The organism is Vibrio sp. 2033 (assembly GCF_033339735.1).
In genome coordinates this window covers 1-48,897 of the sequence record NZ_JAWOVC010000025.1, presented here as the reverse complement: position 1 = coordinate 48,897, position 48,897 = coordinate 1, and the positions used below count along the sequence as shown (strand labels likewise).

The 48,897-nt window shown below is 46.0% G+C and carries 46 protein-coding genes; 34 read left to right on the top strand and 12 right to left on the bottom strand.

All coding sequences use genetic code 11. From position 1 onward, the window contains the following. Positions 1-696: 696 nt before the first annotated feature. Positions 697-1,824 carry a tRNA epoxyqueuosine(34) reductase QueG gene (gene queG, locus R7P74_RS21890; RefSeq protein WP_005381370.1) on the bottom strand — a complete coding sequence of 376 codons (1,128 nt, stop codon included), beginning with the start codon at positions 1,822-1,824 and terminating at the stop codon, positions 697-699. A gap of 277 nt (positions 1,825-2,101) precedes the next feature. Here queG and tsaE point away from each other — a divergent pair, with 277 nt between their 5' ends. From tsaE to hflC, 8 genes are all read left to right on the top strand, one after another. Continuing rightward, entirely contained in the window at positions 2,102-2,566 is a 465-nt protein-coding gene (gene tsaE, locus R7P74_RS21885) for a tRNA (adenosine(37)-N6)-threonylcarbamoyltransferase complex ATPase subunit type 1 TsaE (RefSeq protein WP_005381372.1), read from the top strand. Next, positions 2,560-4,269, top strand: a complete 1,710-nt coding sequence (locus R7P74_RS21880; RefSeq protein WP_005381374.1) for an N-acetylmuramoyl-L-alanine amidase — start codon at positions 2,560-2,562, stop codon at positions 4,267-4,269. The genes tsaE and R7P74_RS21880 overlap by 7 nt, the downstream gene beginning before the upstream one ends. A gap of 18 nt (positions 4,270-4,287) precedes the next feature. Beyond that, a complete protein-coding gene (gene mutL / locus R7P74_RS21875; RefSeq protein WP_262634473.1) occupies positions 4,288-6,300 on the top strand; it encodes a DNA mismatch repair endonuclease MutL in 2,013 nt (670 codons plus the stop codon). Continuing rightward, complete coding sequence (gene miaA / locus R7P74_RS21870) at positions 6,297-7,229, top strand: tRNA (adenosine(37)-N6)-dimethylallyltransferase MiaA (RefSeq protein ID WP_005395375.1); 933 nt, start codon at positions 6,297-6,299, stop codon at positions 7,227-7,229. The genes mutL and miaA overlap by 4 nt, the downstream gene beginning before the upstream one ends. Positions 7,230-7,423: 194 nt before the next feature. After that, the gene (hfq, locus tag R7P74_RS21865; protein ID WP_005381379.1) at positions 7,424-7,687 is read left to right on the top strand and encodes an RNA chaperone Hfq; all 264 of its coding nucleotides are present in this window, start codon (positions 7,424-7,426) and stop codon (positions 7,685-7,687) included. Between the two features lie 38 nt (positions 7,688-7,725). Next, complete coding sequence (gene hflX, locus R7P74_RS21860) at positions 7,726-9,015, top strand: ribosome rescue GTPase HflX (RefSeq protein ID WP_005381380.1); 1,290 nt, start codon at positions 7,726-7,728, stop codon at positions 9,013-9,015. A gap of 45 nt (positions 9,016-9,060) precedes the next feature. Continuing rightward, on the top strand, positions 9,061-10,266 hold the full coding sequence (gene hflK / locus R7P74_RS21855) for an FtsH protease activity modulator HflK (RefSeq protein ID WP_017633728.1): 1,206 nt from the start codon (positions 9,061-9,063) through the stop codon (positions 10,264-10,266). Between the two features lie 2 nt (positions 10,267-10,268). Further along, the gene (hflC, locus tag R7P74_RS21850; RefSeq protein WP_005381382.1) at positions 10,269-11,249 is read left to right on the top strand and encodes a protease modulator HflC; all 981 of its coding nucleotides are present in this window, start codon (positions 10,269-10,271) and stop codon (positions 11,247-11,249) included. Positions 11,250-11,312: 63 nt separating this feature from the next. Here hflC and R7P74_RS21845 read toward each other — a convergent pair whose 3' ends face one another. Further along, entirely contained in the window at positions 11,313-11,498 is a 186-nt protein-coding gene (locus R7P74_RS21845) for a DUF2065 domain-containing protein (protein ID WP_005381383.1), read from the bottom strand. Positions 11,499-11,670: 172 nt separating this feature from the next. Between R7P74_RS21845 and R7P74_RS21840 the strand changes: the two genes are divergently transcribed. Both R7P74_RS21840 and motX read left to right on the top strand, forming a co-directional pair. Continuing rightward, a complete protein-coding gene (locus R7P74_RS21840) occupies positions 11,671-12,987 on the top strand; it encodes an adenylosuccinate synthase (protein WP_005381385.1) in 1,317 nt (438 codons plus the stop codon). A 216-nt stretch (positions 12,988-13,203) separates the two neighbouring features. Beyond that, positions 13,204-13,839 (top strand): flagellar protein MotX, encoded by a 636-nt coding sequence (gene motX / locus R7P74_RS21835; protein ID WP_005381388.1) that lies wholly within the window; start codon positions 13,204-13,206, stop codon positions 13,837-13,839. Between the two features lie 80 nt (positions 13,840-13,919). Here motX and hmpA read toward each other — a convergent pair whose 3' ends face one another. Continuing rightward, positions 13,920-15,104: an NO-inducible flavohemoprotein gene (hmpA, locus tag R7P74_RS21830; protein WP_225474191.1), complete on the bottom strand. Its 1,185-nt coding sequence runs from the start codon at positions 15,102-15,104 to the stop codon at positions 13,920-13,922. A gap of 157 nt (positions 15,105-15,261) precedes the next feature. Between hmpA and nsrR the strand changes: the two genes are divergently transcribed. The 5 genes from nsrR to trpS all read left to right on the top strand — a co-directional run bounded on the left by nsrR (position 15,262) and on the right by trpS (position 21,051). Continuing rightward, entirely contained in the window at positions 15,262-15,687 is a 426-nt protein-coding gene (nsrR, locus tag R7P74_RS21825) for a nitric oxide-sensing transcriptional repressor NsrR (protein ID WP_005381392.1), read from the top strand. Positions 15,688-15,802: 115 nt separating this feature from the next. After that, positions 15,803-18,310 (top strand): ribonuclease R, encoded by a 2,508-nt coding sequence (gene rnr, locus R7P74_RS21820; RefSeq protein WP_262663015.1) that lies wholly within the window; start codon positions 15,803-15,805, stop codon positions 18,308-18,310. Positions 18,311-18,377: 67 nt separating this feature from the next. Then, complete coding sequence (gene rlmB / locus R7P74_RS21815; protein WP_047103967.1) at positions 18,378-19,121, top strand: 23S rRNA (guanosine(2251)-2'-O)-methyltransferase RlmB; 744 nt, start codon at positions 18,378-18,380, stop codon at positions 19,119-19,121. Positions 19,122-19,231: 110 nt separating this feature from the next. Next, on the top strand, positions 19,232-19,918 hold the full coding sequence (locus R7P74_RS21810) for a phosphoglycolate phosphatase (protein WP_005382834.1): 687 nt from the start codon (positions 19,232-19,234) through the stop codon (positions 19,916-19,918). Between the two features lie 116 nt (positions 19,919-20,034). Then, the gene (trpS, locus tag R7P74_RS21805; protein WP_005381398.1) at positions 20,035-21,051 is read left to right on the top strand and encodes a tryptophan--tRNA ligase; all 1,017 of its coding nucleotides are present in this window, start codon (positions 20,035-20,037) and stop codon (positions 21,049-21,051) included. Between the two features lie 57 nt (positions 21,052-21,108). On the opposite strand, the gene R7P74_RS21800 is transcribed toward trpS, so the two are convergent. Next, positions 21,109-21,483: a hypothetical protein gene (locus R7P74_RS21800; RefSeq protein WP_042523632.1), complete on the bottom strand. Its 375-nt coding sequence runs from the start codon at positions 21,481-21,483 to the stop codon at positions 21,109-21,111. 544 nt (positions 21,484-22,027) lie between these two features. On the opposite strand from R7P74_RS21800, the gene R7P74_RS21795 reads away from it, so the two are divergent. From R7P74_RS21795 to R7P74_RS21770, 6 genes are all read left to right on the top strand, one after another. Then, positions 22,028-24,979, top strand: coding sequence for an ExeM/NucH family extracellular endonuclease (locus tag R7P74_RS21795; protein ID WP_064377068.1), 2,952 nt, complete (start codon positions 22,028-22,030; stop codon positions 24,977-24,979). A 189-nt stretch (positions 24,980-25,168) separates the two neighbouring features. Then, entirely contained in the window at positions 25,169-25,756 is a 588-nt protein-coding gene (locus R7P74_RS21790) for an aminodeoxychorismate/anthranilate synthase component II (RefSeq protein ID WP_053303043.1), read from the top strand. Positions 25,757-26,117: 361 nt separating this feature from the next. Continuing rightward, the gene (locus tag R7P74_RS21785) at positions 26,118-27,329 is read left to right on the top strand and encodes an aspartate aminotransferase family protein (RefSeq protein WP_213870402.1); all 1,212 of its coding nucleotides are present in this window, start codon (positions 26,118-26,120) and stop codon (positions 27,327-27,329) included. Between the two features lie 109 nt (positions 27,330-27,438). Then, positions 27,439-28,458: an arginine N-succinyltransferase gene (astA, locus tag R7P74_RS21780; RefSeq protein ID WP_042523637.1), complete on the top strand. Its 1,020-nt coding sequence runs from the start codon at positions 27,439-27,441 to the stop codon at positions 28,456-28,458. 28 nt (positions 28,459-28,486) lie between these two features. Continuing rightward, on the top strand, positions 28,487-29,944 hold the full coding sequence (astD, locus tag R7P74_RS21775) for a succinylglutamate-semialdehyde dehydrogenase (RefSeq protein ID WP_025768787.1): 1,458 nt from the start codon (positions 28,487-28,489) through the stop codon (positions 29,942-29,944). 248 nt (positions 29,945-30,192) lie between these two features. After that, positions 30,193-30,984 (top strand): DUF1338 domain-containing protein, encoded by a 792-nt coding sequence (locus R7P74_RS21770; RefSeq protein WP_136977021.1) that lies wholly within the window; start codon positions 30,193-30,195, stop codon positions 30,982-30,984. Between the two features lie 136 nt (positions 30,985-31,120). Here R7P74_RS21770 and crp read toward each other — a convergent pair whose 3' ends face one another. The 6 genes from crp to R7P74_RS21740 all read right to left on the bottom strand — a co-directional run bounded on the left by crp (position 31,121) and on the right by R7P74_RS21740 (position 36,734). Continuing rightward, a complete protein-coding gene (gene crp, locus R7P74_RS21765; protein WP_005381432.1) occupies positions 31,121-31,753 on the bottom strand; it encodes a cAMP-activated global transcriptional regulator CRP in 633 nt (210 codons plus the stop codon). A 240-nt stretch (positions 31,754-31,993) separates the two neighbouring features. Next, positions 31,994-32,863, bottom strand: coding sequence for a phosphoribulokinase (locus R7P74_RS21760; protein ID WP_005381434.1), 870 nt, complete (start codon positions 32,861-32,863; stop codon positions 31,994-31,996). Positions 32,864-32,988: 125 nt separating this feature from the next. Further along, complete coding sequence (locus R7P74_RS21755; RefSeq protein WP_005382815.1) at positions 32,989-33,201, bottom strand: YheU family protein; 213 nt, start codon at positions 33,199-33,201, stop codon at positions 32,989-32,991. A 33-nt stretch (positions 33,202-33,234) separates the two neighbouring features. Then, positions 33,235-34,242 carry a hydrolase gene (locus tag R7P74_RS21750; RefSeq protein WP_033907159.1) on the bottom strand — a complete coding sequence of 336 codons (1,008 nt, stop codon included), beginning with the start codon at positions 34,240-34,242 and terminating at the stop codon, positions 33,235-33,237. Positions 34,243-34,329: 87 nt separating this feature from the next. Further along, positions 34,330-34,818, bottom strand: a complete 489-nt coding sequence (locus R7P74_RS21745) for a TIGR02444 family protein (protein ID WP_033907158.1) — start codon at positions 34,816-34,818, stop codon at positions 34,330-34,332. After that, positions 34,815-36,734 (bottom strand): ABC transporter ATP-binding protein, encoded by a 1,920-nt coding sequence (locus R7P74_RS21740; RefSeq protein WP_042523641.1) that lies wholly within the window; start codon positions 36,732-36,734, stop codon positions 34,815-34,817. Before R7P74_RS21740 ends, R7P74_RS21745 begins: the two co-directional genes overlap by 4 nt. 209 nt (positions 36,735-36,943) lie before the next feature. Here R7P74_RS21740 and kefG point away from each other — a divergent pair, with 209 nt between their 5' ends. The 5 genes from kefG (at position 36,944) to R7P74_RS21715 (ending at position 41,268) form a co-directional block, all read left to right on the top strand. Further along, positions 36,944-37,537 (top strand): glutathione-regulated potassium-efflux system ancillary protein KefG, encoded by a 594-nt coding sequence (gene kefG, locus R7P74_RS21735; protein WP_005381444.1) that lies wholly within the window; start codon positions 36,944-36,946, stop codon positions 37,535-37,537. Continuing rightward, the gene (gene kefB / locus R7P74_RS21730; protein WP_017633740.1) at positions 37,521-39,317 is read left to right on the top strand and encodes a glutathione-regulated potassium-efflux system protein KefB; all 1,797 of its coding nucleotides are present in this window, start codon (positions 37,521-37,523) and stop codon (positions 39,315-39,317) included. The genes kefG and kefB overlap by 17 nt, the downstream gene beginning before the upstream one ends. A 33-nt stretch (positions 39,318-39,350) precedes the next feature. Further along, positions 39,351-39,551, top strand: a complete 201-nt coding sequence (locus tag R7P74_RS21725; protein ID WP_005381449.1) for a YheV family putative zinc ribbon protein — start codon at positions 39,351-39,353, stop codon at positions 39,549-39,551. 92 nt (positions 39,552-39,643) lie between these two features. Then, positions 39,644-40,195 (top strand): peptidylprolyl isomerase, encoded by a 552-nt coding sequence (gene slyD / locus R7P74_RS21720; protein WP_005381451.1) that lies wholly within the window; start codon positions 39,644-39,646, stop codon positions 40,193-40,195. Between the two features lie 131 nt (positions 40,196-40,326). Beyond that, a complete protein-coding gene (locus R7P74_RS21715) occupies positions 40,327-41,268 on the top strand; it encodes an isoaspartyl peptidase/L-asparaginase family protein (RefSeq protein WP_318123180.1) in 942 nt (313 codons plus the stop codon). A gap of 83 nt (positions 41,269-41,351) precedes the next feature. On the opposite strand, the gene R7P74_RS21710 is transcribed toward R7P74_RS21715, so the two are convergent. After that, positions 41,352-41,579, bottom strand: coding sequence for a SlyX family protein (locus R7P74_RS21710; protein ID WP_005381455.1), 228 nt, complete (start codon positions 41,577-41,579; stop codon positions 41,352-41,354). Next, on the bottom strand, positions 41,576-42,562 hold the full coding sequence (locus R7P74_RS21705) for a WD40 repeat domain-containing protein (RefSeq protein WP_017633742.1): 987 nt from the start codon (positions 42,560-42,562) through the stop codon (positions 41,576-41,578). Before R7P74_RS21705 ends, R7P74_RS21710 begins: the two co-directional genes overlap by 4 nt. A gap of 128 nt (positions 42,563-42,690) precedes the next feature. Between R7P74_RS21705 and fkpA the strand changes: the two genes are divergently transcribed. The 8 genes from fkpA to fusA all read left to right on the top strand — a co-directional run bounded on the left by fkpA (position 42,691) and on the right by fusA (position 48,666). Then, positions 42,691-43,473, top strand: coding sequence for an FKBP-type peptidyl-prolyl cis-trans isomerase (gene fkpA, locus R7P74_RS21700; RefSeq protein WP_017821751.1), 783 nt, complete (start codon positions 42,691-42,693; stop codon positions 43,471-43,473). A gap of 143 nt (positions 43,474-43,616) precedes the next feature. Continuing rightward, positions 43,617-44,339 (top strand): helix-turn-helix transcriptional regulator, encoded by a 723-nt coding sequence (locus R7P74_RS21695; RefSeq protein ID WP_005382804.1) that lies wholly within the window; start codon positions 43,617-43,619, stop codon positions 44,337-44,339. Continuing rightward, positions 44,336-44,731, top strand: coding sequence for a sulfurtransferase complex subunit TusD (gene tusD, locus R7P74_RS21690; protein WP_225474193.1), 396 nt, complete (start codon positions 44,336-44,338; stop codon positions 44,729-44,731). The genes R7P74_RS21695 and tusD overlap by 4 nt, the downstream gene beginning before the upstream one ends. Next, the gene (tusC, locus tag R7P74_RS21685) at positions 44,728-45,084 is read left to right on the top strand and encodes a sulfurtransferase complex subunit TusC (protein ID WP_225474194.1); all 357 of its coding nucleotides are present in this window, start codon (positions 44,728-44,730) and stop codon (positions 45,082-45,084) included. Before tusD ends, tusC begins: the two co-directional genes overlap by 4 nt. A 7-nt stretch (positions 45,085-45,091) precedes the next feature. After that, the gene (gene tusB, locus R7P74_RS21680; RefSeq protein ID WP_005382799.1) at positions 45,092-45,367 is read left to right on the top strand and encodes a sulfurtransferase complex subunit TusB; all 276 of its coding nucleotides are present in this window, start codon (positions 45,092-45,094) and stop codon (positions 45,365-45,367) included. A 177-nt stretch (positions 45,368-45,544) separates the two neighbouring features. Next, entirely contained in the window at positions 45,545-45,919 is a 375-nt protein-coding gene (gene rpsL / locus R7P74_RS21675; RefSeq protein ID WP_004399892.1) for a 30S ribosomal protein S12, read from the top strand. A gap of 101 nt (positions 45,920-46,020) precedes the next feature. Beyond that, positions 46,021-46,491 carry a 30S ribosomal protein S7 gene (gene rpsG / locus R7P74_RS21670; RefSeq protein ID WP_005382796.1) on the top strand — a complete coding sequence of 157 codons (471 nt, stop codon included), beginning with the start codon at positions 46,021-46,023 and terminating at the stop codon, positions 46,489-46,491. Positions 46,492-46,566: 75 nt separating this feature from the next. Further along, positions 46,567-48,666 (top strand): elongation factor G, encoded by a 2,100-nt coding sequence (gene fusA, locus R7P74_RS21665; RefSeq protein WP_005382794.1) that lies wholly within the window; start codon positions 46,567-46,569, stop codon positions 48,664-48,666. The last annotated feature ends 231 nt before the right edge of the window (positions 48,667-48,897 follow it).

Here is a 48,897-nt window from a genome sequence, read left to right as displayed (position 1 = left end):
GCGGGGTGGAGCAGCTTGGTAGCTCGTCGGGCTCATAACCCGAAGGTCGTCGGTTCAAATCCGGCCCCCGCAACCAAATACAAGACGATAGATTGAGTACTTATTTAGTATACAATTGTTAAGTCGTCTACGGATGCGCCGCTTGATTCAACGCCTGCTTCTCGCAACCAATCACATCGCTCTTTTCATAATGCTGCGAAGCATGAATCCCCAAAAGCTAAACTTTTATCCGCATCATATGATGTCGGACGATTTCGTTTGTGTTTAAAACACGATATGAATCGGCTGACGTACAAGTATGATGAGGCCTCGCGTGTTTTATCTACTTTAATTAACAGAGTTATCCACATACGTCGTTCTGTGGATAAGTTGGTTGATAAAGTGTTTTTAGCTTGACTTTTTATGATGGGGAAGAAAGATCTTTTCTCTAAAATGAAGTGGAAACAACAAAGAAACACCAATTAACTCTTTGTTATATAAAGAAAAAATAAGTTTTTTGTCGGATCGAGTACGTTAAAATACGATCATTAACTGGTGTTTTTTTGATCCTAGTCATTTCTCCGAGCTGTGTTTAACTTTTTTCTGCTAGCTTGTTTTTCTTGAATCTCAAATTTTTTTCCACATTACAAAATTGAGAACAAGGTCATGAATTGAACATGCAAAAGTACTTTCAATCTCTTGCATATAGACTACGCTCTATGCGTCTCTCGGCAGTCCCTTCTCGACTATCCTTATTAAGCGTTGCTTTTTCGTCTCTATAGATGAATTACTCTCAGTGGGGAGTTGATTCAGTTGCTCTGTCAAAGCCCATTTAATGTGCTCATCAAGTAATTTATTTTCACCTTGCCGACTTTCCAGCGCATCTATGATTCGCTGACTATATTCTGCATTACCAAGTGCGACAGCGATGTTACGTAGCCACTGTATATGACCAATACGACGGATAGCGGAGCCTTCCATATTTTTTAGAAAAGTCGCTTCATCCCAGTTAAACATGTCGACGAGGTCAGGGTTTTTGAAACTGTCACGACGGTGGAAATCATCTTGCTCCGTTATGTCGGCGTAGCGGTTCCATGGGCAAACCAATTGACAGTCGTCACAACCATAAATGCGGTTACCCATTGGCTTTCGAAACTCTTCAGGAATCACTCCATCGAACTCGATGGTGAGATAAGAGATACAACGCCTGGCATCGACAACTTTGTCTTCAACGATGGCTTGTGTTGGGCATGATGTAATGCATGCTTTGCATTTACCGCACTGATCAACGCTTGGCTCATCTACGGGTAGTGGTAAGTCGATAAGTAGTTCACCTAAAAAGAACCACGATCCACAGTCTTGATCTAAAATCAGGGAATGTTTCCCGGTCCAACCTAAGCCCGCTTTTTGGGCGAGAGGTCGCTCTAATATTGGTGCGGAATCAACGAAAGGTCGGTAACCATATTGACCAACCTCTTGTTCAATAAGTTTGCCGAGTTTATTTAGCTGCTTTCTGACGAGCTTGTGATAATCACGCCCTAGTGCGTAGCGGCTAATATAGGCATGACTTTTATTCGCGAGGTTTGAAGCGAATTGAGCCTCTGGTGGCAGATAGTCCATCCGGACGCTGATAACACGAACGGTTCCCGGGAGTAGCTCATGGGGTCTAGCACGCATCATACCGTGACGAGCCATCCAATCCATTGAGCCGTGATAGCCTGCATCAAGCCATTTTTGTAGTGCTGCTTCATGTTCACTCAGATCAACGTCGCAGATCCCAACCTTTTGGAAGCCGAGTTCTTTTCCCCAAACTTTGATTTGTTGTGCGAGTTGTTCGTAGTTCATGTTAACCACCGGAATAAAGGGGGGGCGGATCTTAACGGATCTCTGGCTTTGGTGCTACCCAGTTAGGTACGTTTTTGATGTTGTGAATACTGCTTATTGAAGTCATTTGCATATATTCTAAATCTAGGTCGATACTAAGATGATTAAGATACCGTTTATTGGATACTTTTTTCGCACATATGACATTTGAAAGCTTGTCTCTCAAAACCAACACGGTTTACTATTCCTGTTCTTTTGATTTTTATATAGTCAACGATCATTAGTTAGAGAAGCATCAATGAGCACGAAACAATTCAATTTAAAAGATGAGCATGAAACGGTTGCACTAGGCACCGCTTTGGCTCAGCTTTGTTCCCAGCAAACCACAATTTATCTGCATGGTGATTTGGGTGCAGGTAAAACAACCTTTAGTCGTGGTTTTGTCCGTGCTCTTGGTCATCAAGGTAACGTGAAAAGTCCAACTTATACTCTAGTCGAACCGTACCAGTTGGATCAGTGGCAAGTATATCACTTCGACCTTTATCGTCTTGCGGATCCTGAAGAGCTTGAGTTTATGGGGATTCGAGACTATTTCACAGACGATGCGATTTGCTTGGTTGAATGGCCTGAAAAAGGGCATGGCTTACTGCCACAACCGGATCTTGATGTAAACATTCGCTACCAAGGTGAGCAACGTGTAGCCGAACTAACAGCTAATAATGATTATGGTGTGCAGTTACTCAGTCGATTGGAGCTATGTTGAGTTTTTCAAATTTTAGAGTAGTGGCGACGTTTGTCGCCACTTTTCTCCTTCTCATCCCCAATTTAGCATTTGCTAACGTCGTTAAGAGTTTTCGAGTTTGGCCTTCACCTGATGAAACGCGTGTTGTCATCGATTTAGGCTCGGAAGCTGACTATTCCTATTTCTCTTTATCAGGGCCGGATCGCCTTGTCGTGGATTTAAAAAGCACGACGATGCAGGCCAAACTGCCTGTTACTGTTACGGATAGCCCTGTTTTAAAACTGGTACGAAAAAGCTCGCCTCCAGAGAAGGGCACTTATCGTTTGGTGTTTGAACTAAAAAAGAGCGTTCAAGCGGAATTATTTAAATTAAGCCCAACACCAGGTGGGCAGTATGGTCACCGCTTGGTGATTGATTTACCGCACGGTAAGAAGGCATCGACCTCTAAACCGAGTAAGCCAGCGGCGGCCAGCAAAGACATGAGTTCAGTTCAACGAGCTCAAGAAGTGTTAATTGTTATCGACCCTGGTCACGGTGGGGAAGACCCTGGCTCTATTGGCCCTTCACGTCGTAAGTACGAGAAAGATGCGGTATTGAGTATCTCAAGAAAAATTGCTGCTCAGCTCGATGCGACTCCTGGTATTAAAACGCGCATGACTCGTACGGGAGATTATTTTGTAAACTTAAACCGTCGTGTCGCGATTGCTCGTGAAAATGATGCGCACTTGCTGATCTCCATTCACGCAGATGCGTTTACTTCACCGAAGCCTCGCGGTGGATCGGTCTTCGTACTAAATACTCGTCGTGCAAATACCGAAATTGCTCGTTGGGTCGAGAACCATGAGAAACAGTCTGAGTTATTGGGCGGCTCGGGTAATGCGTTCTTCACGAAGACAAAAGATCGTAACGTGAACCAAACTTTGTTGGACTTGCAGTTTAGTCATTCACAAAAAGAAGGCTATAAGCTGGCAACAGAAATCCTAGGTGAGATGGGACGTGTTGCGCACCTACATAACACCAAACCGATCAACACCAGCCTTGCGGTTTTACGCTCTCCACAGATTCCGTCTGTGCTAGTGGAAACGGGCTTTATTTCTAACCCAACAGAAGAGCGTTTACTGTTTCAACGAGCGCACCAAGATAAGTTAGCTCAGGCTATCACTAAGGCGGTCGTCAAGTACTTAAAAGATAACCCACCAGAGGGGACGGTGTTCTCGCCTTCAGCGAAGCCAATGGTACATATTGTAAAGCGTGGCGAGTCATTATCGGTGATCGCGAACAAATATGGGCTTAGCTCTAAAGCGCTGATGTCGGCAAACAACTTGAAGTCGACAGGCTTGGCAATTGGTCAGAAGCTCAACATTCCTTCTGCTGGTACGATTAAAGTGCCAAGTAAACCGATTACTGTTGAGACAGAAACCATTACGCACAAGGTTAAGTCTGGTGAGTTCTTAGGTAAGATTGCGAATCACTATAAAGTGAAGGTTTCAGATATCCGCCGAGAGAATAACTTGAAGTCAGATACCTTGTGGGTAGGGCAAAAGTTGAAGATAACGGTCGCGGTAAAAGATAAACCGATTCGTAAGCACAAGGTTTCTCGGGGTGAGTTCCTTGGCAAAATAGCGTCCAAATACGGCGTTAGCGTATCGAGCATTCGTAAAGCGAATAACTTACGCTCTGATCAGCTAGCGGTTGGGCAAGTCCTGATCATTCCAAACAAGTAGGTGAGCTTCTAACTCATTATGACGATTAAAATTTTGCCAGCCAGACTTGCAAACCAAATCGCCGCAGGGGAAGTGGTCGAAAGACCTGCTTCTGTGATTAAAGAGCTGGTTGAAAATAGTCTTGATTCTGGCGCAACTCGAATCGATATCGATATCGAGAAAGGAGGCGCAAAGCTGATTCGTGTTCGTGATAACGGAAAAGGTATCGCGAAAGATGAACTCGGCTTAGCGCTCAGTCGTCATGCGACATCTAAGATACATACCTTAGATGATCTCGAAGCCATTATGAGTCTAGGTTTTCGCGGTGAAGCGTTAGCCAGTATTAGCTCAGTCTCGCGTTTGACGCTCACGTCGCGTCCTGCGGCACAAGAAGAAGCCTGGAGTGCCTACTCCGAAGGGCGTGATATGCAGGTGAAGCTTAAGCCAGCAGCGCACCCGATTGGCACTACCGTTGAGGTGTTGGACTTATTTTTTAATACTCCAGCGCGTCGCAAGTTTCTTCGTACGGAGAAAACCGAATTTGCTCATATTGATGAGTTATTGAAACGCATTGCGTTAAGCCGCTTTGATGTCACCATCAATGTGCGTCATAACGGCAAGATCATCCGTCAATATCGCGCGGCGAAAAATCAGCTTCAAACCGAAAAGCGTATTGCTGCTGTCTGCGGTAATGCGTTTGTGCGGCATATGCTCAGAATCGAGCTTGAGCATCAAGGGTTAAAGTTACATGGGTGGATTACCACACCAGAGGGAGCAAGGCAGCAAAGCGATTTACAATATTGCTATGTGAATGGCCGAATGATGCGTGACAAATTAATCAATCACGCGATTCGTCAAAGCTATGAAATGAGCTTAAAGCCAGATCAGTTTGCAGCGTATGTGCTCTTTATTGAGCTAGATCCGCACCAAGTAGATGTGAATGTTCACCCTGCTAAGCATGAAGTGCGTTTCCACCAAGCTCGTTTGGTGCATGATTTCATCTATCAAGCTTTGACGGATGCACTTGCGCAAAGCGCCGTGATTGATAAACCACAGGTGAATGAATCGGCATTTCATCGCGCGGAACCGACTGAGTCCGAAGAGATTGAGCATTCGCCAGAGCCTGAAAAAGTACAAGAGCCAGCATCTTCACCAGTACCAGAGCGGGTTTATCAAGCGATAGAGAGTACACCGGCTTATCCTGGACGCAGTGATTATGAAGTGAAGCCTCGTAATAGCGGTCCTAGTGAAACCTCCGTGCGAGAGGCGCGCGTAGTGGAGTCATTCAAACGTAATGATTGGGTGGAATCCAAACCTGCACCAAAGCCAAGTCACAGTAAAGAGCGCCACGTAGAACCAGCGCCAACTAAACAAGAAGTACGCGCTTATCACGAGCTGTTGAAAACGCCAGAGTTTGAGGCTCAGGCAGTCACTCCAATAGCGCCCCAAACGATAACTTCGCACACATCAATGCCATCGATTACTGCATTGGGCAAAGCGCTGATGGTGGTCGATGAACAATTTGTTTTGATGAGCAGTGACAGTGGGGCGGCGTTAGTCTCGTTACCTAGAGCAGAATTTTATCGTGTAAAAGGCCAGCTTTCTCCAAGCGATGGTGCACTCAAGGCACAACCTCTGCTTGTTCCTCTATCTATTAAGTTAGAGGCCGAATTAGTGAGACTGGCCCAAGATTATCAACAAGATTTGGCATTGCTTGGTATTCAATTGAAAGCGAGAAACGAGCACGCCTTAATGGTGATGGGCGTCCCAGCTCCGCTGCGTCAACAAAACTTACAAAATTTAGTACCAGATCTGTTATCTTACGCGCAATCTTGTGTGAACGAAGGTATAGCAGCGGCTCAGATGCTGTCTGAGTTGATAGATTGGCTCGCATTACAGGTCACGACAGTGAAGAGTCACTATACTTTTTCTGAAGCCATTCAAATTATTGCGGAACTTGAACAGCTAAGACATGGTCAATTGCCATTAGAAGATACAAAATTCGTATCCGCTGTTGATTTCTCTGCCACGATAGCCAAATTAAAACCATGACAGATAAACTACCTTTGGCGCTATTTTTAATGGGGCCAACTGCATCAGGCAAAACTGAGCTGGCGATTCGTCTTCGTCAAAAATTTCCGGTTGAGATCATCAGTGTTGATTCTGCTTTGATCTACAAAGGGATGGATATCGGTACGGCGAAACCGGATGAAAAAGAGTTAAGTTTGGCGCCTCATCGCTTGATAGATATTTTGGATCCAAGTGAATCTTACTCTGTCGCCGACTTTCGTCGAGATGCATTGAAAGCGATGGATGATATTGTTGCAGAAGGAAAAATTCCACTTCTTGTGGGTGGAACAATGCTGTATTACAAGGCGTTACTTGAAGGTTTATCACCACTTCCTGCTGCAAATCCTGAAATTCGTCAGCAAATTGAACAAGAGGCATTGACTAAAGGTTGGTCAGTGTTGCACGATGAACTCAAAGAGGTTGATCCTGTGTCAGCTGCGAGAATCCATCCCAATGATCCCCAACGTTTATCTCGGGCATTGGAAGTTTTTCGCATTTCAGGTAAAACTTTAACTGAATTGACTCAAACGAAAGGTGAAAGCCTACCATACCGAGTCAAGCAGTTTGCAATAGCTCCCAAGGATAGGGCAGAACTTCACCGTCGGATTGAACTCCGTTTCGAGAAGATGATGGAAGCGGGCTTTGAAGAAGAAATGAAAGCGTTACATTCGCGAAAAGATCTTCACCCCGATCTTCCTTCCATACGATGCGTCGGTTACCGACAGATGTGGGAGTATTTAGATGGGGAGTGTACACGTGACGAAGCGGTATTTCGTGGCGTATGCGCGACTCGTCAATTGGCCAAGCGTCAAATCACCTGGTTACGCAGCTGGGATGATTTAACTTGGTTGGATAGCGAGAACATTGAACAGGCATTAGAAACGATGTCGGAAGCAATAGCATCTGATTGACATAGCTGTGTATAATGTGATCGTTTTTGCGTGAACGCACTCTCAAAGGATCTGTTGTTGGCGGTTTTTATACTATGCTGCTAATTACTTAGAGTGCATTTTTGATTCGTTTAGCTCAGATGCAAAAGCCGTATCTTTTGCATTGCACCACTAGCTAAATAATTACAACTACAAATTAAATAAGGAAAATAAAAATGGCTAAGGGGCAATCTCTACAAGACCCATTTCTAAACGCGCTACGTCGTGAGCGTATCCCGGTATCTATCTACCTTGTGAATGGTATTAAACTACAAGGTCAGATCGAATCATTCGATCAATTTGTGATCCTGCTGAAGAATACTGTTAACCAAATGGTGTACAAGCACGCGATCTCAACAGTTGTGCCGGCTCGTCCAGTGAGCCATCACAGCGGTGAACGTCCACAAGGTGAGCGTCCACAAGAGAAATCAGAAGATTAATTCTTCATCGAGTATTTTTAAAATAAGGAGTTGATTGCTTGTTTGACCGTTATGAATCCGGTGAGCGAGCCGTACTTGTTCATATCAACTTCACGCAAGAAGGTGAATGGGAAGATCTGGCTGAGTTCGAAATGCTGGTTTCTTCTGCTGGGGTAGAGGCGCTACAAGTAGTAACTGGTAGTCGTCAATCCCCACACCCGAAATACTATGTCGGAGAGGGTAAGGCCCAAGAGATTGCTACAGCGGTACAATCAACGGGTGCCGAAATTGTGATTTTTAATCACGCCCTCTCTCCTGCCCAAGAACGTAACCTCGAAGCACTGTGCCAATGTCGAGTTCTCGACCGCACTGGTCTTATTCTCGATATCTTTGCTCAACGAGCTCGAACACACGAAGGTAAGCTACAGGTAGAGCTGGCTCAACTTCGTCATATCTCTACTCGTTTGATTCGTGGTTGGACGCACCTTGAAAGGCAGAAAGGTGGTATCGGTTTACGTGGCCCGGGTGAAACCCAGCTGGAAACCGACCGTCGCTTATTGCGTGACAGAATCAAAGCCATCCTGCGACGCTTAGACAAAGTAGCGAAGCAGCGTGAACAAGGGCGCCGCGCCCGAAATCGAGCTGAAATCCCAACGGTTTCACTTGTGGGTTACACCAACGCGGGTAAGTCGACACTCTTCAACCGTATTACAGAAGCTGGCGTGTACGCGGCTGATCAATTATTTGCTACTTTGGACCCGACTTTACGTAAGATAGAGTTAGCAGATGTTGGTCCTGCCATCTTGGCAGACACGGTTGGTTTTATTCGACATTTGCCACACGACTTGGTTGCGGCCTTCAAGGCAACCTTGCAGGAAACGCAAGAAGCTGACATTTTGTTACATGTTGTTGATGCCAGTGATGAGCGTTTTCGTGAGAATATTCAAGCTGTTCATGAAGTACTAGAAGAGATCGACGCGCATGAAGTGCCGACTCTGGTTGTCATGAACAAAATCGACAATCTAGATTCGCAGAAACCACGTATAGAACGAGACGAGGAAGGCGTACCTCGTGCAGTTTGGGTTTCAGCAATGGATGGGTTGGGCATTGATGTCCTGTTTGAGGCGCTGACGGAACGTCTGGCGTCACAAATGGTCGAGCATCAGTTGCGAATTCCTCCACAGTATCAAGGACGATTCCGTAGTACCTTCTTCCAAATGAAGTGTATTCAACGTGAGGAATATGACCAGGATGGTAACTTGTTGATCGATATTCGAATGCAGCAAGTAGATTGGTCTAGACTTGAAAAAAGAGAAGGGGCAGTTTTGACTGGCTTTATAGTCACTTAAAGGACTGCTACAGTATAACGTCATATCAAATGATGGAGCTTTCTAATGGCGTGGAATGAGCCTGGAAATAACAACGGCAACAATGGCCGCGATAATGACCCTTGGGGTAATAATAATCGTGGTGGCCAGCGTCCTGGTGGCCGAGATCAAGGTCCGCCAGATTTAGATGAAGTGTTCAACAAACTGAGTCAAAAGCTGGGCGGCAAGTTTGGTAAAAAAGGCGGCGGTGGTTCTCCAATCGGCGGCGGTGGTGGTAGTGCAATTGGCTTTGGCGTGATTGCTCTGATTGCTGTTGCAGTTTGGTTCTTCGCTGGTTTTTACACCATCGGTGAAGCAGAGCGTGGTGTTGTACTGCGTTTAGGTAAATACGATCGTATCGTAGACCCAGGTCTTAACTGGCGTCCTCGCTTTATTGATGAGTACGAAGCGGTAAACGTACAAGCGATTCGTTCACTACGTGCATCTGGTCTAATGCTGACCAAAGATGAAAACGTTGTAACAGTTGCGATGGATGTTCAGTACCGAGTGACTGACCCATACAAATACTTGTACCGTGTAACCAATGCAGACGACAGCTTGCGTCAAGCAACGGATTCTGCACTACGTGCAGTAATTGGTGACTCATTGATGGATAGCATTCTAACCAGTGGTCGTCAGCAAATTCGTCAAACTACGCAAGAAACACTGAACCAAATCATTGATAGCTATGATATGGGTCTGGTACTTGTTGATGTGAACTTCCAGTCTGCTCGTCCACCAGAGCAAGTGAAAGATGCGTTTGATGATGCAATCGCAGCACGTGAGGATGAAGAGCGTTTCATTCGTGAAGCTGAAGCATACAAGAACGAAATCTTGCCTAAGGCAACGGGTCGTGCAGAGCGTTTGAAGAAAGAAGCACAAGGTTACAATGAGCGTGTCACTAACGAGGCTCTTGGTCAGGTAGCACAGTTCGAAAAACTACTACCAGAATACCAAGCAGCGCCTGGTGTAACGCGTGATCGTCTGTACATTGACGCAATGGAAGAGGTGTACTCAAGCACTTCGAAAGTGTTGATTGACTCGGAATCAAGCGGCAATCTTCTTTACCTTCCAATCGATAAGTTGGCGGGACAAGAGGGCAAAGCAGATACCAAACGTAAATCGAAGTCATCTTCAACTTATGATCAAATTCAACTTGAGTCTGATCGTACACAAGAAGACACTTCGAACACGCAGTCTCGTTCAACAGGTTCACGTCAAGGGAGATACTAAGAATGCGTAAGTTAATGATCCCTGTACTGGTAATCGCACTGGCATTAATGTTGATGTCTTTGTTTGTGATTCCTGAAGGTGAGCGCGGTATCGTGGTTCGATTTGGTCGTGTCTTGAAAGACAATAACGACATCACTCGAATTTACGAGCCTGGTCTGCATTTCAAGATGCCTTTGTTTGACCGTGTGAAACAACTTGATGCACGTATCCAAACAATGGATGGTCGTGCAGACCGTTTCGTAACGTCTGAGAAAAAAGACGTTATCATTGATACCTACGTGAAGTGGCGTATTGAAGATTTTGGTCGCTACTACCTCGCGACAGGCGGTGGTAACTCGCTAACGGCAGAGGCACTACTTGAGCGTAAAGTGACGGACGTGCTTCGTTCTGAAATCGGTGCTCGTGAAATCAAACAGATCGTATCTGGTCCACGTAACGATGATGTGCTACCAGAAGACGCAAGTGCCGATGTTGTCGCAACTGAAGCGGCTCGTGAGGCGCTTGAGATTGATGGTGAACGCGACCTAATCATGTCTGAAGTATTGAAAGACACGCGTGAAAGCGCAATGAAAGACTTGGGTGTTCGTGTCGTTGATTTCCGAATGAAGAAAATCAACCTGCCTGATGAAATCAGTGAGTCTATCTACCGTCGTATGCGTGCGGAGCGTGAGTCTGTTGCTCGTAAGCACCGTTCTCAAGGTCGTGAAAAGGCGGAAGTTATTCGTGCTCAAGCAGAACTAGAAGTAGCAACTATTCTAGCTGAAGCTGATAAAACTGCGCGTGTGACACGAGGTGAAGCGGATGCTGAAGCTGCGAAGATTTATGCTGAAGCGTACAACAAAGACCCTGAGTTCTTTAGCTTCCTACGCTCGCTACGTGCGTATGAGAAGTCCTTCAGCTCTAAGAGCGATATTCTGGTGCTTGATCCGAAGAGTGAGTTCTTCCAATACATGAACCAGTCGAAGGGCAGCATGGAGAAATAATCTCCGCGTCTCATTGAAATAAAAGGCTCCTTAGGGAGCCTTTTTTGTATCTGATGCTAAGTGCTAGCTCATCATGATGGCGATGACGGCTCCAGCAACTACTAGGCAGCCACCGATGCGTCGTAGCTGATTGTTGGGTTGTTCACTTAATTGAGCCACCATATTCCGCCAACCGTTAGGAGCAATCAGTGGCCCAATGCCTTCCACGATCAAGACGAGCCCAATCGCCAACCATATGGATTCAGACATAGCGCTTTCCAGTCGAATAGAGAAAGCTAAATACTATCAGTGATATGCTGATTTCAAAATGAACAAAGCGGCAAGATGACATTCTGGTAGCAACTCTGTGAACAAAAAATGACTGCAAGAAGCGTGATTCGGTGCTAGAATCCATTTTTAACTAGCAATCAGACTTGGAAAGATGGGAAATAACGTAGTCGTTCTAGGCACCCAATGGGGTGACGAAGGTAAAGGTAAAATCGTAGACCTTTTAACTGAAGATGCAAAATACGTGGTACGCTACCAAGGCGGTCACAACGCAGGTCACACTCTCGTAATTGACGGTGAAAAAACCGTTCTTCACTTAATTCCATCAGGTATCCTTCGCGATAACGTAAAATGTGTTATCGGTAACGGTGTTGTACTATCACCTGAAGCTCTACTTAAAGAAATGAAGCCTCTTGAAGAGCGCGGTATTCCAGTACGCGAGCGTCTTTTCATTTCTGAAGCATGTCCGCTAATTCTTCCTTACCACGTTGCAATGGACCAAGCTCGCGAAATCGCTCGCGGTAAAAAAGCTATCGGTACTACTGGTCGTGGTATCGGTCCAGCATACGAAGATAAAGTTGCTCGTCGCGGTCTACGCGTTGGCGACCTATTCGATATGGCGACTTTCGCAGAGAAGCTAAAAGAAGTCATGGAGTTCCATAACTTCCAACTAGTTAACTTCTACAAAGCGGAGCCAGTGAGCTACGAAGAAGTACTTGAGCAAGCGAAAGGCTACGCTGAACTACTAACGTCAATGGTTATCGACGTAACTGACGAACTAGACGCAGCACGTAAGCGCGGCGACAAGATCATGTTCGAAGGTGCACAAGGTACACTACTTGATATCGACCACGGTACTTACCCGTACGTAACGTCTTCTAACACGACTGCTGGTGGTGTTGCTGCAGGTTCTGGTTTTGGTCCTCGTCACATCGGTTACATCTTGGGTATCGCAAAAGCGTACTGTACTCGCGTTGGTGCTGGTCCATTCCCGACTGAACTATACGACGGTTTAGATAAGCAAGATCCAATTGGTAAGCACTTGGGTGAAGTTGGCCACGAGTTCGGTGCGACAACTGGTCGTCTACGTCGTACAGGTTGGTTCGATGCTGTTGCTATGCGTCGTGCAATCCAAATCAACTCTGTATCTGGTTTCTGTCTAACTAAACTAGACGTACTAGATGGTCTAGAAGAGCTAAAAATCTGTACTGGTTACAAGATGGAAGATGGCTCTGTGCTAGAAGTTTCTCCGATGGCTGCTGAAGCATTCGAAAAAGCAACGCCAATCTACGAAACAATGCCTGGTTGGTCTGAGAACACATTTGGTGCTAAGTCACTAGATGCTCTACCACAAGCCGCTCTTGACTACATCAAGCGTATTGAAGAGCTAACTGGCGTTCCAGTAGACATCATCTCTACAGGTCCTGACCGTAACGAAACTATCATCAAAGTTCACCCATTCGAAGCTTAATTGATAGCCGTTAAAGATTGCAAAAGCCGACCTTCTGGTCGGCTTTTTTGTATCTGAACAAAAACAGCGTGACTCTCATATGGCAAGCTTTTGCCGCTGAGCCTAAATCAGAGGCAAAAATTGTCTAAAGCTTAGCTGTTTTTTGCCGATAAGGTTATCAAGCAGAGGAGATCCTTCACCGATCTTTGGTTTCTTAGATACCTTAAGGGTACGTTTATGAAGTTACGAACAGTGGCTGCTTCACTGTTGTTGACCTTGGTTGCTACCACAGTGAAAGCCAATGTTGCTGATGTGGGGGCACCAGTTCCGATCTATACCGAAGCAGAGCTGATAAAGCTTATTGAGCAAAATAAGCACTTACAACGTGTGCGCGCTGATAACTGCCAGCTGGTGGAGGATATCGTAGCTCGTGCGACTCGAATTAACTTACCCGCTTATGAGTTTCTATACGGAGATATGTTGGCTTGGGGTGTGTGTGTCGAGCAAGATGTCGAACTGGGTCTTTACTACATCGAAAATGCAGCGCATCAGGGGTTACCTGCTGCACTAGAGCAGATTGGCCGATACTATTCGCGTGGCACTTTAGTACAGCAAGATAAAGAACGTGCAATTCCATATTTGCGAGAAGCTGCGTCAATGGGAAACCTAAACGCGCGTATTCATCTGGCCGAGTTGCTTTTACGTGATTATGGCAGTCCACTCGATTACGAAGATGCGTATCGTTGGTTATATAACTCTGTCACAGCAGATAAGCGGCAGCATAAGCGCATAACTGTATTGAGAAACGGCCTTGAACAGCGCATGCCACAAAACGTTATTGCTCGAGCTAAACGGCGAGACACCTTTTGGTAACGCTTCAATATTGCAAACAACTTCATACAACAAAGCCCACGTCACGTGGGCTTTGTTGTTTTCCCGATAGCTGATAGCGCTTAAACCACTTTGTGTGGACCGAAGCATTCGTAATGGAATTGCTCTTCTGGTACGCCAAGTTCTAATAGCTGTTTCGCTATGTGCTGCATAAATCCTACAGGGCCACAGAAGTACACCTGCACGTTATCTTGCTTTAATGCAGCTTCAATTTCATACAGATTGACAAAGCCCGTGAAGTGGAAGTCTTCACCTAGTTTGTCTTCTGTCGTTGGTTGGTTATACCAAACGAGCGCGTTCATATTTTCTTTTTCTGCAACGAGTTGGTTTACGTGTTGCTTGAAAGCATGCTGTTGGCCATTTTCTGTTGCATGAACCCAAGTTACAGGTGCTTGATGTGCTGAGAGACTTTCTAGCATTGACAGCGTTGGAGTAAGTCCCACACCAGCAGATATTAGAACAACGGGTGTTTGTGGTTCGGCATCCATAAAGAAATCACCGGCAGGGGCCGCAAGCTGCACTTTTTCGCCAATGTTCAGGCTATCGTGCAGGTAGTTCGACACTTTTCCGCCTTCTTCACGTTTTACCGAGATACGGTAAGTGTTCTCTTGGACCGCAGAAGACAGACTATATTGGCGAATTTCTTGGTTTTCTAACTGGTCACTGTTGATGTAGATGCCAAGGTATTGTCCCGGTTTATACGGCGCCACTTTTTGACCATCGGTTGGCTTTAGCACAAAGCTGCAAATGTGTTCGCTCTCAATCTTTTTATCGACTAATTCAAATTCGCGTAGACCGCGCCAGCCGCCTTCCAAAGCTTCATTTTGTTGGTAAATTTGTTCTTCGCGCTGAATAAATACATTCGCAAGTACGCCGTAAGCCTCAGCCCAAGCATCCAACACTTCTTGACCTGGATTAAAAAGCTCATCGATTGTCGCAAGTAAATGCTTACCAACGATTTGGTACTGATCTTCTGTGATCAAAAAGCTCGTGTGCTTATGCGCAATTTTCTCTACTGCGCCAAGCAGAGCTGGCAAATTTTCAATATTGGCAGCATAGGCACAGATAGCGTTGAATAATGCTTCACGCTGATCGCCGTTACGCTGGTTACTCATGTTAAAAATATCTTTCAACTCAGGGTTATGAGTAAACATACGCTCGTAAAAGTGCGCGGTCAGTTTTGGTCCTGTTTCGGCGATGAGTGGTGCAGTCGCTTTGACGATCTCGATAGTTTGATTGCTGAGCATAAGGGCTTCCTACTTTAAGTTGTATTTATAATGCATGTTTAAAGTTGTATCTCAAATGTATCTTTCGATCAAGAAAAGATTTACACTTTTATCGATAGCTCAAGTTTGGGGTTTTAGCATCACCAGCGGGTTATTGAGTCGCACTTTGGGAGAGAATATGCAGTTAACTAGTTTCACTGATTATGCGTTGAGAACCTTAATTTTCTTGGCTTCGTTGCCGGAAGATGAGTTAACCAGCATTACCGAAGTGACGGATTTATTTGGTGTGTCGCGCAACCATATGGTTAAAGTTATCAATCGGTTAGGGCAGTTGGGTTATGTCCATACCGTGCGCGGAAAAAACGGTGGTATCCGGCTGATGAAGCCAGCGTCTGAAATCACAGTCGGTGGTGTTGTGCGCGATTTAGAGCCGTTAGATTTAGTCAACTGTGGTGTGGATTTTTGCCATATTACCCCTGCTTGCCGCCTCAAAGATAAATTGGCGAAAGCAAAAAGTGCCTTTCTGGCGGAGTTGGATGACTGCACGATTGAATCCTTGCTCAGTGACAATTCTGAACTTTTGATCTTGCTGGCTCGTCCTTAACTCATTTGCATGCCTAGAGTCGATCTCGATCATTCTTTTTTCAAAGCAATTCTGTAGCTTATCGAGAGACTCAGATATACTAGCCATATACCTTCCTTGCTAGATAGGCGTGCCTATGTCAGACAATATTCCAAACGATCCTTTTGCAGATCGTGAATCCAAAAATTACGAAAATCCAATTCCAAGCCGAGAGTTTATCATCGAGTTTCTAGAGCAAGCGGGCGTTCCAATGAATCGTAACGACTTGTTTGAGGCACTAAAGCTTGAGGGCGAAGAGCAATACGAAGGGTTGCGTCGTAGGCTACGTGCGATGGAGCGAGATGGCCAACTGGTGTTTACCCGCCGTCAGTGCTATGCATTGCCTGAAAAACTTGAAATGGTGAAAGGTTACGTGATTGGTCATCGTGATGGCCATGGTTGGGTACGTCCAGAAGGCAGCGTCGGCAAGGATGATGATATTCTGTTACCGCACCATCAGATGAAGAACATCATCCACGGTGATTTTGTCTTAGTGCAACCTACAGACAACAGCAAGCGCGGCCGCCGTGAAGGACGTTTGGTGCGTGTGCTAGAGGAGCGTAATGATCAAATCGTCGGTCGTTTCTTCCTTGAATATGGATACTCCTACGTTGTCCCAGATGACTCGCGTATCAGCCAAGATATCCTGATCCCAAATGAGCACAAAGCGGGTGCACGCATGGGTAACGTAGTCGTAATTGAAATTACTGATCGTGGCTCACGCTCACGCGGCATGATGGGTAAAGTGGTTGAAGTCCTTGGTGAAAACATGGCACCAGGTATGGAAACACAAATTGCGATTCGTACACACCAAATCCCTCACGAATGGCCAGAAGCCGTCGATAAACAAATCGAAAACTTAGGCGAAGAAGTACCAGAAGAAGCCAAAGTTGGTCGTGTGGATCTACGTGATTTGCCACTAGTGACCATTGACGGCGAAGACGCACGAGACTTTGATGATGCCGTTTACTGTGAAAAGAACAAAGAAGGTGGTTGGCGTTTATGGGTAGCGATTGCTGACGTCAGTTACTACGTTCGTCCTGACTCTGCGTTGGATAAAGAAGCGATCAATCGTGGTAACTCAGTATATTTCCCTTCGCAAGTTGTGCCAATGTTGCCAGAAGTACTGTCGAACGGTCTATGTTCGCTTAACCCGCAAGTAGATCGCTTGTGTATGGTGTGCGAAATGACCATTTCCGATACAGGTAAGCTGTCTGGTTACAAGCATTACGAGGCGGTGATGAACTCGCACGCTCGTCTCACATATAGCAAAGTGAGCGCGATTCTAGAAGGGGATGAAGAACTACGTGAGCGCTACCAGCCGCTTGTTTCTCATCTAGAAGAGTTGCACAAGATGTACAAAGTGCTGAAAGAAGCACGAGATCAACGCGGTGCAATCGAATTTGAAACCGTTGAAACCAAATTTATTTTCAATGCGGAACGTAAAATCGAAAGCATTGAGCCAGTAATTCGTAATGACGCGCATAAGATCATCGAAGAATGTATGATTTTAGCCAACATTGCTTCGGCATCGCTGGTAGAAAAAGCGAAAGAGCCCGCGCTTTATCGTATCCACGAATCTCCAGGTGAATTACGCCTGCAAGGTTTCCGTGACTTCTTAAGTGAACTTGGTCTTGAGCTAAAAGGTGGTTTAGAGCCTTCACCAACGGACTATGCTGATCTCGCACGTCAAATCTCCGGGCGTCAAGATCAAGAGTTGATTCAGACCATGCTGCTACGCTCAATGAAGCAAGCGGTATACAACGCAGATAACGCGGGGCACTTTGGGTTGGCATTGAAACGCTATGCACACTTTACGTCGCCAATTCGTCGTTACCCTGACTTGTTACTTCACCGTGCAATCAAGTATCTGATTGCTAAAGAAGAAGGTCGTAATCAAGATCGCTGGACACCAACAGGTGGCTATCATTACTCGTTTGACGACATGGATTTTTACGGCGAACAATGTTCGATGACAGAGCGCCGTGCTGATGATGCAACACGTGATGTTGCGGATTGGCTGAAGTGTGAATATATGCAAGACCACGTCGGTGACGAACTAGACGGTGTTATTGCTAATGTCACTAGCTTTGGCTTCTTTGTACGTTTAACGGATTTGCACATCGATGGTTTGGTACATATTTCTACCCTTGCGAACGACTACTATCAATTTGACCCGATTGGTCAACGACTTATTGGTGAAAGTTTCGGTAACATCTACCGCTTAGGTGATGCAGTAAAAGTAAAAGTACTGGCTGTTAACCTCGATGATAAGCAAATTGACTTTGAATTGGTCGAAACAAGTCGTAAGCTACGCGGCGAAGGTAAGACTGCGAAGAAACGCGCAGCGGAAGCAAAACGCAAAGCGAAAGATAAAAAACGCGCTGCGACTCGCTCTTCATCGAAGGAAGGTGGCGCGGCTCGTGCAGTTCCTGCGATAGAGCCAACTAAACGCCCAGAAGAAACGGGCGTAACGAGTAAGCGTAATGGCCCAAAACGTGGTGACGCCGAAGGCAACGAGAAGCCTAAAGTGAAAAAAGCACGTAAAAAGAAGCCGCACAGTAAGCCGAAGAAAACCAAGCGCACTAAAAAAGAAGCGCAGTAGGTTGAAGCGCCAACTTAGTTCAAACTCGGTTGGCGCAGGCAATACGACCAGAACAACAGGTTAAACAATGAGTAACGAATTTATCTACGGCATTCACGCAGTGAAGGCGGTATTGGAGCGCGAACCAGAGCGTTTTATCGAGGCGTACGTTTTAAAAGGTCGTCAAGATGATCGCCTAATGCCAATCCTAAATGATCTTCAGGTTTGTGGTGTTTCTATTCAGCAGATGACACGTAAAACCTTGGATGACAAAGCGCGCGGTGCAAATCACCAAGGCATCATCGCTCGTGTGAAACCAGCGAAGCAGCTGAATGAGAACGATATTGATGACATCCTTGCAAAGCACGAATCACCACTGCTCTTAGTGTTAGACGGCGTGACCGATCCACACAATCTTGGTGCGTGTTTACGTAACGCAGATGCGGCAGGTGCTGCGGCGATCATCGTACCGAAAGATCGTTCTGCGCCAATGAATGCGACGGTAAGTAAAGTCGCTTGTGGTGCAGCTGAAGTCGTACCATTGATCCGAGTGACTAACTTGGCTCGTACTATGCGTACATTGCAAGAGAAAGGCATCTGGTTTGTTGGTACGGCGGGCGAAGCAACGCACGACATCTACCAAGCCAAACTGACTGGACCTCTTGCTATCGTAATGGGGGCTGAAGGTGACGGTATGCGTCGTCTGACTCGTGAAACCTGCGACGATTTGATTAAGATCCCAATGGCTGGTAGCGTTTCAAGCTTGAACGTATCTGTGGCATCCGGCATCTGTTTGTTTGAGGCAGTTCGTCAGCGTATTGCTGCAAAGTAACGACGAAACAAACAGTTACTGTCGAATCAGACATAATGATAAAAACAAAGGATGGGGTGCCATCCTTTGTCGTTTTCACCGATTTATAAATAAAAATCCTCAGGGAAGTTATGACTCAACAAGACATTAAATTCATCGCCTTCGATCTAGATGGCACTTTGCTTGATAGCGTGCCAGATCTAGCTGTCGCGGCAGACCAAGCAGTACAGGCGCTTGGCTTTCCATCGGTTTCAGAAGAACAAGTTCGTGATTACGTGGGTAACGGCGCAGACGTGCTTATTGGTCGCTCATTAAGCCAAAGCCTGACCATCAACCCAGAGCTGAGTGAAGAGCTTCGTGCTAAAGCGCGTGTATTGTTTGATGATTACTACGAGCAAAGCGGTCACAAGCTAAGTCATCTTTACCCAACGGTAAAAGAGACACTAGCAGAGCTGCACAAAGCGGGCTTTGTTATGGCGTTGGTGACTAACAAACCTTCAAAGTTTGTGCCTGACGTTTTGGAAAAGCACGACATCGCAAAATACTTCGTTGATGTCCTTGGCGGTGATGCATTCCCAGAGAAAAAACCAAACCCAGTAGCATTGAACTGGCTAATGGAAAAGCACCAAATCCAACCAAGTGAAATGCTGATGGTTGGCGACTCGAAAAACGACATTCTCGCAGCAAAGAATGCAGGCTGTGCCTCATTTGGTCTGACATATGGTTACAACCACGGTGAACCTATTTCAGCATCAAATCCAGATTTCGTCGCTGACAGTTTGGCAGAATTATTGGACGTTGTAGCGGTTTCTGCATAACGGCTACAAAAGAGCTTCCAAAATACTCGTTAATGAGTACACTGAGTAAACCGTGCACCTATTACTGCACGGTTTTTTTCATTTAATTAGATTAAGAAGTCAAAGGAATCATTCTAATGAGCAAACCCATTGTATTGAGTGGTGTTCAACCTTCAGGTGAACTAAGTATCGGTAACTACTTGGGTGCTCTACGTCAATGGCAGCAGATGCAAGACGATTATGATTGCCAATATTGTGTGGTAGACCTTCACGCGATTACGGTTCGTCAGGACCCTAAAGCGCTGCATGAAGCAACTCTAGACGCACTGGCAATTTGTCTGGCAGTTGGTGTTGACCCGAAGAAGAGCACGCTATTTGTTCAGTCACATGTACCAGAGCATGCTCAATTAGGTTGGCTTCTTAACTGCTACACTCAAATGGGTGAGCTGAGCCGTATGACTCAGTTTAAAGACAAATCGGCACGTTACGCGAATGACGTAAACGTCGGTCTATTTGACTACCCGGTGTTGATGGCTGCTGACATTTTGCTTTACGGTGCGCACCAAGTACCTGTAGGCAGTGACCAGAAGCAACATCTAGAATTAGCGCGCGATATCGCAACGCGTTTCAACAATATTTACTCGCCAGAGCAGCCAATCTTCCAAGTTCCAGAGCCTTACATTCCGACAGTAAATGCGCGTGTAATGAGCCTTCAAGACGCAACGAAGAAGATGTCTAAATCTGATGACAACCGTAAGAACGTTATCACGCTGCTGGAAGAGCCTAAGTCGATCCTTAAGAAGATCAACAAAGCGCAAACCGATACCGAAACGCCACCAAGTATCCGTCATGATATCGAGAACAAGGCGGGCATTGCTAACCTAATGGGTCTGTACTCTGCGGCGACAGGCATGAGCTTCGAAGAGATTGAAGCGAAGTACCAAGGCGTAGAAATGTATGGCCCATTTAAGAAAGATGTTGGTGAGGCAGTTGTAGCAATGCTTGAGCCAATTCAAGCAGAATATCACCGTATTCGCGCTGATCGTGCTTACATGGACGAGGTAATGCAGCAAGGTGCTGAGAAAGCCTCGGCACGAGCGGCTGAAACGCTTAAGAAAGCATACGAAGCAGTAGGTTTTGTAGCTCGCCCATAGTCGCTAAGAACGAATACGAAAAAGCTCCACTTTGGTGGAGCTTTTTTTATGCCTGTATTACTGAAATGGCGTGTCTTTCATACAGCGTTCCATGTCGTAATATTCAACACGTCCTCGAGCCCCTAGAAAGGCAGACTTCACAACCATGCCTCTATCAATGAAGTAACTAAGCTGTACGCATGATATATCGTAGCTCAGTTCTTTAATTCTCGCTGGAATCCAGTAGGTTCCTGGCGTTCTTAGACGCTGAGTAAAGGTAATAACACCCTCGTCACTGACTTCTAGCTCTTCAATACCATCCAGTTCATTTTTGGCTGATTCGATGATGTCTTGATTCGCGGTAGGTTGAAGTGGCTCACTGGCGGTCAACTGACACCCCGCTATTAAGCTAAGTAGGGAGAGAGCTAGCACACTGCGTTGAATTTTTTTCATTTGTCGTTCCTGGGTTTACAGCTAATGAGATCTTATTGTCTCGCGCAGGTGTTATATCTTTTGTGTATGTTTTTGGCTAGTGAGTAATGAAAAGTTATTGAATAAATCATGAAAACTTTGAAGTATGAGGGGCCTGTAAAAGAGAGAGCGAAGCGAGTAATAGATTCTTGGGCTTGAACAGTGATACAAGTGAAAATTAAAGCATTCTAAATTAGTGACTAATTATATTTTTTATTTGTAACAGGAATGGTTGGGTTAATAAGCAACTCAACAAGTGATGTATTTTCTACTCCTTAACATGAAGTGAAAAAGTAAACTGAGTAATCAATCTAAATTCTGACTTGTTTATCAATAGCGCTCTGTATTTATTACAAAAAATGTTTGAATGGGATGCTCTGGCATATTTTCTTATATTCACATGTGATTCATTTCACGGCTTTAATTACTCATTCTTATTTATTTCATAAATAAACCTGATAGTAGACGCAAATGGCAGGCTCTAACCAGAGCTAAGTTTGCATTTACATAAATATCAGGTATGACAATGGACACGTTAATCAAACCCTCAATACTCGCATTAACCATCGCCAGTGCACTTAGTGCAAACGCGAACGCAGAGATTATTATTTCCCAATACGTAGAAGGCGGCGCTTATAATAAAGCGGTAGAGATCGCTAATACGGGTGATACTGCGGTGACACTCACTGGCTACGAGTTGGCGAAATCATCAAACGGTGGTGGTACTTGGGGCAGCACATTCGACCTTAGCCAAGTGACGATACAAGCTAACCAAGTGTATGTACTGGCGCATGGTGACGCGAGCGATACCATCAAAGCTATCGCCGATATCACAGATAAAAGCGTTGCGAACTTTAACGGTGACGACCCGATCGCACTGCTGAAAGATGGTGAAGTGCACGACATCATCGGTGTGATGGGTGACGTAGATTTTGGTAAAGACACCACATTAGTTCGTAACAGTGATGCACTAACCCCTTCTGCTACTTATGATGCATCTCAGTGGACGGCATTTGAGAAAGACAACATTGACGGCCTTGGTGAGCTAAATGCGACTGAGCCACCAGCACCATTCGCTTGTGAAGTCGACGGTCAGCAACCTAACTTCACTACCATCCAAGATATTCAAGGTGAAGGCGATACGTCTCCATTCATTGATGGTTACCCATACATTACTGACGAAGATCATTTCGTAACGGGTGTCGTGACTGCTGTTACCACTGGCCTAACCAAAGGTTTCTACCTACAAGCATTAGAAAGCGACAACAACGACAAGACCTCAGAAGGCTTGTTCATTCATACTGACGCGGCAGACACGGCGCTGAAAGCTGGTGACGTTGTTTGTGTGAAAGGTAAAGTTCAAGAGTATTACAGCAATACTCAGCTTGCTTCTGATGCTAACAGCTATGTGAAAACAGGCACCTCTGAAACCTCTCGAGTTACCGATCTTGTTATCAAAGAAGGTGAGACACTACGTGATGCGCTTGAGCGTCATGAAGGGATGCAAGTTGAGTTGACCTCGGCAAGTGACTTGTTTGTAACTCGCAACTTCTCTTACGACTACGATTCACGTCGTAACAATATGATGCTCTCTCATGAAGCGCCATTGTTAAAGCCGACTCAATTACACGCGGCAGAGAGCGATGCAGCCGTTGAGCTAGCAAAAGACAACGCAGCAAACCGCGTATACCTAGAATCAGATGGCAAAGCACCAAACGGCCAAATCCCATACTACCCAGATTTTGCTAAAGATGCAGACCAAGATGGCTCTTCAGAGCAGCACATTCGCCTTGGTTCTCGAGTAGAAGGTCTTCAGGGTGTCGTGGCTTACAGCTACAACGAATACCGCCTGATTGCGACCAATGAAGTCGATAACACCAACTTTGTGACTTCAGGTGAAGGCTTCGATGTGGCTCGTAAAGATGCCCCAGCGATTGCGGACTCAGATTTGCGTATTGCAAGCTTCAACGTACTGAACTACTTCAACTCCGTGGCTGACAGTGGCCATGAAAACCCAACCGGACAAAACCGTGGTGCGACTAACCTAGATGAGTTCCTGATCCAACAAGCGAAAATCGTTGCGGCGATGAACAAGATGGACGCTGACATCATTGGTTTGATGGAAGTGGAAAACAACGGCTTTGGTGATGGCAGTGCTATCCAAAACTTAGTTGATGCCCTAAATGCTGAGATTGATGACGCTGAAGATCATTACACGTATGTCGAAATCGAAGAGCAAGACAAATACCAAGACGAATACTTTGGCAGTGATGCGATCATGGTGGCGATTTTATATCGTGCTAACGCAGTAACGCCAAAAGACGCTGCAAAAGTGATCATCACGCCAGAGCAGCACATTGCAGAAAACACAATTACTCGTAAAGAGGGCACAGAAAGTAACCCTGCTTACGATAAGTACCAACGCCACAGTCTACTTCAGACCTTTACGGTGAAAGAGACGGGTGAAGATTTGTCTATTGTCGTAAACCACTTTAAGTCGAAAGGCTCTGAGTGTATTGAAGAGTGGATTGCCGGTGTAGAAGATTCTGAGCCAGCGGATCTGCAAGGCAACTGTAACAACTTCCGCGTTTCTGCTGCGCACGCAGTGGGTGAAGCGTTGAAAGAGGTGAAAGGCGATGTATTGCTCATGGGCGACCTCAATGCTTATGGCATGGAAGACCCACTTCTGACACTGACTGATTACTCGAAAGAGAAATACGGCCGTGACATTTATACTGCTGCTTACACAACCATTGGTGATGGTGAACTTCAAGTAGAGAAGACCAAAATTGAAAAAGGTTACGGTCTGCACAACTTAAACACGTTGCTGCACGGCACTGATACGTTTTCTTACACCTATTCGGGCGAGCTGGGTAATTTGGACCACGCATTGGCAAGCAGCAGCCTAGCGCAAAAAGTGGTAGCAATTGAAGATTGGCACATCAACTCACTAGAGAGTAACTTGTTCGAATACAGCAGCAAGTACACAGGTGATATGCCGAAGTACAAAGATGCGTTCTCTGCCTCTGACCACGATCCAGTGATCATCGCGATTGATTTACCAGATACAGATATCGATCTACCAAGCTCAGGTGAAAACCTAGCAGTGGAAGTTCGTCTACCACCAAACGCAGTTGTCGGTGATATCGTGACGGTAAGCCTAACGGAAGCAACTCAAGCGGCGTCGTCAACGTCTGATACTGATGGTTACGAAGCGAGTGCAACTCTGACACAAACAGACATTGATGCTCGTAGCGTGAGTGTGGAATTCGACAAAGCACCAACGGAAGGTCAGTACGTTCTAGAAGAGAAAGTGACAGATTCTACCGGTAACACGGTTAAGTTCAGTGATTCTCGCGATGTTACGCTAGAGCCGTCGAGCACTAACCCATCAGACGATGATGATGATGGTGGTTCATTTGGCTTTGGCGCGCTATTTGCGCTGCTAGGTCTCGGCTTATTCCGTCGTCGCCGCTAAGCGAATTTACTTCCTGACAAACAGTTCCTAAATAGCTGTAAAGACCAAAGGCCAGCCTATGCTGGCCTTTTTATTCAGCAAAAACTTGCCTTTCTTGCTTGGTATAGCAAAATACCGCCCTTGATTGTCACGAACGTGGCGATTCACTACGTAAGCATTGCCAAAACGGATTGGAGCAACCGACCCTTTATGTTGTTGATCATCGATAACTACGACTCTTTTACCTACAACCTTTACCAATACTTCTGCGAGCTTGGTGCAGACGTAAAGGTGGTGCGTAACGATGAAATCGATATCCAAGGCATTGAGGCGCTCAACCCAACTCATTTGGTGATCTCGCCAGGGCCATGTACGCCGAACGAAGCAGGTATTTCACTGAAAGCGATAGAACACTTCGCTGGTAAGCTTCCAATATTGGGTGTTTGCCTTGGCCATCAAGCGATAGCGCAAGTGTTTGGGGGCGAAGTGGTACGTGCACGACAAGTGATGCACGGTAAGACCTCACCGATTCGTCATAACGGTCGTAGTGTGTTTAAAAATCTGAATAACCCACTCACGGTAACTCGTTATCACTCTCTTGTGGTGAAAAACGGTACTTTACCCGACGTGTTTGAACTGACTGCATGGACAGAGCTGCCTGACGGAAGCATGGATGAAATAATGGGTTACCAACATAAAACCTTGCCAATTGATGCGGTGCAGTTCCACCCAGAATCAATCAAAACTGAGCAAGGTCACGAGTTGCTTGCGAACTTTTTAGCACGCAAAGCGATCTGATCGCGATCACTTTTCTTAACAAATCATTCATCTTTTTGCTGAGGTGAGCGGATTGCAAAACTATGCGGTTCTCTCGAGTCTCTTTGTCTATTCATGTCTTTTTAAACCTTCTATCCCCTGTATTACATAACATTTATAAAAAATCACTTCTCTATTTTACTTTCTTGATGCATAAATAGTCATAAGCAGTGATTAATGGAAGTTACTTTCGAGAACGAAAAGAATAAATCACTATTGAAATGGTTAATTAAATGTAAATACAATGCCGCAATAGCTTAAATGCAAAACATTATTTGCTGGCAAAGAGAGCCGGTTAAATTCGCTTATCTGCTACGCATGCGGTATCAAGAAGGAATGTGCAATGACAACGGAAATTAAAGTAGAGCGCGGTTTATTCGATGAGGTAATGGTACCTTGCTATAACCCGATGGAAATGATCCCTGTTAAAGGTGAAGGTTCACGTGTTTGGGATCAGGAAGGTAATGAATACATCGACTTTGCTGGTGGTATTGCAGTGAGCTGTCTTGGCCATTGTCATCCAGTAATGGTAAACGCACTAACAGAGCAAGCTAACAAGCTTTGGCACTTAAGTAACGTTATGACGAACGAACCAGCCCTTCGTCTGGCGAAAAAGCTAACAGAAGTGAGTTTTGCTGAGCGTGTGTTCTTTGCTAACTCTGGCGCAGAAGCAAACGAAGCCGCTTTGAAGCTGGCACGTCGTTATGCAGCAGACGTTCATGGCACTGAGAAGTCTGAAATCATTGCATTCAAACAAGGTTTCCACGGTCGTACATTCTTTACCGTAACGGTTGGTGGCCAAGCTGCATACTCTGACGGTTTCGGTCCTAAGCCAGGCGACGTGACACACCTTCCTTACAACGATATCGAAGCTTTACAAGCGCACATGTCTGATCGTACTTGTGCGGTCATGATGGAGCCACTACAAGGTGAAGGCGGCATCGTGCCACCAACGCCTGAGTTCGCTCAAGCGGTTCGCGAGCTGTGTGACAAACACAACGCCTTACTGATCTTCGATGAAGTGCAAACTGGTAATGGCCGTACAGGTAACTTCTACGCTTACCAAGGTTTAGGTATCACGCCAGATATTCTAAGTACTGCGAAATCACTTGGTGGCGGTTTCCCAATCGGTGCAATGCTAACGACAGCAAAATTGGCAGAGCACATGAAAGTGGGCACTCACGGTTCTACATATGGCGGTAACCCACTAGCGTGTGCGGTTGCAGAAGCGGTTGTAAATGAAGTTACTAAGCCAGAGGTGTTGGCTGGTGTGCTAGAACGCGAAGCATTGTTCCGTGAAGGTCTAGAGAAGATCAACGCGAAGTACAACATCTTCTCAGAAGTGCGCGGTCAAGGCTTATTACTTGGCGCTGCACTAAATGAAGAATGGCAAGGCCGTGCGCGTGACGTGCTGGTTGCTGCAGGTAAACAAGGTCTCATGGTATTGGTTGCGGGTGCCAATGTCGTACGTTTCACACCATCACTCGTTATCACACAACAAGAAATTGAAGAAGGCTTGGCGAAACTGGATAAAGCGATCGCGACTTTAGTTTAAGCGCGATATCAGTTTAAACGTCAACGCAGACACCCCCGTCAAGGATCTCTGATGGGGGAATTGTTCCTACAATATAGTTAGGATCTTCTTGCATCTGGAGGGAGTATTGATGCTAGTAGTTCGCCCTATCGCGATGTCGGATTACGACGCACTGCACACTTGTGCGGTGGAGTCTGGTCACGGATTTACATCTCTACCGGTTAACGAAGAACTGTTAACCAATCGAATCAAACATTCAGAGTACAGCTTTGGTAAGCCAGATGTGGCAGAACCAGGCGATGAAGGCTACCTGATGGTTGGCTTTGACTCTGAAACGGGTGAGGTTGCGGGTACCACCGGAATCGAAGCATCTATCGGCTGGGATGTCCCATTTTACTCATATCACATTAGTAAAGTCGTGCACTCGTCGCCAAAGCTTGGCGTTAACAACGTCGTTAAACTGCTTACTTTTGGTAATAACTACACGGGTAACAGCGAAATTTGTACCTTGTTCTTGCGTGAGAAATTCCGCCAAGGTCTGAATGGTCGTCTAATGTCGAAGTGTCGTTTCCTAATGATGGCAGAGCACCCAGAGCGCTTCTCTGAAACGATCTTTGCGGAGATGCGTGGCGTTTCAGACGACGAGGGTAATTCACCATTCTGGCAATGGCTTCAAGAGCATTTCTTCTCTATCGATTTCACGCTTGCAGATTACCTGACAGGCATCGGCAAGAAAGGCTTTATCGCCGACTTGATGCCGAAACTGCCTATTTACATCAACCTGCTCAGCCCAGAAGCGCAAGCCGTGATTGGTCAAGTACATGACAACACGCGTCCAGCGCTGAAGCTGCTTGAGCGTGAAGGTTTTACCAACCGAGGCTACGTCGACATCTTCGATGGTGGCCCAACGGTTGAGTGTGATCTGCGTAATATTGAGTCGGTACGTCATTCATTCCGCGCGCAAGTCAAAATCTCTGGACATTCCAGCACACAAGACTTCTTGATGTGTAATTCATCTTTCGAGAACTTCCGTGCGACAGTCACTAAAGCGGCGTATGACGCAGAAACACAAAGCGTAATGATCGCACCAGACGTTGCGGATGCACTTTCGGTTGAAGAAGGGGATTTCGTTCGCCTTCTTCCGCAGTAACAGACGACAGAATTTAAGGATAGAAACAATGACACATTGGATTGCAGGTGAATGGGTACAAGGTCAGGGTGAAGCATTTACGTCTCTGTCGCCGTACAACCAAGAAGTGATCTGGCAAGGCAAAGGTGCAACGGCAGAGCAGGTGAACCAGGCGGTATCTGCAGCGCGTGAAGCGTTTATTGACTGGAAAAAGCGTCCATTTTCAGAGCGTGAGGCAATCGTGTTGGCTTTTGCGGAGAAAGTAAAAGAGAACAGCGAAAAAATCGCCGAAGTGATTGCCAAAGAAACCGGTAAGCCGATTTGGGAAACGCGCACTGAAGCAGCAGCCATGGCAGGTAAAATTGCCATTTCGATTCGCGCTTATCATGACCGCACTGGTGAGGCGAGCCGTGAAGCAGCAGGCAACCAAATCGTATTGCGCCACCGCCCATTGGGCGTGATGGCGGTGTTTGGTCCTTACAACTTCCCAGGCCACCTACCAAATGGTCACATTGTGCCTGCGCTACTGGCTGGTAACACGGTAGTCTTCAAACCGTCTGAGCAAACGCCATGGACGGGTGAATTGGCGATGAAGCTATGGGAAGAAGCCGGTCTGCCGAAAGGCGTGATTAACCTTGTTCAAGGCGCGAAAGAAACTGGTATCGCCCTAGCTGACGCAAAAGGCATTGATGGCGTACTGTTTACGGGTAGCGCGAATACGGGGCATGTATTACACCGTCAATTTGCGGGTCAACCAGGCAAGATGCTCGCACTAGAAATGGGTGGTAATAACCCGATGGTGATCTCTGATAAATATGGTGATTTGGATGCCACGGTTTACACCATCATCCAGTCAGCGTTTATCAGTGCTGGGCAGCGTTGTACGTGTGCTCGTCGTTTGTATGTGCCATTGGGTGAAAAAGGCGATGCGCTTATCACCAAACTCGTTGAAGCGACACGCAATATTCGCGTAGACCAACCATTTGCAGAACCTGCGCCATTTATGGGACCGCAAATTTCGGTCGCGGCAGCCAAGTTTATTCTTGATGCACAAGCTAATCTACAGTCTCTTGGCGGTGAAAGCTTGATTGAAGCGAAAGCAGGAGAGGCGGCGTTTGTTTCTCCTGGTATCATTGATGTAACGAACATTGCTGAGTTACCAGATGAAGAATACTTCGGCCCACTTCTGCAAGTGGTGCGCTACGAAGGATTAGACAAAGCCGTGGCGCTAGCAAACGATACGCGCTTTGGCTTATCTGCTGGTTTGGTTTCAACCGACGACCAAGAATGGGAATACTTCGTTGACCACATTCGTGCAGGAATCGTGAACCGTAACCGCCAGCTTACTGGTGCAAGCGGTGATGCGCCATTTGGTGGTCCGGGGGCGTCGGGTAACTTGCGCCCAAGCGCTTACTACGCAGCAGATTACTGTGCGTACCCAATGGCATCAATGGAAGGTCAAGAAACTGTCTTGCCTGCAACATTGAGTCCAGGTGTAGTGCTATAAGTTTTAATAATAGAGTCGCAACTATGCATTGCGGCTCACCTTGCCGGCGCATCATTTAGGTATGGGTTGTAGTGATCGTTGGCAGAACACGAAAAGTGAGCAAAGACTCGGAAAAGCGTGTTGACTGACTGGCATTTACCGTCACAGGTTGATGGTTGCTCGTTCATTATTCTGGACAACTTTTGTTGTGAACGAGCAGCCAACTTCCGCTTACCTTTAAACTCTACATCTCGTAACAAGGAGTCGTTATGACGCCCGATGTGTTATTTGAATCGCTATGGCAAGATTACATTCAACGTCTTTGCCCTTCGGCGGCTAAAGTGCATCAGCTGCTTCAAGAAGATGAGCCTCTGATTAATGATCATATAGCTTTACGTACCTTCAATATCGCGCCTCTTGGTATTGAAACTCTAGCTAAGCCATTTGTAGCTATCGGTTACAAGGCGTGTGGTGATTACGTTTTCGAAAGCAAAAAGCTGGTTGCTAAGCACTATGAGCACCCAGATCCGAAGCAACCTAAAGTATTTATTAGTGAGCTAAAAGTTGAAGAGTGCTCTCCTGAGCTACAAGAGATTGTGAAAAATTTGATGGCACAAGTCGATGTTGACAAGCTGAACGATAGCGCATTCTTACATGGTGGACGCTTGTGGGATTTAAGCTTTGCTGATTACCAAACGTTGGCTAAAGAAAGTGAGTACGCATCTTGGCTTGCGGCGCATGGTTACGGAGCAAACCACTTCACGGTGAGCGTTAACCAGCTCAATGAATATGAAGAAGTGAAGCAGGTAAACGATCATCTGCGTACCGCTGGGTTTACCATTAATGAAAATGGTGGTGAAGTGAAGGGCACTCCTGAGGTGTTGCTAGAGCAGTCATCGACCATGGCAGATAAAGTAGCGGTTCGTTTTAGCGAAGGCACTGAAATTATCCCTGGCGGGTTTTATGAATTTGCTAAGCGCTATCCGATGGAAAATGGTGATTTGTACCCAGGTTTCGTGGCCGCTTCAGCTGACAAAATCTTTGAAAGTACGAATGGCTAAGTTTTAGGGTTAACCTGTTAAGCTTACTCATTAGTGTTCGCTGCACCCTATCTCATTTGGTCATGAGCAAATAAAAAGCCACCAATGTTGCCATTGGTGGCTTTTATAATTTTGTTCGTGTCACTCTAGTTTGAGATTAACGAGTACCGTAAACCACGATGGTTTTACCGTGAGCAGAGATTAGGTTCTGCTCTTCTAGCATCTTCAAGATACGACCTACTGTCTCACGAGAACAGCCAACAATTTGACCGATTTCTTGACGAGTGATCTTGATTTGCATGCCGTCTGGGTGAGTCATTGCGTCTGGTTGTTTTGCAAGGTTCAGAAGCGTCTGAGCGATACGACCAGTTACGTCTAGGAACGCCAGGTCACCCACTTTTTGGCTAGTTACTTGAAGACGACGAGCCATCTGCGCAGAAAGACGCATTAGGATGTCTGGGTTTACTTGGATAAGCTGACGGAACTTCTTGAAAGAAATTTCAGCAACTTCACAAGGAGATTTAGCACGAACCCAAGCTGTGCGCTCTTGGTCTTCCTCGAATAGACCAAGTTCACCAATAAAGTCTCCTTGGTTTAGGTAAGAAAGGATCATCTCCTTACCTTCTTCGTCTTTGATAAGAACCGCAACAGAACCTTTAACGATGTAGTACAAAGTTTCTGCCTTTTCGCCCGCGTGAATTAGCGTGCTCTTTGAAGGGTACTTATGAATATGACAGTGTGAAAGAAACCACTCTAATGTTGGGTCGGTTTGAGGTTTACCTAGAACCATAATATCTCACTTCCTCTGCAGGGTACGCTTGCGCTATCCATATTTTAGCTAAGCCTGAATTAGGCCTACTAGAATAAGAGCACTTTTTATATGCTGCAAGCTCTCTTGTGTTTCGGTAAGAAATAGTATCCTTTTTCGAAAACGATTTCTTGATTTTAATCGTGCCATGATTGAGATTTTGTAAGCAAAACTGTGCACATGATCACGGTATGAAAAGTAAACATCTTCGCAGGCAGGTTTTTAGCCAATTTTCCCTGTTTCGATGAGCTGTTGTAGGATAGGCCGAACTATGAGCTCCATTGCAAAGCTCATCTTACCGCCGGGTACGACAATCGTGTTGTGGCGTGACATGAATGAGCCATCAATCATGGCCAGCAGATATGGGAAGTCGACATTCTTGATACCGCGTAGGCGAATCACCACAAAACTCTCATCCAAACTAGGGATGCCTTTTGCATTAAGTGGGTTGGAAGTATCAACGGTCGGTACGCGCTGGAAGTTGATGTGAGTACGAGAAAACTGCGGAGTGATATAGTTGAGGTAATCGTCCATGGATCGCACGATTGAGTCCATCACCGCTTCACGCGAATGGCCGCGATCGCGAGTGTCACGTACGAATTTTTGGATCCACTCTAAGTTCACAATCGGCACCATGCCAATTAAGAAATCCACATGTTGAGCAACATTAACATCGCCATCGACCACGCCACCATGTAACCCTTCATAAAACAGCACGTCGCTGTTTTCGGGTAAGTCTTGCCACGGTGTAAACGTGCCTGGCATTTGATTGTAGGGAACCGCTTCGTCAAACGTGTGCAGATAACGGCGCACGCTGCCAGTACCGTCATGCCCGAACTTACGGAAAAACTCTTCTAATCCCGGGAAGTCATTAGCTTGTGGGCCAAAGTAGCTAATGTGTCGACCTTGCTCGCGGGCTTTGCGAATTTCGATGTCCATTTCTGGGCGAGTAAAGCGATGGAAGCTATCGCCTTCAACCCATGCGGGTTTAACGTTCATCATATTGAACATTTTACGGAAGGCTTCAGATGTAGTGGTCGTGCCGGCACCGGACGAACCAGTAACCGCAATAATTGGGTGTTTAGCTGACATGACAAACCTTGTCGAAAATTACTTACCTGTAATGTGCAGTAGAGTTACTACTGCACGGTCGATATCCCACTATAGCACGTAACAATACCTTGTCATCGAGTGGGATACGGTAAAATGTGAAGGGTCTAAAATTTTGTTTTATGCTGAATATCGACGGTTTCGTGTAGCTCAGAGAACACGATAACCGCTTCACCTTTTTCCAATTGAGCTTTAACTTGATCAATTTTGTCTTGCAAAGAAACCTCGACGGTTCCGTAATCCGTTCCTTCGCGTAAGACGAATTCACGAATTAAGTTTTCCAATGTTTCCGGCGCAATGTCTTGCCATGGAATGATCATAAATACCTCTAACTTTTATGATGAGCGGCTAGTTTACTGCGTTCGTTGCTTGGATACAGCAGAAAGGTAATCTGCGGCGATACTTTCGTAATACGCGGGCAGCGCTTCCTCCAACCAAAACTTAGGTTTTAACGCCGTTCCTGTTAGGAAGCCAACATGGCCACCGTGTTCAAAGAGACGGTAATCAATGTTATCTGGCAGAACAAACTTCGGGATCACATCGTCGGTCATGAACGGATCGTCTTTGGCATGGATGATCAGTGTGGGTAGCGTGATTTGCTGTAGTTTACTTAAGCCAGAGCATTGGTCGTAATAATCTTGTGCGTCTTTGAAGCCATGCAATGGTGCCGTAATCAAATCATCGAATTCATACAATCGTGTGACACGTTTTATTGAGTTGTAGGACAGCGCAAGCTCGCCATGCAGTAGATGATGCTTTTGTAACGCGTTACGTTTCAGTGAAGAAAGCAGATAACGGCGATACACTTTTGAAAAGCCTTGTTCTATACGGTTTGCACACGCCGCTAGGTCTAAAGGCGCAGAGATAATAGTCGCTGCATTCAAAATAGGGTGGTCTTTATATTGGGCTAAATAATTCGCCAACATGTTACCGCCAAGAGAAATACCAACTGCAACTTTGGGATTATCAGGAAAACGTTGTTCAAGGTGCTCTAGGAAGTAACGAGCATCCGTCACTTCACCCGAGTGGTAAGCTCGTGCTTTTTTGTTTGGTTTACCGCTGCAGCCACGAAAATGCATCATCACCGACAGCCATCCAGATTGAGCAAATGCATTCATTAACCCATTGGCATAAGGGCTATAGAAGCACCCCTCTAATCCATGAAATAAAACAAAAATCGGCTTTTTTTGTGCAGGCTCTTGGGTTGGGTCCTCGCTCCACGCGAGATCGAGAAAGTCGCCATCGGATGTATCGAGGGTTTGCCAAATCGGCGTAAATAACGCTTTTTTGCGAATAAAACGCGGCAAAAGCGTTTGGAGATGCGGGTTTTTGATCCCGGCGGCTGCGAAAAATTGTGTCATACCTAACTGCTCTTATGCGGTCCTTCGGTGTCCGTTGAAGAACTTATTAATATAATCCTTTATAAAGATTATAGGTATTCTACAGATTTATGGGCGTTTTGGTGGTTGAATGTTTGGCACCGGAATAGCAAAGGCTTGCTGCAAATGCTCCCCACCGAGTTGACGACAGTATCTCAACGTCAGTGGGTCACCATCATTTTTGAGTAGTGCAAGTGAGTTAATGCAGTCCACCAAATCCGCTTGTTGCTGCTTTTCTAGTTGCAGCTCAAACTGCAAGGTCTCACGATACAAAGCGTCATTGACTTGAGACTTAAGGTGGCGACGAAGGTCGCGAAAGGAGTGAAGTAAAGTTTCGCTCCTACCTAGACAGTCTTGCACCAAGGGCCAGTCTTTTTCTTGGAAAATGAGTTGCTGCTCATCGAGCCATCTGAGCAGCAGGAGTAGGTTCACGTTACCGTGGTAGTTGTTCTGTAATGATAAACACGCCTCTTTCACTTCTCGCACACCATAAAATTGCAGACTAAACTGCCAAAGGTGTTCTAGGGTGAGTGTGTATTCAGCGTGTTGATTACTCATTGATTAAACTCTAGCTCCATCTGCTCCAACGTTTCTTGAGCAGACATCCATTCCATTTCAATTTCTTCGAGCTCAGCTTTACTGGAAGCTTGAAGTGCCAGCACTTGGTTAAGTTTAGCTTTATTTTCGGCCGCATACAGTGAGTTGTCCGCCAATTGTTCTTCAGCTTCGGCCAGTGCAGCACCTAACTTATCCATTTTATTTTCTAGTTGTGTCAGCGTTTTGCGAATTGGCGCTGTCTGTTTTCGAAACTCTGCATCGCGACGTTTTTGCTCTTTCTTCGCAGCTGCGCTGTTGGCCGTATCTTTGCTTGGCTGCGCAGCCTGCGCTTCTTTGCGTTCCGCTCTTTGTTGTTCGGTTAACCATTTATAATAGTCATTTAAATCACCGTCGAACGGAGCAACTTGTCGATCATGCACTAAATACAAGTCATCGGTCGTAGCGCGCAGTAAATAGCGGTCGTGCGAAACAATCACCATCGCACCTTCGAATGTTTGCAGTGCCATCGTAAGTGCTTGGCGCATGTCCAAGTCTAAGTGGTTGGTCGGTTCATCAAGTAGCAACAGGTTTGGCTTTTGCCACACAATTAAAGCCAATACCAAACGGGCTTTTTCGCCACCAGAAAACGGCGCAACTTTTTCTAGTGCTTTGTCACCTTGGAAGCCAAAGCTACCTAGGTAATCACGTAGCTGCTGTTCGGTTTGATCGGGTGCGATTTGCATCATGTGTTGCAGCGGCGTTTCTTCAGGGTGAAGCGTTTCTAACTGGTGCTGAGCGAAGTAACCAATTTTCACGCCTTGTGAGTAAGTTAGGTCACCACCTTGCGCGTTAAGTTCACCAGAGAGCAGCTTGATTAATGTCGATTTACCCGCACCATTACGGCCGAGTAGACCAATACGACTGCCAGGAACCAAGTTCAAGCGGATCTTCTCTAAGATGAGGTTGTCACCGTAACCTGCAGATACTTCATCCATCATCATGATTGGGTTTGGCAGCGCAGCTGGCTCACGGAATTGGAAGCTAAATGGGTTATCGAATTGAGCTGGTAACACTTTCTCCATGCGCTCCAAAGCTTTAATACGGCTTTGAGCCTGGCGTGCTTTAGAGGCTTTGTAACGGAAGCGGTCGATGTAGCTTTGCATGTGAGACATCTGCTTCTGTTGCTTTTCAAACATCGCTTGTTGTAACACCATCTTTTGTGCGCGTTGGTTTTCGAATGACGAGTAGTTACCCGTGTATTCGTTCAGCTGCTGATTCTCGATGTGAATGATGCGACCAACGATCGGATCCAAGAAGTCACGGTCGTGCGAGATCAGAATCAGCGTGCCAGGGTAGTTTTGTAGCCAACGCTCTAACCACATTACCGCGTCCAAATCCAAGTGGTTGGTTGGTTCGTCGAGTAGCAGTAGATCAGAACGACACAATAGCGCTTGAGCCAAGTTAAGACGCATACGCCAACCACCCGAGAATTGGGTCAAACTCCAACTCATTTGCTCTTGGCTGAACCCTAAACCATCGAGCAGTTCTGCCGCGCGAGCGCGAATGCTGTAACCACCAATGGTTTCAATTTTACCGTGTATCTCGGCAACTAGGGTTCCGTTGTCTTGTGTTTCTGCTTCAGCTAACTGCTTTTCGAGAGCGCGGTATTCGCGATCACCATCAATGACGTATTCCAGTGCAGTGCGCTCTAGCGCAGGCGTTTCCTGTGCGACCCAGGCCAACTCCCAGTGTTGAGGTTGGCTAAATGAGCCAGCATCAATTGACAGTTCATCTTTCAGTAGGGCAAACAGCGTTGATTTACCGCAGCCGTTTTTGCCCACAAGACCGACTTTATCGCCAGGGTGAATAGTCGCAGAAGCTTGGTCTAAAAGAGGTTTACCGCCACGCAGTAACTGAATATCAGAGAAGGTAATCATAAAGTTTTCATTCACTTTGCGCAGTGCGCGTTGCTTGGTTACATAGCGAAGTGGTTTCAATCGTTTCTAAAGCCACTTGGGTATATATCTAGCGGTGAATAGTAGGGGTATTGACCGGAAAAGTCGATTGATTCGCTTTAATTGCATTATGCTGTACAAAAAAGTATAACAATTTGATAACGGATAAAAATAACCACAAGGACGACCATTTGGCTGTTGCACCGTCTATTCTCCCAAAAGTTCTGGTCATTTATGCTCATCCAGAGCCACATAACTCGATTGCCAATCAAGTGATGATAAAAAAAGCTCAGTCGCTTGATCACGTCACTGTGCACGATCTTTACGGTGTTTACCCTGATTTCTTTATTGATGTGAATTACGAACATGAGTTGTTGCTCGCTCACGATGTGATCGTATTTCACCACCCACTTTATATGTATTCATGTCCAGCCCTATTAAAAGAGTGGCTAGACCGAGTGTTAGGTAAAGGCTTTGCATTTGGCGGAGGTGCGGCGCTAGAAGGAAAATACTGGCGCAGTGTCATTACAACAGGTGGTAAAGAAGAAGCCTTCAGCGCGAAGGGGTACAACAAATACCCACTTGAGCAAATCTTGCAACCGTTTGAACTGACGGCAGCCCTATGCCAAATGCACTGGATTGAACCACTGGTGTTGTATTGGTCAAGAAATGTTTCAGATATTGAACGCTACGAACATGCCGAGTTATACCGTGGATGGCTGAGTAACCCACTTGAAAACTGGCAAGCGGCAGATCGAGGAGGTCAGTATGGCGATCACCAGTGAGTTTCTTCAAAGCAGTGTGGTCTTTCTTTCGGCTGCGGTTATTGCGGTGCCGATTGCTCAGCGCCTTGGGCTTGGCTCGGTTTTAGGTTATCTACTCGCTGGTGTGTTGATTGGCCCATGGGGGCTCGGCTTAATTAGCGACGTTGATGCCATTTTGCATTTTGCCGAGCTTGGGGTTGTGTTGTTACTGTTTTTGATAGGGCTGGAATTAAACCCTAAAAAATTGTGGCAGATGCGAGGGCCGATTTTAGGTTTAGGCGGTGCGCAGGTTGTGGTCACGACCGCCGTGATTGGTAGTGTCGTCAGTATGTTTGGCGTAAGCATGCAAGTGAGTTTGGTGATCGGGATGGGGTTAGCGCTGTCCTCGACGGCGATTGCGCTTAAAGTCATTGAAGAGCAAGGGCTTAATGGTACCGAAACGGGGCAATCTGGTTTTGCGGTGCTGCTCTTTCAAGATATTGCAGTGATCCCGATGCTGGCGATGTTGCCCTTGCTAGCAGGCGGGCATAGTGGTGGAAGTTGGTTGGATGTCTTCACTATTTTAGGCAGTGTGGTAGCACTGTTGATTGGAGGTCACTTTTTACTACGTCCGCTATTTCGTTTTGTCGTGATGAGTGGTGTTCGTGAGCTCTTTACCGTTGCTGCACTTTTAGTCGTGCTTGGCATTTCGGTCGTGATGCAAAAGCTCGGCCTTTCGATGGCATTGGGGACTTTTTTAGCAGGCGTTTTGCTGGCAGAGAGTGAGTATCGCCATGAGTTGGAAATCGCTATCGAGCCATTTAAAGGTCTGTTGTTGGGGTTATTCTTTATTGCGGTGGGCATGGCGGTAAACTTGGGGTTATTGGCATTACATCCTTTAGAGATTCTCGGTGCGGTGGTGGCTTTGGTCGTGGTTAAGGGTTTGGTTTTGTATGCATTGGCGAGAGCTGCCCGTGTCGGAGCCAAAGCGAGAAGCCGTATGGCTGCAATTTTGAGCCAAGGCGGTGAGTTTGCCTTTGTCATATTTACCGCGGCGAGCCAAGAGGGCATTTTGTCCAAAGAGCAAGTGGCGTTTCTGTTGGTGGTGGTCAGTCTATCCATGGTGACGACTCCTCTTTTGCTGATGGGACAAAAGAAGTGGTTTGCTCATACCCTGAATCAAGAAGAAGAGGGCATGACCACGAAAGTCGTGGATCGCCGACCACGCGTTATCATTGCAGGCTTTGGACGTTTCGGTCAGATCGTCGGACGTTTAATGTATGCCAATAAAATCAAAGTGACAGTATTAGAAAGTGATGCCAGCCAAATCCACCTATTACGTAAGTATGGTTACAAAGTGTTTTATGGCGATGCTACACAAATTGACCTATTGAGGGCTGCTGGCGCTGATAAAGCGGAAGCATTGATTATTTGTACTGATTCACCTGATGAGGTGATGGCCATCGTGGACATTTGTCGCGTGCACTTCCCGAAACTTAAGTTGTTAGCCCGAGCAAGAAGCCGTGTCGAGGCTTACCAGTTAATGAGTCATGGTGTAGAGAATTACTCTCGTGAAACATTTTTAGGGGCGCTAGATCTCGGTCGCCAAGCGCTCGTAGAACTGGGTATGCATCCTTATCAAGCAAAGCGGGCAGAAGCACATTTTCGCAAGTTGGATAATGCTATGCTTAAGGACTTATTGCCTCAACACAATGAAGATAAGAAATTGGCTCAAAGAGCGAAAGAGGCCCGCAAAGAGCTAGAAGAAATATTTGGTCGTGAAATGGAGAGCGACCATCAGTCACCTAATCATTGGAAGTAGTACTTGAGCCAAGACTCAAGCTAAGGAAATAGCGTGAAAATCAAGAAACGTTTTATTGCCGGCGCTAGCTGCCCAAATTGCAGCCAGCAAGATACCCTGCGCTGGTGGATTGAAAATAACATCGAATTAGTTGAGTGTGTCGAGTGTGAGTTTACAGAGCAGCGTAAACCACAATCTGTAGAGAAAAATAAACACTCAGATCAGGAAATGATCGGAATTTTTAAGCCGGAATAATTGAACTTCGATAATTGATCCCCATAATACACCCAGATATCTCAGTACTTAACCCCATTCAGGTTAAGTCAATTAATCTCCCTGGAGTTAGTATGAAAATTGAAAAGAACGTTGTTGCAAGCCTTGCATACAAAGTAATGATGGAAGACGGTGTCGTTGTTGATCAATCAACAGCAGAAGCACCTCTAGATTACCTTCACGGTCACAACAACCTAATCACAGGTCTTGAAAAAGAACTTGAAGGTAAAGTGGCTGGCGACAAGTTCTCAGTAACGGTAGCTCCTGAAGAAGCTTACGGTGAGCACAACGATGCGCTAGTACAGCGCGTTCCTGCGGACGTGTTCCAAGGCGTTGAGCAAATCGAAGTAGGCATGCGCTTCCTAGCTGACACTGACCAAGGTCCAATCCCTGTTGAAGTAACAGAAGTTGACGGCAACGAAGTGGTTGTTGACGGTAACCATATGTTAGCTGGTCAAACACTAACTTTCGAAGTAGAAGTTATGTCTACACGTGAAGCAACAGCAGAAGAGATCGAACACGGTCACATCCACCAAGGTGGTGGCTGTTGTGGTGGTCACGATCATGACCACGATCACGAAGAAGAAGGCGGCTGCTGTGGCGGCGGTAGCTGTGGTTCTCACTAATCATAAGCTCCTTCACTAGATAATCTTATCTAGCAAAGCTTTGAAAAGCGCAAGTTGAGTTTTCAACTTGCGCTTTTTGTTTATCTAAGGTGTAGTGCCAACCATACAAGGAATAACAGTTGGACAAAGTGATGACGAAACCTTTCTCGATTGCCATTCATGGTGGTGCGGGCACCATCTTGCGTGAACAGATGAGCGATGAGCTGCAACAATCCATCTTGGCGGATTTAGAAGCTGCGGTAAAAGCGGGACATCAAATTCTAGACACGGGCGGTGAAGCCTTAGATGCCGTCGTAGCGGCAGTGAAAGTATTGGAAGACTCTCCTAACTTTAATGCGGGTAAAGGCTCAGTGCTGACCAACAACGAAATGGTTGAAATGGACGCTTCTGTGATGGATGGGCGAAACCTTGCAGCAGGCGCGGTCGCTGGGGTTCGTCATATCAGAAACCCAATTGAGCTCGCTCGTGACGTGATGCGAAACAGCAATCATGTGCTGTTGGTGGGTGAGGGCGCAGAGAAGTTTGCTTTTGAGCAAGGCCATGAGTATACCGAGCAAGATTACTTCTTCATTGATCGTCGTTATGAACAACTGATTTCTATGCGTGAGAAAGGCTTGTTTGCTCTTTCCGAGTCCCGTTACCCAGATGACCGTAAGCACGGTACGGTTGGTGCGGTAGCGTTAGATCAACAAGGCAACTTAGCCGCTGCCACCAGTACGGGTGGCGTGACGAATAAGAAATACAACCGAGTCGGAGATTCGGCTCTTATTGGTTGTGGTACGGTGGCCGAAAATGGCGTCGTGGCAGTTTCCACTACGGGTGTCGGCGAGTTCTTTATTCGTAAACGTGTTGCGGAAGACGTTGCAGCACGTATGCGTTACTTACAAGAAGATATTCATACGGCTTGTGAACACATTATCCAAGGTGATCTCAAACAGATGGGCGGAGAGGGCGGTTTGATTGCCATTGATGCTAAAGGTGAGATGCACTTTGCGATGAACAGTTCTGGCATGTACCGAGCAGGCATTAATACGCAAGGCGAGCTGAGCGTTAAAATCTACGCCGACGAATAGCTTCCTCTTGAGTACCTTCTTAAGTAATTAATACAACAAAGCCCAGAACATGTTCTGGGCTTTATGCTATTTGAGCCTGCATTTTAATAATGCGGTGGTGGGGTTTCTTCTGACGGATCGGCTAAATTCGACGAGTCCATATTTTTTACTTTACCTACCACATATTTCATCTGATCGAGCATCTTGGTAATTTGCAGTTGTTGCTGCGATAAAGCTCCGTTCAGATCTTCAATAGTCTGTTCTTGGAACGCAAGCTGACATTCTAAGTCATTAATGCGTGCTTCCAATTGCTGAATGATTTTTTCTGTCATGATCCGTTCTCTAACTGCCAAGCTTGGGCAATACCTGCTGAAGTAGCAGTAATTACGCGTTGTTTTGAATCAAAGGCTGCATCATACACGACCGCACGGGGAGGGCGAGTGTCTTTTTTGGGCTCCACTTCAAATCCACTCATTCGTTTTCCGGTTTGAGTATCCCATATCGACACACGGCCAGAAGGGCTTCCTGTGACTAGTTGAGTCCCGTCGTCAGAAAATCGTGCGGTAGAGAAAATTAATTGGCGTGACCAACTGCTCAACTGTGTGACTTCTTGTCCAGTTTTTAAATTCCAAACAATCGCTTGGTTTCCGCCATCAGATGTCATTGCTAATTTTCCATCTCTTTGCAGGGCCACGCGAACAATTCGTTGTTCATGTTCGAAGGTTCGTAGTACTTGTCCGGTTTCGGTATCCCACAGATACGCTTTATAGTCATTACCTCCGGTTAGGGCGAAGCGCCCATTAGGAGAAATGGCCACGGAATTGACTTTTTCACGATGCGCAAGGAACTCCATGCGACGCCCGGTGACTAAGTTGACATAAATTGCTTTACCGTTGGATAACCCAAGCAGAACTTGTTCACCATTACTGGTGATATCAACGTCGCGAATGAGCGCATCAGAAATAGACCAAAGGCCTTCGGATTGCGTCCAGCCTAGGTCCCAAACTGCGAAGTTCATTTGGCTTGCTGTAATTGCGTAGCGACCATTGTCAGATATGCGGATATGGGAAACCACATTGGCATCGGCATCGAGTTCACCCAGGTTGGCTAGTTGTTCATTTTGCTCTAGGTCCCACAACATCAAATGACGTTGTTGAGAATAGAGCAGAGCAAACCGTCCATCTCTGCTAAGTGCGAAGCTCGTCGCACCTTGAGGTTCTATCGGCCAACGCTGCACTTCACGCTCGGCGAAAAAGCAACCATTTAACGTGGTGATGACAATTAAATATAGGAATAAATGAAAAATTCTTTGCATCACATCTAATAATCCGGTTTGTGTCTTAAGACATATAGCTAGTATATTGGTATAACGATTGTCTTCACTAGTCTCATAGAAGATTTGTGCACAACAACCAATGGCAGAGCCATTATTGGGAGAATTTAATGAAATCAGTTTTAAAAGTGTCGCTACTTGCTGCAACAGTTATGCTAGCGGTAGGTTGTCAGAAAGAAGAAACTAAAACAGAAACCGCACCTCAAGCAGAACAAGTTCAAGCAGAAACCGGTAAAGCGGTTCACTTTAAAACCGACGACGACAAAGCGGCATACGCAATCGGTGTTTCATTTGCTAACTACCTAAGCACAAGCATCGACAAGCCAAGCGAAATCGGCATTAATCTTAACAAAGATTTGGTACTAAAAGGTATCGAAGACGTCTTCAAAGGCAATGCTGAATTGAATGAAGAAGAAACACGTGCAGCACTAGAATCTCTAGACAAGCGTGTTGCAGAAAAGATGCAAGCACAAGCGGCTGAGAAAGCAGCTGAAGCGAAAAAAGCTGGCGATGATTTCCGTGCTGAGTTTGAGAAGCAAGAAGGCGTAGTGAAGACAGATACAGGTCTTCTATACCAAGTAATGACACCAGCTGAAGGTGAGAAGCCAAAAGACACTGATACGGTTCAAGTACACTACAAAGGTACTCTGATCGACGGTACTCAGTTCGACAGCTCATACGATCGTGGTGAACCTGCAACGTTCCCACTTAACCGTGTAATCCCAGGTTGGACAGAGGGTGTTCAGCTAATGCCTGTGGGTTCTAAATTCAAATTCGTTATCCCGCCAGAGCTAGCATACGGTGACCAAGACACACCAAGCATTCCTGCTAACTCAACGCTAGTATTTGAAGTTGAGCTGCTAAAAGTTGAGAACGACAACGCAGAGCAATAACAATAAGCTGCGATAAGTTATTGAAAAAGGTCCGTTTAACGGGCCTTTTTTGTTCTAGGTCACTAGTTGGTGAGTTTGCTAGGTTGCTTTTCAAATTTTCTGATAAACTTACACCAATTTGTTGATTTTTCGCTCGAAGGCTTATGACAACTACAGAAACAATAAACGCGGAGATGTTGCTCGAAATGGAATCCGTTAACGTGATGCCGTTTACCGAGCACGACAAAATCATTTTAAGATCTTATGAGGCGGTCGTGGATGGTATCGCCAGCCTGATAGGTCCATTTTGTGAAATCGTTCTTCACTCTCTAGAAGACTTAAATACCTCTGCAATTAAAATCGCTAACGGTGAAAACACGGGGCGCCAAGTCGGCTCACCAATCACTGATTTAGCGCTTAAGATGCTAAAAGACATCGAAGGCTCGGAGCGCAACTTCTCACGTTCGTACTTTACCCGTGCAAAAGGTGGCGTGTTGATGAAGTCGATTACTGTCGCTATTCGTAATGGCGAAAATCGCGTGATTGGTTTGTTGTGTATCAACGTCAACTTGGATGCGCCTTTCTCGCAAGTCCTTCAGTCTTTCATGCCGACGCAAGAAGCGAAAGAAGCGGCTTCCTCGGTCAACTTTGCTAGTGACGTAGAAGAGCTGGTGGACCAAACTGTTGAACGCACCATCGAAGAGATCAATGCGGATAAATCCGTGTCTAACAACACCAAAAATCGCCAGATCGTGATGGAGTTGTACGACAAAGGTATCTTCGATATTAAAGATGCCATCAACCGTGTCGCGGATCGCCTTAATATTTCAAAACACACCGTTTACTTGTACATTCGTCAACGTAAAACCGAGGATGATGAAAGGTGAGTAAACTGACTTACACGTTAGTGGTGAATGGTCCCGTTTATGGCAGTCAGTCAGCGCGCAGTGCTTATCAGTTCGCCAAAGCGGTGATAGAGCAAGGCCATCAGCTAGTGAGCATCTTCTTTTATCAAGATGGTGTGACTAATGGTACTGCTTTGAGTGTGCCAGCCAACGATGAATTTGATCTCAATAAGGCGTGGCAGTCTTTGGCTAAAGAGCATGGTGTTCGCCTAGAAACTTGTGTCGCGGCCGCTTTGCGTCGCGGGATTGTAAGTGAAGAAGAAGCGAATCAACATGGTTTGGTTCAGAACAATCTAGCCGATGGTTTTGAACAAGCAGGCTTAGGTAGCCTAGCTGAAGCGATGTTAACCCAAGACAGAGTGGTACAGTTTTGAGTCAGTTAACTTATCTATTTCGTAGTGCGCCACATGGCTGTGCAGCTGGTCGTGAAGGTGTGGATGCACTGTTAGCCGCGTCGGCTTACTGTGAAGATATCAGCGTCATTTTCATGGGTGACGGGGTATACCAGCTTCTACTCGGGCAAGACCCCGACAATATTTTGAGTAAAGATTACGCGCCGATGTTAAAGCTTTTCGATTTATACGACATCGAACAAGTCTTTGTGTGTTCAGAGTCGTTAACCCAGCGAGGTTTGGCGCAAGCGGATTTAGTCATTGAAGCCCAAGCGTTAAGCTCAGAACAGCTCAAAGATAAGTTACAACACGCTGGCAAGCTACTGTCTTTTTGAGGAAGTTATGTTACACATCATAAAAACAGTCTCTGCTCTAGAAGACGCCATGCCCTTATGCAGTGAACAGGATGACATCTTACTTATAGAAGATGCAGTGTACGCTGCTAACTCGCAACATAAAGCATTTTCCCATCTAAAAAACCGCAGCGTATTTGTGTTAGAGAGCGATGCGCAAGCTCGCGGTATTGCAAATCGTATCAGTCCATCGCTGACGATTGTGAATTACTCAGGCTTCGTTGAACTAACAGCAAAACAGGATAAATCCCTAACTTGGGATTGAACAAGATTTGCTGTCGACAAAGCTTTACGGATGAATTGTTCTAATTGAACAAAAAAGATCCGTATATTTCTTGACACACCTCTCACTGCTGCATAGAATTTTGCGTCCCTAACTGCATTGGCAGTTGGGGATAGATTTTTCACAAAGCTTACTTTCAAGTAAATCAGGAGCTAGTTAATGGCAACTATTAACCAGTTGGTACGTAAGCCACGTGCAAAGCAAGTTGTTAAAAGCAACGTGCCTGCACTAGAAGCGTGCCCACAAAAACGTGGTGTATGTACTCGTGTTTACACTACTACACCTAAAAAACCTAACTCAGCACTTCGTAAAGTTTGTCGTGTACGTCTGACAAACGGCTTCGAAGTTACATCGTACATCGGCGGTGAAGGTCACAACCTTCAAGAGCACTCAGTTGTTCTAATCCGTGGTGGTCGTGTTAAAGACCTTCCAGGTGTGCGTTACCACACTGTTCGCGGCGCACTAGACTGTGCTGGCGTAAATGACCGTAAACAAGGTCGTTCTAAGTACGGTGTGAAGCGTCCTAAGTCTTAATGGATTCCGTTAAGTAAGGCCAAACACTAAATTATTTTTAATTTTTTGAAAAAACTGAAAAGTTTTGGATAAAACCTGAAGAAGACAACGGAGATAAATCCATGCCACGTCGTCGCGTCATTGGTCAGCGTAAGATCCTTCCAGATCCAAAATTCAAATCTGAATTGCTGGCAAAATTCGTTAACATCCTAATGGTTGACGGTAAAAAATCTACTGCAGAGAAAATCGTTTACACTGCACTAGATGCTATGGCTGAAAAGTCTGGTAAAGACCACTTAGCTATTTTTGAAGAAGCTCTTGAAAACGTTCGCCCAGCGGTAGAGGTTAAATCTCGCCGTGTTGGTGGTTCAACTTACCAAGTACCTGTAGAAGTACGTCCGGTTCGCCGTAACGCACTTGCTATGCGTTGGTTGGTTGAAGCTGCGCGCAAGCGTGGTGAAAAATCTATGGCTCAACGCCTAGCTGCTGAAATGCTAGACGCGTCTGAGAACAAAGGTACTGCGGTTAAGAAACGTGAAGACGTTCACCGCATGGCTGACGCAAACAAAGCGTTCGCTCATTACCGTTGGTAATACCTTCTGTGCTGCGAGGTTCTCTCGCAGCACTTTTCTATACTCTAAGGTACACCTTAGTAAGAGGATACAATCGTGGCTCGTAAAACTCCTATTGAGCTATACCGTAATATCGGTATCTGTGCTCACGTAGATGCAGGAAAAACAACCACAACTGAGCGTATTCTGTTCTACACTGGCCTTTCTCACAAAATCGGCGAAGTTCACGATGGTGCAGCAACCATGGACTGGATGGAGCAGGAGCAGGAGCGTGGTATCACTATCACATCCGCTGCGACTACTACATTCTGGCGTGGTATGGAAGCACAGTTCCCTGAGCATCGCGTAAACATCATTGATACCCCTGGACACGTTGACTTTACTATCGAAGTAGAGCGTTCTCTTCGTGTACTTGATGGTGCTGTGGTTGTGTTCTGTGGCTCATCTGGTGTTGAACCTCAGTCTGAAACTGTATGGCGTCAAGCAGACAAATACCACGTTCCACGTTTGGTATTTGTAAACAAGATGGACCGTGCGGGCGCAGACTTCCTACGCGTTGTGAACCAAATTAAGAATCGTCTTGGTGCGACTCCTGTTCCAATCCAGCTGAACGTTGGTGCGGAAGATGAGTTCAGAGGTGTCATCGACCTTATCAAGATGAAAATGATCAACTGGAATGATGCCGATCAAGGCACTTCGTTTACTTACGAAGACATCCCAGCTGACATGATTGAACTTGCTGAAGAGTGGCGCAACCACATGGTTGAATCCGCTGCTGAAGCTAGCGAAGAGCTGATGGACAAGTACCTTGAAGAAGGTGAATTGACTGAAGCTGAGCTCAAACAAGCTCTACGTACTCGCACACTAAATAACGAAATCGTACTGGCTACTTGTGGTAGTGCGTTCAAGAACAAAGGTGTTCAAGCGGTACTGGATGCAGTAGTTGAGTTCTTGCCATCGCCTGTTGACGTACCTGCAATTAAAGGTGTCGACGAAAGAGAAAATGAAGTTGAGCGTCATGCTGACGACAACGAACCTTTCTCAGCGCTAGCGTTTAAGATTGCGACTGACCCATTCGTGGGCACGCTAACTTTCATGCGTGTTTACTCCGGTGTTGTAAACTCGGGTGACGCTGTTTACAACTCAGTAAAAGAGAAGAAAGAGCGTTTCGGTCGTATCGTTCAGATGCATGCGAATAAGCGTGAAGAAGTGAAAGAAGTTCGCGCTGGTGATATTGCAGCTGCTATCGGTCTGAAAGACGTAACAACAGGTGACACACTGTGTGATCAGAACCACAAAGTGATTCTAGAGCGCATGGAGTTCCCTGAACCAGTTATTCAGATTGCTGTAGAGCCTCGTTCTAAGGCAGACCAAGAGAAAATGGCTATCGCGCTAGGTAAACTAGCAGCGGAAGATCCATCATTCCGCGTGGAAACGGACGACGAATCAGGTCAGACTCTGATCTCAGGTATGGGTGAACTTCACCTAGACATTATCGTTGATCGTATGAAGCGTGAATTCAGCGTTGATTGTAACGTTGGTAAACCTCAGGTTGCTTACCGTGAAACCATTCGTGGTAAAGCGGAAGTTGAAGGTAAGTTTGTTCGTCAATCAGGTGGTCGTGGTCAATACGGTCATGTTTGGGTCAAACTTGAGCCTTCTGAGCCTGGTGAAGGTTTCGTATTCGTAGACGAAATCGTGGGCGGTGTGATTCCTAAGGAATACATCAGTTCGGTATCGAAAGGTATCGAAGAGCAAATGAATAGTGGTGTTCTAGCGGGTTACCCTGTACTAGATATTAAAGCTACACTATTTGATGGTTCTTACCACGATGTAGACTCAAGCGAGATGGCGTTTAAGATCGCTGGCTCGATGGCATTCAAGAAAGGTGCACTAGAAGCACAACCTGTGATTCTAGAACCTATGATGAATGTCGAAGTAACCACTCCGGAAGACTGGATGGGTGACGTTGTTGGTGACCTAAACCGTCGTCGCGGTATCATTGAAGGCATGGACGAAGGTGTGGCTGGTCTTAAGATCATCCGTGCTCAAGTACCACTATCCGAAATGTTCGGTTACGCAACTGATCTACGTTCTGCAACTCAAGGCCGTGCGTCTTACTCTATGGAGTTTCACGAGTACGCTGAAGTGCCGAAAAACTTCGCAGATAAAATTATTGCAGAGCGTGGTTACTAATTGACGATTGAACTGCAAAAAGTTTACGACTTTTTGCGAGATCAGGGCGTCCAAATATTGCGCTAACGGGCGTTGGCGCATAAAATAACAATTTCTGGCGCGTCGTCGATCAATAATGATCACGACGAATCATAACTAGGAAGGAACACGATCGTGTCTAAAGAAAAATTTGAACGTACGAAACCGCACGTTAACGTTGGTACTATCGGCCACGTTGACCACGGTAAAACA

Bases quoted from the DNA above. Each gene is read 5' to 3' on its own strand.
- queG (WP_005381370.1), bottom strand. From the start codon at position 1,824: ATGAACTACGAACAACTCGCACAACAAATCAAAGTTTGGGGAAAAGAA.
- tsaE (WP_005381372.1), top strand. From the start codon at position 2,102: ATGAGCACGAAACAATTCAATTTAAAAGATGAGCATGAAACGGTTGCA.
- R7P74_RS21880 (WP_005381374.1), top strand. From the start codon at position 2,560: ATGTTGAGTTTTTCAAATTTTAGAGTAGTGGCGACGTTTGTCGCCACT.
- mutL (WP_262634473.1), top strand. From the start codon at position 4,288: ATGACGATTAAAATTTTGCCAGCCAGACTTGCAAACCAAATCGCCGCA.
- miaA (WP_005395375.1), top strand. From the start codon at position 6,297: ATGACAGATAAACTACCTTTGGCGCTATTTTTAATGGGGCCAACTGCA.
- hfq (WP_005381379.1), top strand. From the start codon at position 7,424: ATGGCTAAGGGGCAATCTCTACAAGACCCATTTCTAAACGCGCTACGT.
- hflK (WP_017633728.1), top strand. From the start codon at position 9,061: ATGGCGTGGAATGAGCCTGGAAATAACAACGGCAACAATGGCCGCGAT.
- hflC (WP_005381382.1), top strand. From the start codon at position 10,269: ATGCGTAAGTTAATGATCCCTGTACTGGTAATCGCACTGGCATTAATG.
- R7P74_RS21845 (WP_005381383.1), bottom strand. From the start codon at position 11,498: ATGTCTGAATCCATATGGTTGGCGATTGGGCTCGTCTTGATCGTGGAA.
- R7P74_RS21840 (WP_005381385.1), top strand. From the start codon at position 11,671: ATGGGAAATAACGTAGTCGTTCTAGGCACCCAATGGGGTGACGAAGGT.
- motX (WP_005381388.1), top strand. From the start codon at position 13,204: ATGAAGTTACGAACAGTGGCTGCTTCACTGTTGTTGACCTTGGTTGCT.
- hmpA (WP_225474191.1), bottom strand. From the start codon at position 15,104: ATGCTCAGCAATCAAACTATCGAGATCGTCAAAGCGACTGCACCACTC.
- nsrR (WP_005381392.1), top strand. From the start codon at position 15,262: ATGCAGTTAACTAGTTTCACTGATTATGCGTTGAGAACCTTAATTTTC.
- rnr (WP_262663015.1), top strand. From the start codon at position 15,803: ATGTCAGACAATATTCCAAACGATCCTTTTGCAGATCGTGAATCCAAA.
- rlmB (WP_047103967.1), top strand. From the start codon at position 18,378: ATGAGTAACGAATTTATCTACGGCATTCACGCAGTGAAGGCGGTATTG.
- R7P74_RS21810 (WP_005382834.1), top strand. From the start codon at position 19,232: ATGACTCAACAAGACATTAAATTCATCGCCTTCGATCTAGATGGCACT.
- trpS (WP_005381398.1), top strand. From the start codon at position 20,035: ATGAGCAAACCCATTGTATTGAGTGGTGTTCAACCTTCAGGTGAACTA.
- R7P74_RS21800 (WP_042523632.1), bottom strand. From the start codon at position 21,483: ATGAAAAAAATTCAACGCAGTGTGCTAGCTCTCTCCCTACTTAGCTTA.
- R7P74_RS21795 (WP_064377068.1), top strand. From the start codon at position 22,028: ATGGACACGTTAATCAAACCCTCAATACTCGCATTAACCATCGCCAGT.
- R7P74_RS21790 (WP_053303043.1), top strand. From the start codon at position 25,169: ATGTTGTTGATCATCGATAACTACGACTCTTTTACCTACAACCTTTAC.
- R7P74_RS21785 (WP_213870402.1), top strand. From the start codon at position 26,118: ATGACAACGGAAATTAAAGTAGAGCGCGGTTTATTCGATGAGGTAATG.
- astA (WP_042523637.1), top strand. From the start codon at position 27,439: ATGCTAGTAGTTCGCCCTATCGCGATGTCGGATTACGACGCACTGCAC.
- astD (WP_025768787.1), top strand. From the start codon at position 28,487: ATGACACATTGGATTGCAGGTGAATGGGTACAAGGTCAGGGTGAAGCA.
- R7P74_RS21770 (WP_136977021.1), top strand. From the start codon at position 30,193: ATGACGCCCGATGTGTTATTTGAATCGCTATGGCAAGATTACATTCAA.
- crp (WP_005381432.1), bottom strand. From the start codon at position 31,753: ATGGTTCTAGGTAAACCTCAAACCGACCCAACATTAGAGTGGTTTCTT.
- R7P74_RS21760 (WP_005381434.1), bottom strand. From the start codon at position 32,863: ATGTCAGCTAAACACCCAATTATTGCGGTTACTGGTTCGTCCGGTGCC.
- R7P74_RS21755 (WP_005382815.1), bottom strand. From the start codon at position 33,201: ATGATCATTCCATGGCAAGACATTGCGCCGGAAACATTGGAAAACTTA.
- R7P74_RS21750 (WP_033907159.1), bottom strand. From the start codon at position 34,242: ATGACACAATTTTTCGCAGCCGCCGGGATCAAAAACCCGCATCTCCAA.
- R7P74_RS21745 (WP_033907158.1), bottom strand. From the start codon at position 34,818: ATGAGTAATCAACACGCTGAATACACACTCACCCTAGAACACCTTTGG.
- R7P74_RS21740 (WP_042523641.1), bottom strand. From the start codon at position 36,734: ATGATTACCTTCTCTGATATTCAGTTACTGCGTGGCGGTAAACCTCTT.
- kefB (WP_017633740.1), top strand. From the start codon at position 37,521: ATGGCGATCACCAGTGAGTTTCTTCAAAGCAGTGTGGTCTTTCTTTCG.
- slyD (WP_005381451.1), top strand. From the start codon at position 39,644: ATGAAAATTGAAAAGAACGTTGTTGCAAGCCTTGCATACAAAGTAATG.
- R7P74_RS21715 (WP_318123180.1), top strand. From the start codon at position 40,327: ATGACGAAACCTTTCTCGATTGCCATTCATGGTGGTGCGGGCACCATC.
- R7P74_RS21710 (WP_005381455.1), bottom strand. From the start codon at position 41,579: ATGACAGAAAAAATCATTCAGCAATTGGAAGCACGCATTAATGACTTA.
- R7P74_RS21705 (WP_017633742.1), bottom strand. From the start codon at position 42,562: ATGCAAAGAATTTTTCATTTATTCCTATATTTAATTGTCATCACCACG.
- fkpA (WP_017821751.1), top strand. From the start codon at position 42,691: ATGAAATCAGTTTTAAAAGTGTCGCTACTTGCTGCAACAGTTATGCTA.
- R7P74_RS21695 (WP_005382804.1), top strand. From the start codon at position 43,617: ATGACAACTACAGAAACAATAAACGCGGAGATGTTGCTCGAAATGGAA.
- tusB (WP_005382799.1), top strand. From the start codon at position 45,092: ATGTTACACATCATAAAAACAGTCTCTGCTCTAGAAGACGCCATGCCC.
- rpsL (WP_004399892.1), top strand. From the start codon at position 45,545: ATGGCAACTATTAACCAGTTGGTACGTAAGCCACGTGCAAAGCAAGTT.
- rpsG (WP_005382796.1), top strand. From the start codon at position 46,021: ATGCCACGTCGTCGCGTCATTGGTCAGCGTAAGATCCTTCCAGATCCA.